Here is a 57,671-nt window from a genome sequence, read left to right on the forward strand (position 1 = left end):
ATAGAAACTGAAACTATTGTATTCAATAAACAGAACCGCCCGAAAGACCGGACTGAATTTCGGACGACATGTGACAAAGAATTGCTTGAGAGCCTAAAAAACTTTGCAAAAAAGCATGAGCTCAATTTAAATGATGTCATTGAAGCGAGCGTAGCCTATATTAACTTTGAAGACGTAAAGCATTCGCATTGGAGATATCGCGTAGAAATTTAGACCTCAAACTTAAAACCTTTAACCAATGTCAATTTGATATTGGTTTTTTTCTGTTTCAAGCAAATATTTGAAGTAAAAAACCTAATTATACAATTAATATTTATTGAAAATATTGAAAAATTTTACAATTCATTTTATACTAAATATGCTGCGATGGATTGCGCATTACATCCTAAATCGTTTTAATCAAACGGAATGATTTAGATTTGTTTAGCTTTAAAGAATAATATATTTTTTATAGACCGTGAAAAAGATGGAGAAGCTTTAAGGGGGAAGACCATGTTAAAAAAATATTCACCTAGATTAATTTTTGCATTGCTTGCGATTACGTGTTTAATTATTTCACCACTATTTGCTATATTTGTCCCAATGACCGTTCCGGATTTATTTTTAACAGATCGCTCAAACTTTTATATTTATTCATTTAAAACGAATGTAATGATTATTTTGACTGGTTTTGCAATTTTAGCTGCTGGATTTACACTACTGAGCTGGAAGCGTCAAACAATCACATACATTGTAAGTTTTGGAGTTTTAATTCTAGGATTTGTTACTTTATATAGTTCAACAGAAACATATACAGCTATTAATGAGAATGTCGTGTATAAAAAACAATTAATTGGTTCGCAGAAAATGGAATGGGATGTAATCGATAAAGTTGCACTAGAATATGTACCAGGAGCAATTGGTAACTATAAGTTTACCGATAAAGTGGGGAACGAGCTTGTCGTTAAAGAAGATAAGGAAATGGCTTCGATTTTCATTTATCAAATGGCCAACAAGAAAAATGTCCCTTATGATGAGTATGAGAAGAAATAGAAGACATTGGCTTGTGGAATAGTTCGGGAATTCAGCGTTAAGTAAATATATAAATTAAATAAGTACAATAAAAGTTTAGCCCTTTGTTTGATGCTAAACTTTTTTACTTTTAAATTGCTTATCTATACTCAATACAACCAGAGTGCATATTGAGGAGAATGATTGCTTACACTACTAATTCTAAGGGATGATGGCGTATTTGAATAAATTTATTTTGCAATTGGAGGGGTTAGCTGTTTTTGTTTTAAGCGTTTATTTTTACTTCTATCTGCAATTTAGTTGGAGCATTTTTCTAGTTTTATTGTTAGCTCCAGACATTTCAGCAATTGGTTACATAAAAAACGTTAAGGTTGGTTCAATACTGTATAATCTTTTTCATACATACTCGATCCCATTAATATTAATGATATGCGGATTCTTAATACATAACGATAGCATTATAATGATTTGCCTAATTTGGATAGCCCATATCGGGATGGATAGAATGTTTGGTCTTGGATTGAAATATCCAACAAAATTTCAAGATACTCATCTTAATCGTGTTTGAGGGGGTACGTAACACCTCCTCCATTCAAATTACACCATTATTCACCATAACAACCTAATATATGTTTAATTTAAGCCTATAATTTAGGATGAGAAATCAAGTAAAAAGGAGAGATTTCACCTATGCAATATTGTGGAAGTCATAAATTAAAAAAACTAAGAGTGCAGGCAGATATTAGTGCTGACCCATTATGGTGTGACCGATGTCTTACAAATTTAGATATAGATGATTTTTCATTATCAAAAGGATTGAAGCAGGATCTGCAGGAATGGATATATGACTATGGTAAATGGATTGACTGGGAAAACGACGGCATTGTGCCAAATGGTGTTTTGCTGGAGCAACAGCATAATGATCGTGGTGCTGAACTGACAAAAAAAGTGAAGCAGACGCTAGAAGGACAATATGAAGTAGTGTTTTTTCCATCTACATTTGCGAAAATAATAGTTGGAGATTGAAATGTGTAATGAAGGGAACTTTAAGTGTTAAAAAAGAGTGTATGGCTTTTTGAACATGAAAGGGAGATACAGGAGGCTTATCTGATAAAGGTAGAAACGATGCTGAAAAAGTAAAAGAAATACTAAGTTCAGAATCCATTGATTATATCGTATCCAGCTCATATGTAAGAGCAATTCAAACTGTAGAAGGTTTATCAAAATTGATTAATAAAGAAATCGAAAAGGATTACCGTTTTAGAGAAGGTTGTTTAGCTGCTACCGACTACATATTTGAGGATCCAATAGAAGCGTTTAAATATTCAATGGAAAATCCAAATTTTTCTTATCCGGGCGGGGAATCAAGTAATGAGGTGAAGGAGCGCGGTCTTGCAGCTCTAAATGAACTATTACATAAATATAAAGGGAAAAAGATTGTCATAGGAATTCATGGAAATATAATGTCGAATATTATGCATCACTTCGATAGTACATTTGATTTTAATTTTTGGAAGTCTACAACAAAACCTGACATTTATAAGCTAACTATTAGTGAAAGCAATCAATTACTAAAATATCAAATGAATCCTGATAAGCTAATTATTTATATTCCAAACTGATTTGAAAAATTAAACTGCACTTACACTTGTTTGAATCTAACAAATGTAAGTGCAGTTTTTTTCACTATGACTTTAGTTCTCTAATTTCTACTTTATGAGCATAAAGCGTTTATTTTTTGCAATGAGCAGAGTAATAATAAGTACAATAGCAAATGATATCGCTAATAATTGTAGCCCTAAGATATAATCTAATGATTCGCTTGCTAAGAAAAAGTTGTGTTGTTTAGAAACGATTTTTCCAACTTGAATATAAGATGTTGGTAAGTTTTCAATATCCCAAAAATAACCGACATTACGGCTCATATAAAATCTTTCACCAAAAATTAAAAGGGTACCGACAGCTAAATTCACCATTTCATGACGGAATAACACGCTGCACAGTATTACAAGCGCAATAACAACGAGGAACCACATCAAAATAAGTGCAAGTGATTGAGCTAAAAATGTACCGAGTGTCATCATGTCAAAACTGCCTACTTGTTGCCATTCCGATATGTTTGTAAATACGGGAGACGGTAGCTGAAAATGACCAAAGCCTGACCGCACACCGATTATAACAAAGCCCACAATTAACGGAAGAAACAATGCCAGACTGCCAATATAAGCAACGAACATTTTCGAAAGCAGCTTTTTCCAATCTGTTAAAGGAAAGCCCTTTAAAACAGAAGGATGAAGGCGGTCTTTCAACACAACATCGATTGCCAATAGTAAGACACAAGTAATTAATATAATTGGCAATGGGCCGTTTAATAAGCGCTCAACTGTCTGTAATGCTGTACGTTGCTCAAATTGGTTAATGGATAGCTCATAATCTGCTTTGGCATAAGCCCCGTAACGTGCATATTGCTCTAACGAATTATAAAAGCCACGATCAAATGCCAATTCTCGTTGTTTCATATAATAGCGTGAGTTGTACGAGATATGCTCATTGTAATAAGTCATATAATTTGTGATAAAATACCATTCGCTCGTTACCTGAGCATATTTTTTCAAATCACCTGTATCAAGTGTGTCTAATCTAGCTTTGTCTAATGGATTGACTTCACTGAACATATGGTAGGCCTGTATTGTCATAGGATGAATATCTTCATAATCTCGTTTCTCTATGCTATCAATAAACTCTTGTCGTGTTAAATAACGCGCTTCGATTTCTTCACGATCTACCTTTTCTATCGGATCATAGGCAGGAGCTACTTTATACGCATAAAAAAACACAGCAAACGTTAAAAGAATGTAGATGAATATGTTTTTCTTATTCATAAAAAAGTGCTTAAATTCTATTTTTAAATATTCTCGCATAATGTTCCCCTTAAGATGCTAAACCAACTAAACGCTATGTAGTAGGTAAGGCAAAGTCACTTTTCTGTTGTGTTAAATACACACTTATTTATTTTTATAATGTTGTTATAATTAATAGAATAATCAAAGTTTCGAAATTTTACAAATATATGGTATATTATGTATAAATTACAGTTGAATTTAAAATGATTCTTCATTGTGATTGAGCCCTTTTCCTGTAAATGGATTGGGTAATCTTTCAGGATCTGTTGGCTAGAATACTGAAAAAATGAGTAGAGGGTAGGGGGAATTGGCTTAGTGTGGAGTTATTTTAAATTCGAGTTCAAGCAATTTTTTTCAAATATAAAAAATTTAGCAATCTATTTTCTACTTACTTTTGCGACACTTTATTATGTATTTCAAATAGTCCCTAATTATGATCCAATAGAAAGTGTAAGCGAGAATGAAATTGAGGCACGTTATTTAACGCGTCAGGAGTTTCTGGATGGAATCGAAGGGCAGGATTTAAATGGCGCACATCCTTCTTTACTGTATGCGATCGATGTCTTTAAAGCCATTAATCCTATCGATAAAGGAAGATTAGACGCTTTAGAAGAAGGGGATTTAACAAAATATGCTGAATTGACGCGTGATTGGTATTATATAACGAACGCCACTACATATAGAAATGAATTATTTTCATATAACCCTAAGTACTTTATTAACAATAAAGGGTATGCTGATGAAGATGCCTTTTATGCTTATTTAGAGCAAGCGGCTCGCTATGATGCTTATTCGAAAGCAGATTTTGATTTAACTATTGATGCATTTGAACAAAGGACAGCATTTCAAACATTGGAACGACTTTTAAAAGAAATTCTACCAATCATCCTATTTGTTTGTGTCTTGCTTTTGGCTGTAGATATCGTAACTAAAGATCGACGACATTCATCCATTATAAAAGGAATTCCTATAAATGACTGGAGAAAGCTGCTTGTCAAAATGATTGTCGTGTTTATAGGTTCCTGTGCTTTACTTGTTCCATTAGGATTAGGTTTCCTTGTTATAGGCTTCCAAAATAGCTTTGGACATCTCCATTTACCATCGCCAGAATATGCAGCTCATTTAGAATACTTAAAAGATGGCAAATTTGAAATGATGACATTATCTCAATTTTTATCGAAATCAGCCATTTTACTTTTTGTATGGATTATTGTCATTATAAGTGGCGCGGTTTTATTAAGTCTTATATTTCGTCAAGAAATGGTTAACTTATTTGCTGGCTTACTACTTATTTTTGGAGAAAATATTTATTTCAGCCGTAAGGTGGGGAATTTCTGGGATGTACAAAACTTTCCGACGTCATATATTCAAGTGGGACAAATCATATCTAAACAGCGAAATTTCTATTACCTTAATAATTATTTAGATTGGGGATTAGCCTTACAATTATTGGTCACAATAGTAGTCGTAATAATTATTTCCATGTTCTTTATTACAACAAATAAACGATACAAGCTTATAAAATAAGCGGAACACTTCGTTGAATCCGTCAATCAAATGAATATTTAATGATAATGAGGGTTAGATTAAAAAAAGAAATGAATGCTATATCAAATATTTAATTAAAAGCAATGTTTAATAGACAGGACTTGTTGGTTGTCTAAAAAGAAAGCAAGAAGTCTTGTTGTAAATGGACAAGAAGTTCTCTAGTTTTTTATATCAAGCTCTATAAATTTTTCGATTTAAACATTAAAATTGAAGAGGAATTGGTATTAAACATCAAAGACCAGACTTTCTTGTCCATGTATAAAGTTAGAAGTTACCTGAGGGAATCAGAAGGACATATAAGTCAAATCCACTTTAGGGACACGGTCATAATATATATTATAGGAAGTTACGTATCGTTTCAAAAGTATACTTATAACAGTGAGACGGAATGAGAAATTTAGGCTTGAATTAGCTGAATTTATTTTAAGTCTAAATTCAGCTAATTCAAGGTGTTTTTTATTTAATTAAATTTTTAATTGTATATGCTATTTTAAGCAATTAAATCTAACTTGCAATTTATGTGCAGCAACACTCTAAAATCTAGTTAACTTAATTTAAAAATAAAGTTATCGAACTTCAAGCTGTTGGAACAAACTTTCTCGATCATTTTCATCAAGTTGCTTGCTGATCTTTAATAACTAACATATTTGATTCGTCGAATTCCCAATCTTCACCGTAAGCAACTTCCCAATAATAGCCGTCTAGGTCTGTGAAGTATCCACCGTAACCGGCCCAATCAGTATTTTTAGGCTCTTTTTGAATGGTTGCACCAGCAGATTTGGCTTTATTGATTATTTCATCAACTTCTTCAATTGATTTAGCATTATAAGCCAGTGTGATTCCTGCAAATCCACCTGGTATAGCTGGCAGATTATCTTTATTAATGTCTTTTACTAGTTCCTTCATTGGATACAATGCAATTCTAGTACCTTCATTTTTGAAGAAAATAATGGCAGGGTTGGATTCGGTTCCTCTGATCGATGTTTGGAATCCAAGACTTTTAAAAAAATTGTGTGATTTTACAATATCGTTTGTACCAAGTGTTATAAGATTTAATCTATTCATAGTTATCCCCCGCTTTTGATACATTTAATATTGTATTTCAACATTTTCTAAAAATCCTTTCTTCATTCGACAATAGCTATTTATTTTTGATTTGTATCAGCAAGCTACGGGAAACATCAATACTAATACTTTTGTCAAAAACAGTAACTTTCTTGTCCAATTGTTTTTCGATAACTGGGATATATAGCTCTATATAGGATAATGGCAGGACTAATTTTGCTGATTTCTTAAATTGAACCTGTTTGCGGTTTGTTGTCATTTGCAACTGTATGCCTTTATTCAACTCCAGCGACACTGTCAGTTGCCGGATTGGCTCATTGATGTACAATTCCACTCCATCCGCGCTTTTAAATGCCGGTATATCATCCGTTTCACTATTAAAAGTTGCAAGGTAGCTATCACCAAGCGACATCATAGAAACGATCGTATACCGCGCTTCATCAAATTCAGGCGTTTGTTCAGCACGTTCAGAATCATCCGTACCCGTATCAATTTCAAACATTTCCTGTTTCCCATTAGCATACATCACTACAACCTCACTAGACGTCTTTTTAATCGCATGTATCTGATCCTTACTACATTTCGTTAATTCAGTCGTTTCTACATCAAATGTATAAAGTGTAGCCCCATCAGAATGATTAACCATATACACAAGCCCATTCGCATACGTACAATATTGAACACGAATGTCAGCAAGCTTTTTAGTTTGCAATGTTTCAGGATCCATCGCCGTTAAATAAGCAGTTTTAGAATGCGGATAAATAAGCAGATCACCAGCAATGCACACATCATACAAATGATGCATCGCGTTAAACCGTTCACTCGTACAAGGTGGATACAGATCAAGGTCCCATTGATGATTTTTGGCAATTTGTTCATCAGTTAATAAAAAATAACGATATCGAATTTCATGATGTTCAAACACATGGCCAATATCATCCCAAGTTACATCAATGTGATACCATTGCCCGTCAATCTCCACCATATTCCACGCATGACCGGCATCACCTTCCCCATCAGCCTTCCCTATTACATAATGACAAGGAATCTGTAACACTTCCATCATCTTTTCAAATAACAACGCATACGCCATACAAACTCCGCGCTTTTCTTTCATAAACGTAGCTACTGAAAATGGAGAACCTTTTGTATGAAGTTCATAGCTATACGTTCTGACAATATAATCATGTACCGCGATCACCTTTTGAAGTGATGACATGTTAGGTGTAGTAATATGCTGAAGCACCGATTCAACTTCTTCAAGCATCTGTTTTTCATCTTTTCGATTCATACGATAACTTAGTGTAAAATCCACCTTCACACGATTTTTGGACAAACTGCGATAACGATAACTACGATTAGCACAATGCTGTGTATAAAATGCCTTATATAAATGACTTTGTTCAAATGCATCATCTAGGATTTGATGTAATGGCTTTGGCAGGTGTCCATTAATAATCAGTGAAAACTGTTTATCTAAACGTTCCATATGCATTGTTAACACTGCAAGCAGCTCTTCATACGTAATTGTCGTTGTTTTAATGGATCCTCCTTTTTGTTTAAATGCTTCATAACTTATAAAATAACTTTTCACGTTTGATTCCTCATTCAATTTCATTTTCAAGTACATAAATTTCAACAGACTTACCTTCCATCGTAATCACCTTTTCTAGCTTCATTCCATTTTTAAGGGCGATTTGCTTTGAGCCTGTATTCCCTACCTGAATTGCCGATACATACCGTTCTAAATACATCTCTTCATCTGCATAGCCCTTTAATGCGCGCGCTGCTTCAAACCCATACCCTTGCTGCCAATAAGCTGGTGCTATCCAGTAGCCAAGCTCCATCTCGAAAGCATCATCAATAATCTGTGCAACCAATCCTGCATGCCCTATGAATTCCCCTGTTTCTTTATGGATCAATTTATGTAAACCATAATCACCAAAGTTTCTGTATTGTTCTAGCATGCGTTCAATTAAATGCTTGGCATAAGCTTGATCTTTTACGTTACCGTCTCCGATAAACTGCATAACCCGCGCATCCGTTACAAGTGCTGTTACAACTTCTACATCTTCCAAAGTATATTGTTCAAAACGTAATCGTTCAGTTTGAAGATTTAACATACTTTACCATCCTTTTGACATTTATTTGCTCGACGTTTAAAAAAACACGGGATATTATAAAGTTGATATCAAATATTTATCATTTTAATTCTTCTCCATGTTCAATAAGTGGCTTATTTTTTAAAACTACTGCTCTAATCATAACATCACTATGAAAAGAATTTTTTTTATTTTCATCAATATCAAAATTTTATCATTTTATTGTTGTTATAGTACATACTAAACCCTCTCCATTTTATTCAACACCATCTATTATATTAGAGTAACGAAATGTAATATCTTGCTTTATGTATATATTTTTCTTTTTAATATTTGTTTTTTGTTGATTATGAATTTGAAATAATAATTCATCAATATATTTTTACATAAAACGACTTGAATTTTCTTCAAATAACGTATTAATTCTACTTCATACAAGGTCCTCTAATTTTAATTATTCAGAAAAATTATTATTGCATTATAAAGTATTCCCTCTTACAATGAGTACTATTAACGGTTTCAAAAAGTAATATTCCGTTTAAAACAGAATAATAATTCGTAAGGGGGAATTACGTTGAGCAATTCAGGGGAGAAATACTCAGCGAAACACGATGCAATCAACTATGATGCAATCGATCGTATGGAAACATTCAATCAATTTGTAAAGAAGAAAAACACATTTTTATTCGGTATAACTATAACATTTTTGACATTTTACATTTTATTACCGGTTTTGGCGTTCACACCTGTGTTACAACAGAAAGCGATTGGTAGTATAACATGGGTTTGGGTTTATTCACTTGCCCTATTTATTATGACAATCGTGCTTTGTACACTTTACGTAAACATGGCAGCAAAGTTTGATAAAACTGCAGCAGCTGTTTTACAGGAATATAAAAAGGCAGGTGCGCAACAATGAACTTAGTGTCAGCAGGTTTCTTTCTAGGGATTGTCGGTTTAACATTAATCGTTACATATATTGCAGCAAAAAGAACTTCATCTGCAAGTGACTTCTACACAGCCGGTGGTGGGTTAAAAGGTTGGCAAAACGGATTTGCCATTGCTGGGGACTATTTATCGGCAGCTGCGTTTTTAGGGGTATCCGGTGCCATTGCATTAACGGGCTTTGATGGCTTCTTCTTCTCTGTCGGATATGTAGTAGCAAATTTAGTTCTTCTATATATAATTGCAGAACCTATGCGTAATTTAGGTCGATACACTTTAGCGGATATGCTGACAGCACGTTTCAATGAAAAGCGAATTCGTGGGGTTGCTGCGACAGGTACTATTATTATCGTAATTTTATATATGATTGCACAGTTAGTAGGTGCAGGTGCATTAATTAAACTGTTATTCGGTATTGATTATTGGTTGGCCGTTCTTATTGTTGGAGTTATGATGACTACATACGTATTATTCGGTGGAATGACAGCGACTAGCTGGGTTCAGATTATTAAAGCAGGTCTATTATTATTCGGTACAACATTGTTGGCATTTTTAGTATTTGCCAAGTTTGATTTTAATTTAGTGAAAATGTTTGATACAGTAAGTACAAATTACGGGGATCAGTATTTAGTTCCTGGCGTTAAATATACTTCGACAATTGATTCGGTTTCCATGATGCTTGCATTAGTGTTAGGTACATCAGGTTTACCACATATTTTAATGCGATTCTTCACGGTTAAGGATGCTAAAACAGCACGTCAATCAATCTCTTGGACTACTTGGATCACAGCAATTTTCTTCTCGTTAACGATTTTCTTAGGCTTTGGTGCGATGCATTTCGTAGGATTTGATGCCATTATAGCGGAAAATTCTGCAGGTAATACAGCTGCACCACTATTAGCTGAGTTCTTAGGCGGCAATATTTTATTATCATTTATTTGTGCCGTTGCCTTTGCGACAATTTTAGCTGTAGTATCTGGACTAGTATTAACAGGTGCTTCTGCCATTTCACATGATATTTACGGTGAAATCTTAAATGATGGTAAATTGACAGAGAAACAGCAAGTATTAGCTGCTCGAATCGGTTCTATTTCAATTGCGGTAGTTTCTATTGTATTAGCATTATTTGCACAAAGCTTAAACGTATCATTCTTAGTGTCATTTGCTTTCTGTATTGGTGCTTCTGCAAACTTACCGGTTATTCTTTACACAATCTACTGGAAAAAGTTCAATGCCAATGGTGCAGTTGCTGCGATGGTAACAGGTCTAGTTTCCTGTTTAGTATTGGGTGCACTTGGACCAAACATTTGGAGCCCTACTGGTAATGCTATTTTCGTAGGAGAGCCACTTGTAAACTTGGCTGTACCAGCAATTATTACAATACCACTCAGCTTCATTGCCGGTTATTTAGGATCTATATTAACGGCAAATAAAGTAGAACAGTTGGAAGCAGAACGTATTTATAAAGAAATCCGCGTGAAAGCACATACTGGTATTTCTGTACAGGATGTTTCACATTAGTATTTAAATAAATATTTAATAGAAAACTGTCTCGAAATTTCAACATTTTCGAGCAGTTTTTTTATTTTTTATGCTTTCTACTTTATAAATATAATTTTCTGAATAAACTAAAAAGAATATTTTGAAAAGTAAATTGTTTTTCGAATATTACTATTTCTTATTAAAACATATAATATTTTCTTATCATAAATTTCTGCAAAATCTCAAAATCTACTTTTTGTGATTCCATAGTAAACGTTGCGCTGTCTACCTTTCTATCTTATAAACGAAATACAAATAACATTAATCTGTTCTGTTATGTAGCTTTTTTTCTCTATTAAACATATTTTTCCGAAAAGTTTTTTCACATAATTTTCTTAAAAAGTATTGCAATTTTGTTACAGCTAAAATAGAATGAAAATGTGAATTCCTTAAAAGAGAATTTTACGCACATTAAGCAGTAATATTAATCACAAACGGGGGAATGTTTATGGGGAATAATCAAAAGCCAATTATTGATTATGAAAGAATCGCATCACAGCAATCTTTTAAACAGCTTGCAAAGAAAAAGAATGTATTTCTATGGACAATGACGGCAATCTTTTTAGCACTTTATATGTTATTACCAATCTTGACGTCATTCACTGAAATTCTACATCAAAAAGCAATCGGCAACATTACATGGGTTTGGGTATATTCAGCTGGCCTATTCGTAATGACTTGGGGATTAGCGCACTTCTATGTAGCGCGTGCAAACAAATTTGACTCTGAAGCAAAAGCTATTATTGCAGAGTATGAGGGAGGTAAAGGCAAATGAGTTTTACAGCCATATTCTTCTTCGTAGCAATCGTAGGTTTAACTTTAGTCATTACTTGGTGGGCTTCAAAACGTACTTCAAGTGCGTCTGACTTCTATACAGCTGGCGGCGGTTTAACTGGTTGGCAAAATGGACTAGCAATTGCCGGTGACTATTTATCGGCAGCGTCATTCCTAGGTATCGCCGGTTCGATTGCATTATTCGGTTTCGATGGATTCTTCTTCTCTATCGGATACTTAGTAGCTTACTTAGTAGTTTTATACATCGTAGCTGAGCCATTACGTAACTTAGGTCGATTCACTTTGGCAGATATGATTACTGCTCGTTTCGATAAAGCAAAAGTACGTGGTACAGCAGCATTATCTACTATTACAATCGTATTATTCTACATGATCGCTCAGCTAGTTGGTGCTGGTGCCCTTATTCAATTACTATTAGGTATTGAATACTGGATGGCTGTACTTTTAGTAGGTGTCATGATGACAACATACGTATTATTTGGTGGTATGACTGCCACTTCTTGGGTACAGATTATTAAAGCAGTACTTTTAATGTTAGGTACTATTATTATCTCATTCTTAGTATTAGCAAAATTCGACTTCTCTATTGCAAACATGTTCACTCATATGACTACTGTAACAGAGCATGGTGAAGCATATTTAAATCCTGGACTACGCTACACAAATGGTATTGATACGATTTCAATGCTTATCGCGTTAGTACTTGGTACAGCAGGTCTTCCGCATATCCTAATGCGTTTCTTCACTGTAAAAGATGCGCAAACAGCTCGTTCTTCAGTAATTTGGGCTACTTGGATTGTAGGTTTATTCTATGTATTAACAATCTTCCTTGGCTTCGGTGCTGCTGCATTCGTAGGCAGAGATGAAATCGTTGCGGCAAACCCGGCAGGTAATATGGCTGCCCCACTATTAGCTCAGGCTCTTGGTGGCGACATCCTATTCTCATTCGTATGTGCCGTAGCATTCGCGACAATCTTAGCGGTAGTAGCAGGTCTAGTACTTTCTGGTGCATCTGCCCTATCACATGATATTTATGGTCAAATTATTAAAAAGGGTAAAATCACTGAAAAAGAAGCTGTTAAGGCAGCTCGTATCGGTTCGATTATTATCTCTGTAGTATCAATTCTTTTAGCTCTTGGTGCTCAGACGTTAAACGTAGCATTCTTAGTATCGTTAGCATTCTGTATCGCGGCATCTGCAAACCTACCAGTAATTATTTACACGATTTATTGGAAACGCTTCAATACAACAGGTGCAGTATCAGCCATGTTAACAGGTCTAGTTTCAGCATTAATTTTAGTAGCAGTGTCTCCAAACGTATGGAATCCAGTAGAAGGTAAAGCAATCTTCATAGGTGATCCGTTAATTATGTTAACGAACCCAGCGATTATTTCTGTACCACTTGGCTTCATCGGAGGATTTATTGGTACATTAATGTCGAAAGAAATGGATGCTGCGAAATATCGTGAAGTTGAAGTTAAAGCGCAAACAGGTATTTCAGTTCAAGATATTTCACACTAAGATAATATTCCCTACTTTTCATAAGTCATAGAAAATCAATCAGCTTCTAACCTAGTTAGAGGCTGATTTTTTATAACGCAACTGGTCGAAATTTCACTTATTTTTGAGGAGTGAGAGTCGTGACGATTGGACAACATATCCGTGTTTTGATTTGTGTTGCTGCTATGGGCTGTATTACCGGCTTTGTACTGAACGGTACAGAGATTGATACGGACTCCCCTTACATTGATTATATAAAAGCACAGAAATGGCCATATAAAGAGAATGCATCAATTTCTGAAGTGTTTGATACGCATTATGAAACGACTTATTGGGAATACTTCACTGCCCGCGCTGGGCAACACGTCGTCCAATTCACGGGAACAGATGATGAACAGCAGTTTGTATTTCAATTCATAGTAGAAGAAGATTACTCTTCATTTTCATTCGGCGCATTAAAGCAAAATAATATTCTTTTACGACCGGACGCTAAATGGACTTATGTAAAATCGTTAACGATAAAAAAACGTCGAAAGCTGAAGAAATCTTCCTCAGCCTTTGACGTTTTTCTATTGTCTCTTTGTCTAAAAAGAGAGATTCCTATTTAACATTTCATGGTACAATATGAAAGCAGCATCCAGCTGACTCCTTTTGTAAAGGAGGTGTACTACTGTGTCTTATCCATCACGCAAAGAAAAGGCTAAGGCTGCTTCGGAAAAATAAAAACCACCAGTCGAACTGGTGGTTTTCTCTGCGCGTGAAACGCTGGGTTACTGGCCCACGTCTAAAGACGTTCTGAAAGGTCTGCCAACCGCACTACGTTTCCGACTACCGCTAAAGCGGTTTATTTATTTTTTCTTCGATTTATTTCTTCTCCTGTGAATGGGTCAATGAATTCTTTCATCGACATTTGATCCTCTACGTAATCTTCTTGCAATTGATTTTTTATATACTCTTGAATGACTTTTCTGTTTCGACCTACTGTATCTACATAATATCCGCGACACCAGAATTTCCGGTTCCCATATTTATATTTCAGATTGGCATGTCGATCGAATATCATCAAACTACTTTTTCCTTTGAGGTATCCAACAAACGCAGACACACTTAGCTTTGGTGGAATACTCACTAACATATGTATATGATCCGGACATGCTGTCGCTTCAATAATTTCTACGCCTTTTCTTTCACATAGTTGACGTAATATTTTTCCGATATCCGCTTTTATTTTTCCATATATAATTCTTCTTCTGTATTTTGGCGCAAACACTATGTGATACTTACAATTCCATGTTGTATGTGCTAAACTTTTATTATCCATTATTGGAACTCCTTTCGTACGTAATCGGTTGACCAGACCTGATTTTATTGTACGATTGGAGTATTTTTTTTGTCCATAGCTAAAAGCTTTTTAGAACCCCCCGCATAGCAGGGGGTTTTCATTTCCATAAAAAAAGCGATTGGGGGCCACCCAATCGCCTTGTACTACTGTAGATCCATCACGCATGAATCTTACTAACTTCATTGTATGAAAGTCTGGCTTACATGTCAATGAATTACTTTTATCATATGTGAATGTTACCTGAATTATACACGACTGTTACACCTTTTGATTGACAAAAGCCCGTGAAATAGCTCCGTCTGCTTCAGTATCTATACGAAGCGAACCATTGGAATAACGGTCGGCTCTTGTTAAATTGGTTACTTGGATTGTTTCATCTATACCTTTTTCTGTTTCGATTGTAAATGTATCTCTAAAACCTACAACTAAAATCGTATAAATACGGTGTGGATTCGCTTTTAGCTCTTTAAGAATCACAACACCACGCTTTGCACGATTGCCAAGCTCGAGCTCATTTAATAGCATTCGCTTAACAGCACCGCGTTGCGTCACAATAATTAACTCCTGCTCTTGCTTTGGATCTAAAATAGCGACAGCAGCTAAATACTCGCCCTCTTTTACAACTATCCCTTTAACACCTGCTGTTTTTACACCTGTCACAGGTAAATCTTCCATTGGGAATCGAATCGTATAGCTAGTATTTGTCGATAATAGAACTTCTTCCTCCTCGGTAACAAGACGCGCAAAGATCATTTCGTCGTCACCTTTAAGGTTCATCGTTTTAATTGGTTTTGAATAACGTGTTACAACATAATCCGTAAGGGCCGAACGTTTAATTTGCCCGTCTCTTGTAGCTGTAAACACATAAACATTCGACTGCTCAAATGTCTCTATTCCAATTACCTCGATAATTTCCTCATTGGAGTCAATTGGTACGATACTTGAAATATGCTGACCTAAGTCTTTCCAACGAATATCAGGCAACTCATGGACCGGCTGGTAAATATAGTGACCTTTACTCGTAAACAGCAATAAGTGATGCTGTGTATTTAAATTAGCTTCGTATATTAAGTAATCGGAGTCCTTCATTGCGAAATCCTTCCCATTGGAAGCACTATGCGAACGAAGACTTGTACGTTTAACATAACCATCTTTTGTAACGGTTACGACAACTTCCTCACTTGGAACCAATACATCGCGCGTCACTTTAATCTCTTCTATTTCTGCTTCGATAGCTGATAGACGCGGTGATGGAAAACGCTTTTTAATATCGTTTAGCTCAGTTTTAATGACACGAATTAATTTTTTCTCATCGTCCAAAATCGCTGTTAATTTTAAGATGAGTTCACTTAATTCTTCTTGCTCGCTTTGTAATTGTGTTATATCCGTATTTGTTAGACGGTAAAGTTGAAGGCTTACAATTGCTTCTGCCTGCTCTTCCGAAAAGCCGAATTTATCGATAATATTATTTTTTGCATCACGCTTGTCCTTTGACGCACGGATTGTTTCTATCACTTCGTCTAAAATCGATAATGCCTTCATAAGCCCTTCGACAATATGTAATCGATCTTGTGCACGTGTTAGATCATATTGTGATCTGCGACGTACAATTTCCTTTTGGTGATCAATATAGGCATCAAGCATAAGAGGTAACGTCATCATCATCGGACGGCGATTATGAATGGCAATCATATTAAAATTATAAGACACTTGTAAATCCGTTGATTTTAATAAAAAGTTTAAAATACCTTGTGCCTGTACATCTTTTTTTAATTCCACGACGATGCGCATTCCATCACGGTCTGATTCATCACGAATTTCTGAAATACCATCTAAACGACGATCGTTCACACGTAATTCATCCATTTTACGAATCATGTTCGCCTTATTCACTTCGAAAGGAATTTCAGAAATAATAATTTGCTCTTTATTCCCTTTTAACTGCTCGATTTCTGTGCGTGAACGAACAATAATTTTTCCTTTCCCTGTTTCAAATGCCTTTTTGATACCATCGACACCTTGTATAATGCCACCTGTCGGGAAATCAGGTCCTTTTATAACTGTCATCAGTTCATCGACTGTACAGTTTTTATTGTCTAAACGCATTAAAACTGCATCGAGAGCTTCTTGTAAATTATGTGGAGGGATGTCTGTCGCATAACCAGCAGATATTCCGGTAGCTCCATTAACCAACAGATTCGGAAAGCGTGATGGTAAAACAGTTGGTTCCATATCCTGATCATCAAAGTTTGGTACGAATTCAACTGTATTTTTATTAATATCACGCAATAGCTCTGCAGCAATGGTTGATAGACGCGCTTCTGTATAACGCATCGCAGCCGGCGGATCTCCGTCGACCGACCCGTTGTTACCGTGCATTTCAATTAACATGTGACGGCTTTTCCAATCTTGACTCATTCGGACCATCGCATCATACACAGAAGAATCCCCGTGCGGATGGTAGTTACCGATTACATTTCCGACCGTTTTCGCGGATTTACGGAATGGTTTGTCAAAAGTATTACCTTCATGGAACATCGCATATAATATACGGCGTTGTACAGGTTTTAAGCCATCGCGTGTGTCAGGTAATGCACGATCTTGAATAATATATTTTGAATAGCGACCAAAACGGTCACCCATTACTTCTTCTAATGGTAAATCCTGAAATTTCTCAACAAAACTCATTTATCTTTTGCCTCCTCATGCTGGATGAATTCATTTTCTAAAATGCTTGCATCCTCTTCCATGCCGAAGTTGACGTTAGATTCAATCCATTTACGTCGGGGCTCAACTTTATCGCCCATCAATGTTGTAATACGACGTTCCGCACGAGCACCATCTTCAATTTTTACGCGAATTAATGTACGCGTTTCCGGATTCATCGTTGTATCCCAAAGCTGGTCGGCATTCATCTCACCTAAACCTTTATAGCGTTGGATAACGTAGCCTTTGCCAATTTTCTTCGTAGCGGCACTAAGCTCCTGCTCTGTCCAAGCATATACAAGCTCCTGCTTCTTCCCAGACCCTTTAGATACTTTATACAATGGTGGCAATGCTATGTAGACTTTACCGGCTTCGATTAATGGACGCATATAGCGATAGAAAAATGTGAGTAAAAGTACTTGAATATGTGCGCCATCTGTATCGGCATCCGTCATAATGACCACTTTATCGTAGCAGGCATCTTCTACATTGAAATCCGCGCCGACACCCGCTCCTATAGTATGGATAATCGTAGCAATTTCCTCGTTTTTCATAATGTCCTGCAGCTTTGCCTTTTCAGTGTTGATAACTTTACCGCGTAAAGGCAAAATGGCTTGGAAAGTACGATCCCGACCTTGTTTCGCCGAACCGCCTGCAGAATCACCCTCTACTAAATACAGTTCGTTTCTCGCCGCATTTTTCGATTGTGCAGGCGTTAGCTTCCCTGACAGCAAAGTACTCGATTTTTTCTTTTTACCGTTTCTTGCATCATCACGTGCTTTACGAGCTGCTTCACGAACTTGATGAGCACGAATCGCCTTTCGAACTAAAGATGCCGAAAGCTCTGCGTTTTCCTCCAATACATACAATAACTTTTCAGAAACGACTGTATCGACAACATAACGCGCCTCAGATGTTCCGAGCTTGCCTTTCGTCTGACCTTCAAACTGTAGTAGATTCTCGGGAATACGCACTGAAACAATCGCGGTTAAACCTTCGCGAATGTCAACGCCTTCCAGATTTTTATCTTTTTCTTTTAATAAACCAATTTTTCTTGCATATTCATTAAACACTCGTGTTAATGCAGACTTCGCACCTGTTTCATGTGTTCCGCCATCACGTGTACGTACATTGTTTACGAACGACAGGATAGTTTCGGAATAACCGTCATTAAATTGCAGGGCAAATTCCACTTCAATTTCCTGAAGTATGCCTTCCACATATTTAACAGGATGCAGAACATCTTTTTCTTCATTCAAGTAGGCAACAAATGCTTCAATACCATTTTCATAGAAGAAAGTTTCATGCTGGCCTTGTCCGCGTTCATCAACACGCTCATCGATTAACTCAATTTTTAGACCTTTTAATAAAAATGCTGATTCACGCAGGCGCTCTGCCAGCGTGTCATAATTATACTTTGTCGCTGAAAAAATCGTTGAATCAGGTAGGAAATGTACCAATGTACCTGTTTCCTTTGTTTTTCCAATCATATCAAGGGATGTAGCTGGTTTACCACCTTGCTCGAAACGTTGGCGATAAATTTGCCCATCACGGTAAATTGTTACTTCTAAAAATGAGGACAAAGCATTTACAACAGATGAACCTACACCGTGTAAACCGCCACTCGTTTTGTAGCCACCCTGTCCAAATTTACCACCTGCATGGAGTACAGTAAAAATAATTTCCGGAGTTGGCTTACCCATTTTATGCATACCTGTAGGCATACCACGACCATGGTCTCGTACGCTAATACTATTATCTTCATGAATCTTCACGATGATATGATTACCAAATCCAGCAAGTGCTTCATCCACTGCGTTATCTACAATTTCGTACACTAAGTGGTGAAGACCTCGACTATCTGTAGAACCAATATACATCCCTGGTCTTTTTCGTACGGCTTCTAAACCTTCTAATACTTGAATGGCATCTTCATTATAAGACATACCCGATTGATTTTTAACCAAATGCAATCCCCTCCAAAAAATACAAACAAACGTTCTATTTACTACCTAATCGTACTTTCAAATATGCATGATGTCAATGTTTGAGCGTACTTTTTTAGGCTTTGCAAAGACTAATTGTATCATCAAAAACCGACGTTTAAAAGCCTATCCTTTAATAGTTGATAAACAAATGTAACTTTTTCCCTGTTTCCATCCTGTTATTACGAAAAAATAATACCTCTTTCCTTCTATTAAAAAACATTGTAGAATATTCATAACATACTATTAGTACCAACTAATAATTCTGACATTTGAAAGGAGCACAACTTCTTGATCAACGCTTTAATAATTATTTGTGCTTATTTAATCGGTTCCATCCCATCTGCATTATGGATAGGGAAAATTTTTTATAAAACAGATATCCGAAAGCAAGGCAGCGGTAATTTAGGCACTACGAATACATTTAGAGTTCTAGGTAAGAAACCTGGAATTGCTGTACTGCTACTTGATATTTTTAAAGGGACAGCAGCAGTTTTATTGCCGCTGTTAGCAATTTTCAGTGATAGTACTGTTCATCCACTTATTCTTGGTATCGTTGCAGCAGCGGGGCATATGTTCCCGATATTTGCGAGCTTCCGTGGCGGTAAAGCCGTAGCGACAAGTGCTGGTATCATCTTAGGTTATAATTTGCCATTATTCCTTGTTTTACTTACTGTATTTATCATTTCATTAAAAACGACAAAAATGGTGAGCTTAACTTCAATGATTGCATCAGCAGTGGCGATCATCTATGTAACGATTAATTGGATTGTTACGGGTGAATATGCGCTCTTTATTTTAGTAGCAATTTTAGCTTCCTTTATCTTTTATCGTCACCGCGAGAATATTATACGCATTAAAAATGGAACTGAACCAAAAATTAAAGGTTTTTAACATGCAGGCTGAAGGTTTATACTTCAGCCTTTTTTGTTTCGTTTTAGCAAGCGCGGGTTTTGTAAGTTTTTTTCATTTCCTGCATAATGACAATAGAGGTGAATTGTATGGAAATTAAATTAACAGAAAAAGCAGTCGAATGGTTTAAAGAAGAAATGGAAATAGAACATGGAGACTATATTCGCTTTTATGCACGCTATGGAGGCTCATCTCCCTTTCATGAAGGATTTTCGTTAGGAATGACACGTGAGCAGCCCCATGAAATAGGGATTGAAACCATTATAGAAAATGTACACTTCTTTATTGAAAAATCCGATGAATGGTTTTTTAGTAACCATCATCTAATTGTAGACGTCGATGAAACAACTGCTGAACTTAGCTATTCATATGAAAAATAGCTTTCAAAAAGTTATAATATTTTAAATATATTGTAAATCCGTTTTTCATCCTTGTAATCGATATAATGTGTAAAGATATTGATTACAAGAAGAGGGATTACAATTGAAAGTGAAACAAGGATTTTATTGGCGCTGCCTATTTTTTATCGCAGGGATTATCGTTTTGTCACTAGGTGTTGCCTTAACGATTAAAGGACAAACAATCGGTGTAGGTTCATGGGACGTGCTCCATATAGGACTTTATAAAAATCTCGGTTTAACAATCGGGGCATGGTCCATCATTATAGGGTTAATTATTTTAGCGATTGACTCTATGTTATCAAAAAGACTACCAAAAATAGGTACCTATTTAGATATGTTTTTAACGGGGATTTTTATTGATATCTTTTTGTATGTGCTACCTAATGCACACAACCTTTTGGAGCAAACTTTATCGTTTGTAATAGGTATTGTGCTACTAGGTATTGGTTGTGGCATGTACATGGTGGCTAACCTCGGTGTTGGACCACGCGATACATTAATGCTGTTATTAGTCCGTCGCCTAGGCTGGAGCGTAAACCGTGCACGTACGACAATGGAAGTATCAGTTGCTGTTGTAGGCTTCATTTTAGGCGGTCCTGTTGGTATAGGGACAGTATTTATGGCATTCGGCTTAGGACCGGTTGTTCAATGGGCCCTAAAATGGAATGAAAAGCTGTTTTACCGTGCAGCAGGTGTAGAAAGTGCCGTAATTTAAAATGAGAAGAAAGCGAACATAGTAGGTTTGCTTTCTTTTTTTTCATTAACAATTGTTACAATATTCAAAAAACACTTCCGTAATTAAAATAAATCCCGCATAGTAGTAATTGGAGGTGTTTTTTTATGATACAGATTGAAAATGTCCAACTATACCGGAATGAAAAAGTAATTTTGAATAATTTAAGCTGGCATGTACAAAAAGGACAGCATTGGGCCATTTTAGGCTTGAATGGTTCAGGAAAAACAACCTTGTTAAAAGTAATCAACGGCTATATTTGGCCAAACAAAGGTAAAGTGCAAGTACTGGGTGAAACTTTCGGCAATACATATATCCCTACCCTACGGACACGCATCGGCTGGGTAAGCAATGCAATGATTGATAGCTTCAACTGGCAGGATAATGCAATCGAAATTGTGCTCAGCGGAAAATTCGGTGCGCTCCGTCTATTTAATGACGTGTCCAACGAGGAGATTGAGCAGGCACTATCCTTTATGAAACAGTTTCATTGTGATCATTTGGCAAATAAATCATTTGAGCATTTATCACAAGGTGAACGTCAACGTGTACAAATTGCACGTGCTTTAATGGCAGAACCAGAAATATTAATATTAGATGAACCATGTGGCGGACTTGATCTCATTGAGCGGGAAAATTTACTGCAAAAGATTGAGCAAATAGCACAAGGCAATCACTCCCCTACACTTATTTATGTAACGCATCATGTAGAAGAGATTTTACCGTGTTTTAGCCATGTGCTGTTAATGAAGGATGGTGAAAGCGTAGCTGCAGATACTCGCGAAGTCATATTGAATGAACAATTGCTGAGTGACTTTTTTGGCCGTGAAGTAAGTTTACAAATAGAACAAGAGCGTGCATGGCTTGCAGTAAAATAAAAATGAGCCAGCAAGATATTCCCTTGCTGGCTTTTCTTATATGTGATATTCGATATTTTCCTCAACAAAATGCCATTCATAAGGTGTTTCTTGGTATACGTAATAGTTTAACCAGTTGTAGAATAACAGATGTGAATGGGCACGCCATACATTTTTAGGTGCATTTTGTGGGTCATTATTCGGGAAGTAATTAATCGGAACTTCTGTATTTTCCGGATCCTTTTCAATATCTCGGAAATATTCTTCCGATAGAGTCGTCGCATCATACTCTAAATGGCCTGTAATCATGATATGCTTATTGTTTTTTGATTGAACGATAAATACCCCCGCATCGTCCGAATAGCTAAGCAGACGCAAATCTGGGTGTGCACGGACTTCATCTATTGAGACAGATGTATGGCGTGAATGAGGTGCAACATATTCATCACTGAAGCCTCGTACTAAATCGACCGTTAAATCTGTTATCACATGCGAATAAACGCCGGAGCATTTTTTAGGCAGCTCAAACTTCCCGATACCGAAATGATGATACAGTGCAGCTTGTGCGCCCCAACATATATACATGATCGATGTAACATTTTGATCGGCCCAGTCCATCACATCGGTAATTTCCTTCCAATAGCCTACATCTTCAAATTGCATTTTCTCTACTGGTGCACCAGTGATAATAAGACCATCATATCGGCGGTGCTTAATCTCATCGAATGTTTGGTAGAACGTATCTAAATGTGATTTGGAAACGTTTTTGGATTCGTATGTAGCGGTATTTAAAAATGTAACATCTACCTGTAGTGGTGTGTTCCCTAGTAAGCGCAATAATTGGAGCTCGGTTTTTTCCTTTTCCGGCATTAAATTGAACACTAAAATATTCAAAGGTCGAATTTGCTGAGTTTTCGCACGATCTTCCTCCATAACGAAAATCTTCTCTCTTCTCAGCAGCTCACCGGCAGGTAAATGTTTCGGAATATTAATTGGCATTGCACTTTCCCCCTCTAATCTTTCTAAATAATCTTGGCTTAATAACGCAAAGCTTTTTCGAGCTTCTTTCCTTTCAAATAAATCATTGTAATAGCCGCAGGGGTTTGATCATTGGAGCATGTAATCGAATACTTGCCGAAAAAACACAAAAAACCCCTCATTCCAGCACAACAGAAATGAGAGGTTTATATACCCGTTCTTATCTGCCAAGGTCATTGCCTTGCTGGAAGTAGCACCTTTCTAGTTGTACTAGAGGTTGCTGAAGCATCTACGGGCACAGTTCCCTCCGCTTCTCTTGATAAGACTATTAAATTGACACTAGTGTAACACGGTAGTGTAAGTTTTGCAATAATTCAAAAAATATATATTTACTCAGGCTTTAAATTCTCTTTCTCATAATTGAATAAAATCGTTTCAAGCCTTTCATCCCATGCACCTGTTAACGTATTGTATACACGCATAAAATGTCGCTTTTCCTTTTGATCAAAAAGCAAAAAACATAGAACCGGAATATCATTAATTTGAATTGATTCGGTCGATATAACTTTTGTAATAAAAGTTGGGACCTCCTGTTCTGCCAATGGTTGTTCGCTTAACTGTCGCTGAATAAATTCAATCAGCATCGATTCTTCAATCGCTTCAATTTCCTCGTTTTCAATCGTCGGAAACGGTTCAGGAAACTCCTCTAAATCAGAGAACTCCTCTAGGTCCCCTTCCAGCAGCTGTTCATGAATCGGGCTATATTGTACAAAATGACTTGTTTGCTCAAGCTCCTCTTCAAAAATACCCGATTCAAGCTGCGCCATTCCTTTTGCCGTAAGTGTGAACACTTCATTTTCTTTTTCAATCATGCCCATTCGTAACATTTTATTCGTTAAATCATGGATAAATAACGGTTCAACTAATAAAATTTCCGCTAAAAGCTCGACATTATTCAGCTTCGCCTTCTGAAATGAAATTAGCATCATCTTCATTAAAATATCCATCGCATTCCGCATAACAGGATGATAGTGCACTTCCAACGTGTGAATGGGAATGGCGTATTGCATCTGCTTTTGAATTTCGATGTTTGGATTTTCGTTAAGTTCTTTTTGTAATTGTCCGGTTATGCTGTTTAAATCCACTGTATACACCTTTCCTTACATTGCAAAATAGCCACTTTGCTCTTTTACTGTATTTAATACATGGGAATACATATCGCGTGTTTTCGCATGTTTTGGACGCTGTGTAAACATATCGGTACTGCCGATCATAATAAGCAGTTCACGTGCGCGGGATAATGCTACATTTAGACGGCGATAATCTTTGGCAAACCCAATTTCTCCGCGCTCATGGTCATGATTACGCACCATACTGACGATAATGACATCCATCTCCATCCCCTGGAACTTATCGACCGAGCCTGTGCGGATGTGTAGATGCGGTAAGCTTAGTTCCTGTTCGATGAGACGATTTATGCGTCTTACTTGCTCGGCATAAAACGAAATGACCCCAACAGATTTCTGAGCACCTTGCGGGATTAATCCTTCCGCTTTTGCTTTTTCAGTCGCTTCATTCATTTCCAGTAATTGCTGTTTAATCTGATCAAGCTCCGCTACATTGAATAAGCTTGACCCTTCTTTTACACGCTGTTCAAAATACGGCTTTTCATTCGGAATATCCAGCCACATTAAATGATTGTCGCGCGTAATTTTAGAAGTTTGCAGGAAGTGATCACGTACAGCATCCGAATCTTCCAAACCACATTGCAGGCTTTCCTGTTCATTTTCATAAAACGGTGTGATAGTTGACATAATATTTTTATGCATACGATATTGCAGAGCAAGCATCGTTTTATTTTGAGTTGGTAAGTTATTGTAAAGGCGTTCGAATAAAGATTCTTCCAGTAATTTTTCGAGTTCACGTTTTTCTTCAAACGTCGTACTTTCTTTTACAACTTGCTCCAACGTTTCTTCAAATGTGGCATCTCCTACTAATGGTGGCAATTGATGATGATCTCCTACTAATATGATCTTTGAGCCCTTTAACATCGGTAATAGTAGTTCAGGTGGCGTCGCCTTAGATACTTCATCAATTATGACAACATCAAAAGTTGGATAGTTGTCCATAAACTCTTTATTTGCCGACGCTACACATGTCGTGCCAATGACATTCGCATGCTTCACATATAATTTTCTGATTTCATCTAAATCGTGCGCATTCGCATTTTTCAGTAAACCATACCACTCGTTTTGAAGCTCGGCTGTTACGGGAAGTAAATCGATCTTCACTTGTAATGTTGTAATTTGCGTTGTGAAATGCTCAATTTTTTCGTTTACAGCTACAATAGCTTGTTCTGGATTTAGCTTCGTTAATTGTTCAAGCTCTGTACGGCGTTTTTCGAGTTGCACGCCTTCACTGTTGATTTCTTTAAAGCGTGTAGTCATGTCTTCAACAGTGGCAGTGCCAAGTGCAATTTGTTCATCCAGTACCGCAAGTTCTTCTGCTTTTTTACTGTGCTGAAGCTCTAATCTTTCTCGATTTTGGCGCTGTGTTTCAAATTTCATTTGCTCTAGCTCGTTTGTAGCGAGCAAATCTTCAAGTTCATCCGTTGTATGGCTAACGACGATTGATGGATCTACATTTCCTTTTACGGAATCAATTTGAGTTTGAGTTGCAGCAGCTTCTTCCTGTAATTTTTGAAGGACCTGTGCTTTTTCGTCATTTTGTTCCTTGAACTGAAGCGTTATTTCTTCTTTTAGCTTTTCAAAAATAAGTACAGTTTCACGAATCGAATCCATATACTTATTGTTCAGCTGATCAATATATTGCATGCGCAAATGGATACCTTGGATTGAGCGTGTCCCGTTTTGTGCATTAACTTTTCGGTCGCGGAATGCCATGCTTAGTTTTGTTAAAAATTCCTGTACCTCTTCAAGTGAATAATGATGATTCATTTCCAATTGATCTGGCGTCACATGAATGCCAAGTGCTGTTTCACTGTAATTCAGTGCTTTTTCAAGTCGTTCCTTTACATCCTTTATAGGCTTATATTGCTCCATTTGGGGCTGGATACGCTCTAGAGCAGTAAGTAATCGATCCATTGCATAGTTGCGGCGAATATTATATTCAGTCATGAATGCTTCAATTTCATACACTTTTTTCAAAGAGGCAATTTTGTCGACTATCTTTCCATATTCCGAAGTTTCATTCGCACGTTCGATTTTTAATTGAATCGCTTCATACTGTTGCTCATAACGATGAAGAAGTGACTTGTATTTACTTTGTGCAATTTGCTTTTCATAGTCTATTTTCGCTTCACTTAACTTTTGCTGCTGTTCTGTAAGCTGAACAACAGTCATTCCATCTGCTAATTGCTGATCGAAGTTTGCGACTGTTTCAGCTGTTGTACTTTGCGCTGTTTGTAGTTTTTCGAGTTTACGTTCATTTTCCTCAAGTTCTTTCTTGCATAACGTCAACTCTTTTTTTAATGCACTAATTTTTTCCGCCAATACATGGAGTTCAGCTTTCGCCGCTTCTTTTTGCTGGATTTGCTTTTCAAGTTCTAGCTTTTGTTCATTTAGCGCTTGAATTTCCTTTTGTGCATGTTCAATTTCTTCATTTAAAAGCTGTTCTTTTTTTGTATGCAATGAAATTTCATGACCGATCGCGTTAAACGTTTGCTCCTGCCAATACGCTGCTACATTTTCTTCAATAAACTTTTTGCCTTCTTCTTCAATACTTTCTGTACGTCCATAACGAAGAATTCGAATATCCTTATTCGACAATAGACGACTTAACGCATTATCTACAGCTAAATTTGATTGGGATGCGACGAGAGTTTTTAATCCAGCTTTGGCATTTTGGTAGCAAATTTCCGAAATTACCGTTGTTTTACCGGTACCGGGTGGGCCTTGAATGACATATAAATCTTCTGCACTCATTGCCCCTTCAACTGCCTGTTGCTGATAAATATTTAACTGATTATGAAAATCGATTGATAGAGGCTGTTTCCGCTCTGCAATCGTTGGTTTGTCTTCAAATAAAATTGTTTCCAAATTGGCATTGGCCGCTAATCCTTCTTTTAACCGCTCAAAACCTTTTAATAAGCGCTTAAGCTGTGATTTTGTCGCAGCATTGGAAAATTCAACATCTTCTGATTGAAAATTAAGTTCATTTCTGCGGGCCAAGTTACTGTAATAAGGCTTTAAAGCAATTTCAACTGTATTTTCATTTCGACGAACCTTTGCGACGTCTCCAATCTCCTGTATATAACCGCGTAGTCGGGCACTTAAGCCTTCAATCTGCTTCCAATGTTTATTATCTAGATTTGAAATACGTAATGTCATATGTGTAAAGTCAGCATCATATGTAACGGCTGAAAAACGGGCATGTATATCTTCAATATCTGCATTTTTATTTAAAACTTTTAAATAGCCTTCCCAGCTACTAATTCTTTTATTTACGTATTCAAAGCGTTCCTGTGCTATTGGTAGCTCGGCAATGGCCTGTAAAAACGGCGCTTGGTATGTATGCCCACTAATACGTGAAGCGACAAAATGAATTTTCATCATTGCGCGGCGATTCGTTACGACTGGTGTACCTTTACCACGTGAACGGAAGCTTTTTGCAACGAGACCATTCTTTTGATCAAACACACAGTCCATAATGACAACACGATCATCAAACTTACTTTTCAGCTTTAAATTTTTTTCATTATCAAAATAAATCGTAATATGTGTTTGATCATCTTCCACAGAAACTTTTTCAATTGCGACGACAAAATATTGCTGTAAATTAAAAAAGGCGTGTTCATCAGGAACATGCTCCTTCATCGCTTCCCGCGCAGTATTTGTAAGTAAAATATGGCAGCGAGTTTGCACATTCGCTATTGTTTTTGATGACATGAACACACCTCCCTTATCATTTAATCATAACCTTTATTATATCAATATTATGGGCGCACGTGCAAAAATATTATATAGTTGTATTTCGCCTTTAAAGCATATTTTTAGTAAGAGCAATTGTATAAAGGGTGTCATGTGACCATTTGCTTAACTATTCTTACCAGTTATATTTTTATTTTAAATTTCATATTTATTAAAGGTTTAACCATATACTTAACGAATTTTATAATGGGAGAAATTTTACTAAGCCTGAGGGGGTGAATAATGATGTATGAATACAAATTTATTCAAATTGAATTAAAGCAAGGATTAATGAAGGCAACGGCAAAAGAGGATTACCGTGAAATTGTAAATGAAGAGGCAAAAAATGGCTGGAGACTCGTTCAAATTTTTGCACCAAGTGTTGTCGGTTATGGGTCTGCAGAGAACTTTGAACTAATTTTTGAAAAAGAAATTAACAAAAATTAAGAATCTGATTTTAGCTATTATTAAAATAAGTATAACCCCTTTCATAAAATTAGGAAGGGGTTATACTGTTTAGAATTTATTTTTAATAAATAGCATTTTAATTAAAGTACTTCTTCACACTTTTGGTATTATTAATAACCTTTATCTTATCTTTATGTATCCCATATTTACTGAAAAAATTAACCTTACCAACTTCTTCAAAATAACGATTCCATTTAAACATTTTAAAGAAAATAGTTAATGTTGGTTTATAATTTGCTTGCTCTATTCGAAATTTTTGTTTTAAAAACCTCTTTATAATACGGTAAGTTCTTATTGAGTATTTTGTATTTAAAAATAAAATTAAATCTGCACTATGAAAACAACCGCTTACCCAGTCTTCATTGTGTATTCCTTCAATGATCCAACTGTCTAACTGTAATATACTATTTAAATATGCTTGTCTTTCTTGTTCCGTTCTTCTTATATCTCCAGACTCATGCCTGATCCATACTACATTATCTAATTCGTAATACGGTATATTGAACGTTGAAGATAGTTCCTTTGCTAAAGTTGTTTTACCACTTCCAACAGAGCCAATAATATGTATTCGTTTGTATATTGTCTCCCCCAACCACACCAACTCCGTTCCGGTTAATTATATAAACATTTCGATATTATAGCTGGATTGACCTCTTTAAATACCTGCCCAGTGCTTTCATTAATCTCTAGACATTACTTTAACTTTTCCTCAACTAAATCTGTCAGTCTTTCTTCCGCATAGAAAAATCCGAATTGTGATTTACCTTGTTCGATTTGTTTGCGGTGTTCTGCTAGTTTAGTCGATGCCAAAGCTTCATTTCCGGAAAGTTTCGCAATCATCCACTCACTACGCTTAAAGCTAATCGGCTCAATTGGCGCCATCATCTTATGTAAGTCGTACATTTCCTCTAATGCTGTATGCCTCTGCATCACTAAATCCAGTTGCTTTATATGTGTAATGAATTGCATTGTCATTTTATTTTTCTTTGTCACTGGGATTGATTTATACTCAGTTATGGATTGTGAAGCAGTTTCAAAATTATGCTTCAATAAATCATAGTAAAACAGCAAATAGCTAGTACTAATATTTTCCTCACTTGGTTGTACTGTTCTTGCTTGCTCCACTAAATTGCTTGACCATGATGTCGGATGAACCGGTGTCATCATTTCTTTCATCAGTATAAGCGAGCTAACGAACTGATTCTGATCTTTACCCGATAGTAGTTCCAGTATTACACGTCCATCTGATTTCATTCCTCCGTTAAATGGAATAGCTGTCACTAGAAAAATAACTACATTCAACATTCCGAAAAATAATATAATTTGCAAATTAAGAATATAACCTAAAATAAGAGAACTGCTACCTACTATTAGCGAAATAATTGGTCCCCCTGCTGCAAACCAAAGATGTTGACGACGAATAATTTGTAAGTCATCTGTTTTTGGCAAACAACTTGCGACGCCACCGAAAAACGCCCAGCTTTTATTAACGCTAATCTTATTACGTTCAATCGTAATAGGTCCGGCCGTTAAAAAGTTAAACTGATACCCTGCCGCCACTGCAAACAAGGCATGCCCTAGTTCATGGATAAAAAATGTCGCAATAGCGAGCAAACTAAATAACCAAATCGTCTGAAATGTTTCCGCGAAAGCTGTTAATTGAAAACCGAGCGCAACTAGTGTAAATAAAATTGTCACTCCTAATGGACTTTTAAAAAATTGCATGCTTCTTCCCCCATAATCTGCTATTGTCTCGCCCTAATTATATCCATATATAGTAAAATAGTATAATAGATACCTTTACCACCTGGAATTTAAAATTAAAGGAGCCTAACTGTTTGTACAGTTAAGCTCCTTTTAGTTCATATAAAATAATTAAGTATTAACCCTTAATTTTCGCCACTTCTGCATATTTAGCATCCCACTCTGGGTCTACCTTTTTTAATGCTACTGGGCGGAAATTTTCCTTTTTCACTAAAATATGCTGAGACTTTGCCGTTACAGCAATAGTTCCGTCTTCATGTAAAATTTCATAGCCATATGTAGTACGCAGCTTCGTATGCTCCTCGATCCAAGTCCGTACTGTCGCAGTCTGTCCATAGCGCATTGCTGCCTTGTACTGAATCGAAAAGTCCATAACTGGCGATAAGTAGCCATCTTCCTCAAGCTTTGCATAATTAAACCCTAAATCCTTTAGAATTTGCGTACGCCCTATTTCGCACCATACAAGATAATTTGCATGATACACAACACCCATCTGATCGGTTTCAGCATAACGCACTTCTACTGTTGTTTCTGAAATAAACATTCTCTTCACCTCTAGAGGTATTATAGCGCTAAAAGGCTTGTGTTGTAAGGGTTTTGAATCAACATTCTTCGATTTTATTTTCTATCAGGCGTAAGGTATTTCATCCCTAATATTCTTTTCATTTCTTGGGCTACCCAGTTGCGTAACTGCTCCCTTCCCCCTATTACTTCATTACCATCACAGACTACTCATAATATTCACATCAACTGCCTAAAAGCCTCTTCATTATTAAACTTATCCTTCAATATCATTAAGCCTCTTTTATCCTCTGCTATGGTTCTATCTTTTTTTAAGGTTGGGGGATTCATCTGCTAATATTTTTTCTAGTTTCCCTTCTAATTTTTCTCTTTTCTTAAAAGAATCCAAAATCCCTCCTTTTCCTGCCTTTCCAGACAATCAATATTCGAATATTTAAAATAACTTTGATATCGTTGAAATTTGTAGATTATTGTCGAATATATATAATATTGGGGGAAAACAAATGAAAAAGAAAAGTTTACAGTTACGAAGCATCTCAGGAAAGTTAATGCTACTGATTACAGTTATTATACTTGTGACAGTTGTAATTATTGGCTCAACAACTTATTTTGTTGCCAAAAATCAGCTCTTAAAATCAGGTCAAGGAGAACTACAAAGCATTGTCGAGGGAGCTTATGCTTCATTAGAATTAATCAATGAAGAAGTGGAAATAGGTAAAATAACACTGGAGGAAGGCAAAGAACAAGCGAGAATTATTCTAAATGGACCAGTAAATGAAAATGGGGAATACGATTATCAAAAATCCCGTTTTACTTACAAAGATAATGGCTATATTTTAGCTTATGACGAGAATTTGGTTCTTCAGCTACATCCTTCTAAAATAGGTGGTGCCCCTGCCGATGAACTAAACAGAAGCAATCGGGAAAAGATTGTTACAGGCGGCAAGTCCACAAATGAATCAGATCGCTTTGTCGTTTATTCTGATAAACAACCAGATGGTTCATTTAAAGATAAAACAGCCTATACAGAATTTTTTGAGCCGTGGGGTTGGACTGTGGGGATTTCTGTATTTCAAGATGAATTTTATGAAGGATTAAATATTTTAAAATATATTATCCTTGTTGCAACAGTTGTGCTCATTACTTCAAGTTCTCTTGTATTTTATTTAGGTATTCGAAGGAAAGTTAATACACTAAAAGAAGTAGCTGAAGCATCTGCCAAAATTGCTGACGGTCATATAGTTGTTACCAACCTACCCGAATCAAGTGATGAAATCGGAAAACTTGCGACTGCCTTTAATACAATGTCACAGCAACTGCGCACACTTGTCAAAAAAACCAAAAACACTAGTGAGCATTTATTAGATTCAGCGACTAACTTATCGGCAATTTCAGAAGAAACATCTGCCAGCAGTGAAGAAGTTGGCAGAGCGATTACCGAAATTGCTACTGGTGCACAAGAACAAGCCCAGGATTTGGACAAGATAAACCGAACAGTAGAACTATTAACAAGCTCTATAGAAACGATGGGAAAACAAAGCAAAGTTATGGACGACATTACTAAACATGCAGAAAAAATATCATCCGAGGGAATTGAAATAGTTCATCAATTGCAACAATCAAATAATGATTCTTTAACGGCATCACAAGAAGTCAGTTATGAAATTAAAAATTTAAATAGTAAAGTAAACCAAATTACACAGGTGATGGAGACAATTGAAACAATCGCAGAACAGACAAATCTGTTAGCATTAAATGCGAGTATTGAAGCAGCAAGAGCAGGTGAGTATGGCAGAGGATTTTCAGTAGTTGCCGACGAAATAAGGAAACTAGCAGAGCAATCCAAAAATGCAACTCACCAAGTACAAGAGGTAGTTACATCAATAGTTTCCGAAACTACTAAAACAGTCAAAACTGTAGAAGGAACAATGAAAACTTCTAAAAAATTAAACGAAGATGTTGTCTTGACACAAAGCAAATTCAATCAGATGTCTGATTCGATTAGTCAAATTGCTGAATCGATAATAGTAGTCAATAAAGAAATGGACGTTATGACATCCCATAATAAGTTGATGATTGAAGGCATCGAAAGTGCATCCAGCGTATCAGAACAGACGGCCGCTTCAGTACAGGAAATTGCTGCTTCTATAGATGAACAGATTAAAGCAATTGCCGATGTTGCTAATGCTAGTGAAATACTTACGGAATTAAATCGCGAGTTAAATTCCTTAATGGAGCGATATACTTTATAAAAAGCCAGTGATGCTATTAACATGGGCTGAATGGCCGTATAATGCATTCCATGACTATTCTATGTGTGGCAAAAAAAGCCCTATACCTTTTTACAGGTATAGGGCTTTAATTTATTCGAAATAATAGTTGCCTGGTAACTAAGCTGTTGCATATCGCTATATTGATTGATTTTGGTAACTGTATGCACTTCTACATTAATAATGCCTTTATCACGAGCTTTTCGCATTAGCGCTCGAATTTCTTGACGTCCTGTTTCAGTTAACATAATTTCATCATCTCCTGTCGGATTAGTATTTTCAGGCGGATTCGGCTCAATCGAAGTAACACCAAAGAAATTGTTAATGCCTTTAAAGGTTAGCTGTGCTTGCTTTTCAATTTCATAAGCTATAATTTTTTCATCAATAGCTTTAAAAATGGCGAATTGTAACAATAAATAACACAATCTAAATATTTATGTTCTAATGCCCCTAATCATTCCTCTTTCGTTGAATAGGATAACGAAGAAGGAGGTGACATTGATGGGATATCAAGGATACCAAGAAGGATACCAAGGTAATAACAACTACGGCTACGGATACGGTGGTGGTGGAAATAGTGGCGGCGGTACTGGTTCAACATTCGTCCTAATTGTTGTACTATTCATTCTTTTAGTTATTGTCGGCGCTTCTTTCGCCTATTAATAGCTTGTATAAATAAAAACCAACCATCTGTTGCTAACATTTAAAAGGGTCACTTCCCCCGAGTGCCCCTTTTAATAGTTGTTAACCTAGACCATTCATTTGATCCAAAGCCGTTTTGAAAGGTTGATTTTCTCCAGCTTCCTTAAATTCTCTAAATGGATTACCGAGTATACGAATGCGTTCCATGACATGAATAGTGGTAAACTTTTTCGGCTTCAAATGTTCGTTGACCTCATCCCAGTATAAAGGCGCGGCTACCAATCCATTTGCGTTGCCCCGCGTAGAATAGGGCGCTACAATTGTCTTCCCTTCCCGATGCTGGACGTAATCTAAATACAATCTATTTTCTCTGTTTTTTTTGAGTCGCTCTACTGTAAACCATTTAGGATACTGTTGTTCTAAAAATTTACATACAAATTCAGTAAAAATACCGGTTTCTTTATATGTAAAAGTGTTGAAAGGCAGCGGAATATAGACTTGCATTCCTTTCCCACCTGAGATTTTAATAAATGATTGCAGACTAAAATGATCCAGTATTGCTTTAAGTTTTAATGCAGCATTCACCGCTAAATGAAATTCCTCCACGGATGGTGGGTCCAAATCAAAAACGATTTCGGTAGGTTTATCCGTATGAATCGTCTGAAATGGAATGTGAAATTCTATAGCTAATTGGTTTCCTAGCCATAAAAGCGTTTCGATATTATTGCAAATAACACAATTCGTTTCTTCAGCAATATGTGTTGTTACATAGTCCGGTATATTTTCTAGGTAGTTTTTCTGATAAAAACTTTCCCCTGGTAAGCCATGAGGGTAACGGATAACTGTTAATAACCGATCCTTTAAAAAAGGCATCATAAACGGTGCGACCTTTTGAAGATAAAGTAAATAATCATCTTTAATAATCGCATTTACCGGAAAGACCGGTTTATCTGGATGTGTTACAACTACATTTTCAGGTATTGGATTTAATTGACGTTGCATATTGTTCCAGCTGCATTCGTCGGGATTTATAGTATGCTGGAAAGAATGAAATCTTGGTTCCCTTAATTTACTGCCATCAAAATCGATACAGGCAATTGAAACACATATGGAAGGAGGGATTTCCGAAACTTCATTACCTAGTGAAGTGCCATATGTCTTAAAAAAAGTCGTTAGTGTTTTATTTTCCTCTTCTTTTAGACCGTGTTTAAATGAGACAATTTCCAGTAGATTATCCTCTTTATAAATTGCACCTGCAAAAAAGCCATTGGATTTATCGAATTTTGTTAAGATAACATCTACATATTTCCAGTTTTTAATTTTTAGCCAGCTTGTTGATCTTGTTCCTTCAACCCATTTACTTGTTTTTTTCTTGGCAATAACCCCTTCCCCATTATGCGTTTTCACCCTTTCCCAAATTAAATCACTATCTTCAACAGCATCAATTGCCTGCAGTCGCCTCTCATCAATGTAACTTACAGTTGTAGGGTGATTTATCGAATCAAAAAACTTTGTCAACATTTGCTTTCTAGTAGTCAACTGGCTATTTAATTTTGGCTTCCCCTTATATTGCAATATATCAAAGGTAATATAGTGACAAGGAAAAGTATCGGCATTGGAATTAATAGTTTGGGGATTATTCATTCTTCCCCGCTTTTGTACAATAGAAAATTCACTTTGAAAATCATTTTTAAGGTAAACCACTTCCCCGTCCAATATTAGGGGTAAATGTGGGGCTATCTTGTCGTAGATACTCTCACAGTACTTTATAATTTCCGGGAATTTTTCATTAAGTATATTATCGTTTCTTGATTTCAAAACTGGATAATGTATGTCTTTATCCCATGATAGAATGCAACGGTAACCATCATACTTCGATTCATATAACCAATCACCGACTGGTATTTCATTTGAATCAGTTAATAACATTGGTTTCAAATTTCCAACCAACTTTCGTTTTTCTACTATCTTTAGTTTTTTTCACTAAGACAATACATAAAAATTAATCTTTAGCTCCATAGTAAGGAAAAATGAGGTGAAATATGCATGCATACTGTCTGGAAAGGAAGTATTAGCTTTGGATTAGTCAATATTCCAGTGAAACTTCATGCGGCTACTGAAAATAAGGATATTAAACTAAGGCAACTTCATAAAGAATGTAATACGCCAATAAGCTATAAAAAAGTATGTGAAGGCTGTGAGAAAGAAGTAACTGAGGAAGATATCGTAAAGGCTTATGAGTACTCCAAAAATAAATTTGTCATACTGGATGCCGAAGAATTGGAAAATTTACGTAAAGAAAATGATGATAAAGCAGTTGAAATTATAGATTTTGTAAAGTTAGAAGAAATTGACCCCATTTATTTTGAAAAAACGTATTTTCTCTCCCCCGATGCAACTGGGTCAAAAGCTTACGCATTACTAAGAAGGACATTAGAAGAATCCGGTAAGATCGGTGTTGCAAAAATCATCATACGTTCCAAAGAACAATTAGCGGTGGTCCGGGTTTACAAGGATGCTTTAGTTATGGAGACAATCCATTTCCCTGATGAGGTGAGAAGTGTCGGTGATGTACCAAATATACCGGATGTGGATACTGTTGTTCAAAAGGAGCTCGATACTGCGCTCATGTTAGTTGAACAATTGACAACCGTGTTCGACCCTTCAAAATATACAGATGAATACCGTACGGCGCTAATGCAATTAATTGAAGATAAAAAGGCTGGAAGTACCGTATCAGTCAATGAAAAACGACCACTTCCTGATAATGTGACAGATTTAATGTCTGCCCTTCAAGCATCACTCGAAAAAACGAAAAAACCAGCACCAAGAAAGCGCACAACCCGAACGAAGAAAAACGCTTAAAATTAAAAGAGCAAATGCGCAATTATGCGTGTTTGCTCTTTTTAGTATCTTTTTTTGAAAAGCTGACGATTATAGCAACGTTTCAATAGCCTTTTCAATATCTATAAACGAACTATCCGGCTCAAATCTTTGAATGACACGGCCATTACGGTCTACGAGAAATTTCGTGAAATTCCAACGTATATTGCGGCCAATTAAATAGTCAGGGTAATTTGTCTGAATTCTGTCATACAAATGTTTTTGCTGCATTGTATCGCGGACAAATTCAGGACAATCAACTTCATGTTTTAAATAGTTGAATAAAGGATGAGTCTCCTTGCCATTAACATCTATTTTATCGAATACTTGGTAAGACACCCCGAACTGCGTTTTACATTGCAGTGCAGACGTTGCACCATCTTCGGGGTTTTGCTCACCGAATTGATTGCATGGAAATGAAAGAACGTTAAAACCTTTATTGCCGTATCGTTCAAATAATTTTTGTAAATCCTCATATTGATATGTAAAACCACAATTACTAGCCGTATTGACAATTAACATCACTTGATTTCGATACGTTTCCATCGATAAAATCTCACCGTTCGTTTTTCTTGCCAAATAATTATAAATACTCATTTAGATCCCCCTAATTTAAATTTCGGTAAATATTTTATCCTACTAATATATAGTACAAAACATCTATTAGAAAGTAAAAAATTAAGAGAGATTATCAGAAATATATTTTTTCTATTTAAGAAATTGATTCTCAAATTTTGATATTATATTATTATATTTCCAATTAGGAGGATACTATGATTAAATTAGCTTCGATTGAACAGGCAACTGTGACAGCACAACTTGCTTTACAACTTTGGCCAGATAATGATTTACAGGAATTCATTCAAAACATGGAAGAAGCGATTGAGAATCCTAACAGTGCTATCTTTTTGGGTTTTAGTGAGGAGGAAGTGATTGGGTTTGCTCAATGTCAGCTTCGATACGACTATGTAGAAGGAACAGATTCAAGTCCTGTTGGATATTTGGAAGGTTTATACGTAGTTGAACATTACCGTGAGCAAGGCTTTGCAAAAGGTCTAGTTCAAGCATGTGAACAATGGTCAAAGGATAAAGGCTGCACGGAGTTTGCGAGTGATTGTGAACTGTCCAATACAGCAAGCCTCCATGTACATTTAAAATTAGGCTTTACCGAAGCAAACCGCATAATATGCTTTACGAAAAAGCTTTAAATATGAAAAAATTTTATTATGTGTAAGTTTCTTGTGCTTAATATTTACGGTAATAGGTTGCAGTGAACAGGAAGAGGCTAAAACAGGTGAATTTCTTATAGGGAATTTTGGATTCGAACTTATATCAAAAGAAACTTATCATCTCGTTGTTCCATTTGAATGGACAGGCGAATCATCAGTAACAATAGATTCGATTGAGTTAATAAAAAGGACTGTATTAAATGATATTGTAGAAAATGGCGTAATTCAACCTACATTTGATGCTTTATATAGTTAGTATGAGACAAAGACAATGCAGAATTAATATCTACAAGAAAAAGAGAAATGAAAAAATGCACCCCTTATTGGGATACCGTCTGGAGAAAGGGAATGTTATGAATAGAAAATTCGGTGTTTTTTTATTTGTTTTCTTTTGTTATTTATTATGGCTATACTTCTCTATATATGAATCTTCAATTGATAACTGGTGGTCAGTAATGGAGATAAAAGATGCAACAACTGATGATATTCAAATAAGTGTCTCATTAGTAAAGGTCTTTGTTGGTACGGTTATATTTACTCTTAGTGGCTTTATTTTCTATTTATTGTTGAGAAAGAGAAGTTAGTTCAATAAGGATTTATAAAGAATACAAAACAAACTTAATAAACGTTCTGAAAGTTTGAGAACACGTCAAAAAGCCATAAACACTGATAATTTAACGTTTATGGCTTTTTGCTGGAACATTATGTATATGTTGTTTTATGCACGCTTTCATAAAGTCAGTTCCAGCAATAGTTTAGCCAACTTTAACTGAGAGCTGTGTTGGGAGTGGTATTGCATAAAATCGGGTATATTTCTTATCGTTGTAAATCCGTATGAATCTAATGGTACTCTTTTAGACAGTTCCCTTATTCTTAATGGGTAGCTTTCGCTTCAACCGCACCAATTAGTCTCGTAATCCGTACCATTGTTTATAGCCTTTGAATAAACTCGATTAAAATCGGGTTTAACTTCTCGGCATTACGCATCGGGAAATCATGACCTGCTTTTGAAATAGTCGCTGCATTACAATGCTCATTTTCCCCTAGCAATTTAAGGGAATCTTTTATGTCTTTGCTTTCACGCTCACCACAAATCGCAAGCATCGGTACTGAAACTTTATAAAAGTGAGGTAGATTGATAATATTTAACGTTTCAGTGAAAAACGCTCTGTAATTCTCTTCGGTAATTTTTTGGGCATACTCCCCCATATCATTCGCCTGCTCCTTCGAATAATTCCAATACTTCCCCTGCATTTTTACAATCCAATTTGATCGCAGCAGCCTCACAGTTATAGGAGCAAATTTACAATACATTTGAATTGTCTTTTCATTCGGCGATATATTCGCGCTAAGAAACACAGCAAATGAAAACAGCTCTGGATTGCCACTTACTAATTTGACCGCAAGCTGAGCGCCAATAGAATGACCAATAATACCAACATTCGGCTTCTTAAGTGCCCTTATCAATTCTACAATTTCCAGCGATAATTTTTCGGGTTCGTAAAGTATTTCAACTGACTTTCCTGCGCCATATAAATGAGGTAAAACGATATGATACTCTTTCAATAAATTATATTGCTGTGCAAATGTATGTACTGCCATTGCCCCATGTAAAAGTATGATTGTCGGACGATTAGGATCCCCGTATTGTTCGTAGTAAATCAAATTTACACCCCCTAGCTATTTAGAGATAATACTCATCATACCAAAAATTGGCTTATCAAGTTTAGATAAGCCAATTCTGTAATGAGCTATTATTTTGATAATGCGATTTTAATATGAGCTAAATGGTGCTCTTCATGCCATGCCAGTTTCGCTACCTTAGTCGCTACAGAAATTTCACCATTTGTTTCGTGCGTGAATACACGTCCTAATTGCTCTTCTGTTAAATGATGCGCTAAAGCTACAATACGCTCATTAATCCCCTCCAGCATTTTAAGAGAGCTTTCAACAGGAATTTCGGTATCCGGCTGAACTGCCCACTTTTCTTCATCAAAAGCCGGTACCGTAGGATTATCGTCTGTTAAAGCAAGTTTTAAACGTTGATACATATTCAACTGTGAGTCTGCAATATGGTGTACAAGCTGGCGGACTGTCCAGGCGCCTTCACGGTATGTTTTGTTTAATTCTTCGGTGCTTAATCCAGCCACCGTTTCATTTATACGAGTTGAATACGTTTCTATTTGTTTTGCCCACTCCTGAATATTATCTAATGTCACATTTTCAGGAACTGCTAATTTACCAATTGGAAATTGTACATCCATTTTTGAAGCACCACCTTTTTTTCAGTACAATCATTGTTAATTATTAATTTTAGTATCCTCGATTAGCATCGTTCCATGCTCTTTCAAATTCGTATGGAAAGAAAATGCCTTTTCTAGAATATGTGGTGTTTGACCGCCAACTTTCTCTTTCGCCTCTTCAAAGTAGGCACGTAATTGCGCTTGATAATTAGGATGCGCAATTTCAATTAGCTTTTCGGCTCTCTTTACTGGTGGGAGTCCGCGAAGATCCGCGTATCCTTGCTCCGTAACAATTACATCTACATCATGCTCTGTATGGTCAATATGCGACACGAATGGAACGATTGTTGAAATGGCACCATTTTTCGCTAAAGAAGACGTTACAAAGATTGTAATTCGGGCATTACGGGCAAAGTCACCCGATCCACCAATACCGTTCATGATTTTTGTACCATTTACATGTGTTGAATTGACATTTCCATAAATGTCGACTTCAAGCGCTGTATTAAATGAAATAACACCTAAACGGCGAATAACTTCCGGATTGTTTGAGATTTCCTGTGGTCTAAACATAATTTTATCTTTATACTTTTCCAAATCTTCTGCAAGTTGATCAACACGTTTTTTCGATAATGAGAAGGCAGTACCTGCTGCAAATTTCACGATACCTGCATCGATTAAATCGAATACGCCATCTTGCAGAACTTCCGAGAATACTTCTATATCTTTAAACTGAGATTTTTGCATGCCATTCAAAACAGCATTTGCAACAGATCCAACTCCAGATTGTAATGGAGCTAATGATTCTGGTAATTTCCCTGCTTCCACTTCACTGGCAAGGAAATCCAATAAATGATCTGCAATTTTCTGTGTTTCTTCATTTGGCTCAAATAACGGAGAAGGAACATCCGGCTGTTCTGATAAAACGATCCCTTTTACCTTGGCTGGATCTACTTTTATCCCGATCTCACCAATACGATCTGCAACACCGTATACCGGTATTTCTTTACGTTCACCTTGTGCCTTCTGAACATAAATGTCATGAAGTCCTTCATAAGCTTTTGGCGCCGTTGTATTGATTTCGATGATAACGTTTTCAGCCTTTTCTACAAAAATAGGCGAATTACCTACAGATCCAGTTGGGATAATCAGCCCATCTTCCGTAATAGCTGCTGCTTCGATAATAGCATAATCGATTTTCCCTAACGATCCTTTTCTCACTTCTTCTGCTGTATGTGATAAATGCTGATCAATATAGAATATTTCTCCTGCATTGATTTTCCCGCGCATAACGGCATTTCCTTGATAAGGAACACGTAAGCTAACGATATCCGCCTCTGCCATCGATTGATCTGCAGTTGGACCTAAAGATGCGCCAGTATATAAATTGACTTTGAAATTTTCTTTCTCACCACGTCTAGATAGTGCAAGTGGAAATTCTTTTGGCTCCCCGAAAAGTGTAAAGCCACTCATTCCAAGGTTCATACCGTCCTCAATCCAAGAAGCGGCTTCTTCTGCCGAAACAACTTTACTTAAAAACGCTTCATTTCTGATGAATTGACTTAAATCTTTTTCCATTAACAATCACCCCAAAATAGTTTTTTAATTCGTTGTTACGATGAATCATAAGAAATTCTTATTGCCAATTAAAAAATCCAAGACACTATATTTTTTAATTGCCTTATCTATATTGTAATGAGAGCATTCCCGTTCGTCTATTACATCATACCTATCATAATGATAGAAATAATCTATTATCCTAGTAAAGGGATTCATATAAAAAATCGGATTAAGGAATTGTTGAATCCCTTTAATCCGATCGTTTAACGATATAAAGCATACTTAATTTACTCTTGCACATTATATCGAAATCATAATATATATTTATGAATAATTTAGCGTGTGCTATTTTTTATATCTGGTACTTACAAAGGCTAAAGACTATGCAATTTTAAGCAACGAAATGAACTCTGACTTTAATGTTTTGCATGATCAATTGCCTGATGAAGCAGGTTGATAATATGATCATCGTCGCTTGAATAATACAATGTCGTTCCTTCCCGGCGAAACTTTACTAAGCGCAGATTTTTCAAAAAACGCAATTGATGGGAAACAGCGGATTGATTTAAATCTAGCGTTTCCGCTATATCATTTACTGAATGTTCCTCACAGCATAGCATATTTAAAATACGTATCCGCGTAGGGTCACTTAATGCTTTAAATGTTTGCGATACGACAAATAAAGTTTCGTCATCCAGTTCGTGTTGTGTTCTCTTTTCTATCGACATAATATTAACACTCATTTCTTATTAAATTAAAAGTATTAATGATGATGGTGGTGGTGATGTGCATTCGTATCCTGCTTGACTGTGCAATAAATGGAACTGTCATGTTTATGTGTATTAGTTTCAACTTGTATTGTCACATGGTGAATATTTTGATGAAGTAAGTCGTGTTCTATTTTATCGAGAAGCTGCTCGCTTTCTTTTATCGTTAAATTTTCATTCACTACTACATGGCACGACATGGCATTTAACCCACTAGTAATTGTCCATATATGCAAATCATGAATCGCTTTAATTTCACTATGCTGTTCAATCGTATGAATGATATCCTCCACATTTATATCTGAAGGTGTTCCTTCCATTAAAATATGCAAAGAAGCTTTCGTTAAGTGGTAACCGCTACGAATAACAAGTGCCGCTACAAATATGCTGGCTAATGGATCTGCCCAACCCCAATCAAAAATCAAAATAAGTAAAGCTGCCACAATGGCACCGATTGAACCAATCATGTCGCTAATTACATGTAAATAGGCTCCACGCATATTTAAATTCTCTTTCGTATCTGCACCGCGTAGCATAATCCATGCCACTAGTATATTTACCGCTAACCCAATACTACTAATGATTAGCATCCCTATTGATGCGACTTCCGGTGGATTCATGAACCTTTGGATTGCTTCATAGAAAATAAACAATGCAATAACGATTAAAGTTAATCCATTTAAAGTAGCGGCCAATATTTCAATACGTTTATAGCCGAATGTTTTACTGCCATTAGCGACCCTTTCAGCCAAAATGATGGCCAACAATGCAATACCAAGCGATACGGCGTCACTTAACATATGACCTGCATCTGAAAGAAGAGCAAGACTATTTGTCAAGAAACCTCCAATCGCTTCGACAATCATAAAGCTTGTAATGATTAAAAAGGAAATGAACAATACTTTCTTGTTCGTGCTATGAGAATGATGATGATGGTGATCGTGATCCCCCATTTAAAACCCCTCCACAATTAATTTTATATATATGAACATATACTCATATATAACTTATTATTTATTGGCAGAATTGTCAATTACATTCGCCTAAAAATTCATAAGCCCCTTACTTCTGAAAAAGAGTGAGGGGCTTATATTTTAGGTATTTATCATTTTTTATGTTCATTTGCCGAAATATAAAGTTTCCGATAATCAATTCGTCCATGGCTATCAAACACCACATGATCAAAGTTAGAATTATCCCGAACATAATAGTAATGCTTACGGTGTTTTAAAAATTTCAGATGGTATGACGTTTGCAGAAATTGCTCAAGTTCCTCAAATTGAAGCAATGGATTATGTGACGTTTTCGCTTCTTCAAATATATTGAATGCCTTACTACAATCCTGTGCATTCATTGTAGCAATTAAGTTTTTTCCGTATGTAGTGTAATAATTATAAAAGGATAGATTTAGATTCCTTAAAATAGCCATACCACCAACAAATAGGTCCATCTTATTAAATCGTTCTGCTGTTGGCTGTTGAAAATTAATACATTCGAGTTTCGCTTCAATATTATGCTCTGCTAAAATCTCCTGAAGCTTTTCTGCCTGTGGAAGATGGTTCACCCCTTCACGAATTTGCTGATACCCAATAATAATCGGCTCTTTCAAGTCGGGTTTTATTAGCTGTGGGGTTTCTACTTGTACTTTATTTGATGAAGTCAGCCAGCCGTACGCAGGTTGCTCGTAATACGGATTTAATACAAATTGCTCAGGTAAGATGTTATGCCATATATAGGCTCTTGCCTCTACACTTGAGAAGGCTTCACGGTTACTATTAAAAAATAAATATGTTGCACCTTCCTCCTGCTGTTCAATGACACGATAAGGTTCGTCCTCAATCGGCATATGGGAAATAGGACTTGCGACATCGCTTTCCGTTATAAACAGCTCCACTCGGTCAATCCAAGGACGTTCTTTAAAATAAGAATGAAACGCCTCCAAAATAATTTTGTCATTTGAAAGCTGCTTAAGCTGAAAGGGTCCACAGCCGATTTCTGGATTGAGGGATTTGGTTAGCATGACTAATCTCGGACTAGCAAAAAAGGTTGGCAGTAAGGAAAATGGCTTTTTCAGCTGTACAAGAAGTTCGTATTTACTAAGGACATTCATTTGTTCAATTTCATAAATTTCTTTGTAACGCTCACTAATATAGGCAATCGAAGCTACGACCTCCTCCGCCGTCAGTATTGTACCATCATGAAACTTGACGCCTTTCTTTAATACGAAAGACCATGTGCGATAATCCTGTGTATCATAGGCAAATACTAAATTATTAAATATATTGCCATTTTCATCAATCCCAAAAAGTGTTTCATGAATTTGCTCCATCATATGGGAATCATGTCTTGAAATTGATTCTAAAGGATCTAGAAAAAGTTCAACTTCATACATTTGCTGAACAAATATATGCTCATCTTCAATGGATTGCAGACCTAATTTTGAATTTAACCACGCCTGAATATTTAAATTTTGGGTCATGTCATAACGTTTTATAATTTCCAATGCGACTTCATAATTCCCGATTTCCCAAAGCTGAGATATCCATTCTAGTAAAATGGTATCTGAATTTCTCAGCATCGTAATAAACGGCTTCTTTCCCCGACCACGCGCGGTTTCCCATCGGATTTTCTGATTTTTCTCAAGCTGATGTACTATCGTTTTGGCGTAGCGTGTAGAACAATTTAAAAGCTCGGCTATTTCCGCAATAGACGTTTCCATACGTTGATCTTTCATAAAAAATTTGCTTAACGTAAACTCGTATTCCATAATTCCTCCTTAAAAGGTGAACAAGTCTATTTTTCCAATCACTTTTTGTTCCAGTTATTTTATTCTAAACTTCTTTAAGTGGAGGTGCTATATGAATTTACTTAAAAATCCAAATTTCCAGAAGCTGTATGTAATTTCATTATTAGTGAATATTTCAATGACAACATTTTCCTTTATATTACCGCTTATCTTGTATGAATATACAAAATCAGCCATTGCTATGAGTACAATGCGCTTAATGGATTTCTTACCTAATGTGCTATTAGGAATGTTCATTGGGGTGCTTGTAGACCGTATGAATCGTCGCCTAACTATGCTTTGGGGAAATGTCATCCGTACACTATTTGCATTTACTTTAACAGTAGTGCTAACGACAACCGAGTTTTCACTTTGGTCTGTATATGTGCTCGGTTTTGTTATTTCTTCGCTCGGCTATATGATCGGCAGCGCGACAAATGCGATTATGCCGCAGCTGTTTGAGCGTTCGCAAATGACAGAGATTCAAACAAGATTGTCGTTACAAAGTACCCTAATTTCCATTATCGGACCTGGACTATTAGGTATGCTTCTGCTTTGGAGTTCAAATGCTGTATTTTTATGGCTTTTTGTAGGTTGTAATCTGCTCATTGTTTTCGTAACAGCCCTACTACAGAAGGTACCTAATCCAAAACGGTCTTCTCAATCACTTTGGCAGGATTTAAAAGAAGGCTATGATGAGCTGATCAGAAATAAGTCGCTGTTTATACAAACATGGACAATTTTCTTTTCAAATTTCGCCTCAAGCCTAATTATCGGTGTGCTAACGTTTTATGCGCTAGATACGCTGCAGTTTACTAAAGAGGAGCTTGGCTTCATGCTAACACTATCAGCTTTTGGTGGCATATTGGGAGCAAAAATAATTAGACCGCTTCGTAATAAATATCGAAGAGGACAAATTTATACATATTCAATGGCAGTGGAAGTTCTTATTTTAATTACTTTTATGTTTGCACAAACTTGGTGGCTATTAGGGATTTTATTAGCCTTGCGTACAGCAATTTCAACGATGACAAATATTGTCTACCTTGCACTACGTCAAGAAACAACGCCCAATCATCTATTAGGTCGTGTTGCTGGTACAACTTCGATGATTATGAAACTCGCTTTACCTTTTGGCCTACTTGTTGGAGGTTACTGGGCAGATCACTTTGCCATTCCGCCGATATTTCTTATAAGTGCAATCATTATTTCCATTAATGTTTTCATTCTATTTAAAACGAAATTTACGAAAACGGTTTGAGCTGACGTTTTAAGGATGGGAGTAAGGGTGTATTCACTTCATAAAAAAAGCTTCCTAATTAAATAACGGGTTCGGTTGATGGGAAGAATAATATTAAAAACAATGTAAATGACACGCTAATTATATAAATGGCGATTAAAAATGCTCAGATTATTTCTGTGCGTTTTTTGATGAAATATTTAAATCTAATTGAGGTTACTTCGAAAAATGCGGATTTACAAACCATAAGGATATGCATGATTTTATACAAGAAAACCAATGACGCAACATTCCCCAAAATACGCTCAAACCGTTGTCCGCATTGAGTTTTAGTAAAAGTGTATAAAACAACGCATAAACAATGTACCAATAGAGTAAGCAGAAACGTTGATTTAATAACATTTCTGCCCTTTTCGCTTCTTGCCAAACTTGCATTTGGGAACGTTATTAGGTTAATTTTTATATGCTTTATAAATCCTTAATGAACTAAGGTGTCTTAACTTATTATCCTTTATGTTTTTTCTCCATATATTCTAAGTATTCCTTTGATTGTCCTTTTGGAATACTAAGGTTTTTCCAATCTTTATCCTTTACTTGTTTTCCAATGTAAACAACTTGTCCTATATGATAAGAATAATGAACCATTTGTCTTTCTATTGCATCAATTACTAGATGCTTTTCACTACGGATATAAATATTTTTTAATAAATCCTGCTCTTCCAAATTAGTTAATGCCTCAAAAAGTATCTGCCAACCTTTTTCCCAAATTCCAAACAATTCTTCCTTTGATACTCTAGACTCTTCGAATTCTTGATCTCGATTCCTATAAGATTTTTCTCCATCTGAAGTTAAAAAATCAGACCATCTAGACACCATATTTCCACTTAAATGTTTTACAATAACAGCAACATTATTAGATTCATCATTTAATTTCCAATGAATCTCGTCTTCTGATAATAGATTTATTGTCTTATCTCCAAGATTTTTGACACTTTTAAACCGTTCTAAGACAACTTTTAAATATTCCTTTCCCAAATTCATTAGTAGTACCCCCCCTTTAATTAGTTGTAATGTGTTGCTTAATTACTAAATAAACTTCATACAATTAGGTTCGATTAATAAAAGGAAAACCCTTCTTTAATTAAATGATATGGACCGATTGTTGAATAACGAAAATGCACGTAAAGCATTGTTTGGGAATTTATCGTTCACGAGCAGCCAAAATACCCCCTATTCAATTGAATAGGAGGTATTGGTTCCCAAATGTGAATGTTTATTAGGTTTACTTTGTATACTTTATAAATCACTGTTGCGTTTAGTTAAAGGTAATATTTCTTATTGAGATAAATGTTTGTAGTCTAATATTTCAATTTCGAAACCGTGATTACATTTCTGCTTATTAATCTTCTCACTATCACAGGACGGGGATATTCTTACCTTAACCAAATCTTCTTTAACATTCCCGTTAGGCTTTTTTGAAGGAATCTCAATTCTTACAGTAACATCATAGGAATGATTCTCGTTGTAAGTAATACCAACAATCCTTTTCCATTGCCAAATAAGACGATTATCTCCTCCATACTCTTTGATAACTCTTTTATCAATAGTTGGGAAGATAATGTCAGAAATAATATCCTCCGTTGTGACATACATTTCTTCTGCTTTTGGTATTGTTTCTGATTTTGCTACTTGCATAGAAGTAAGAACAATTAATATAAATCCTAATAAGACTAAGTAATGCTTAACCATCAACACTCACCCCAGGTTTACGTTTACTCCTTATTCTTCGTATCTTGTTAATTTTTATTCAATAAACCTACCTCGGTAGTTGAATAAAAAAACGCACCCAAAGCGACGTTTGGTAACATTAAGTGATTAACTTTTTAAATCCCATAAAAAGTAATTTTAATATTGAGGAATCTGATTTTATATTACCTCTCGAATCTTCATCTTCTAAAACGCTATAACAAAAAAATAAACGCAAAAAAAGGCATCCTAATTAAAGGATACCTCTTTTGTATGGTTACATCATTAAAATTAAAGTTTTACGATGTTTGTAGCTTGTGGGCCACGTTGACCGTCTTCAATACCGAATTCAACTTTTTGACCTTCGTCTAAAGATTTGAATCCGTCGCCTTGGATTGCTGAGAAGTGAGCGAATACGTCGTTTCCGCCTTCAACTTCGATAAATCCAAAACCTTTTTCTGCGTTAAACCATTTTACTGTACCTTGTGTCATTTAAATGACCTCCATTATTCGTATTAATAAGATGACAATTTCTTTAAAAGAAAAAAATTCACATATTACAAAAAGTACCAAACAAAATCCAAATACTTTTTGTAATAGGTGAATTTATTGTTGTCTTGTGTAACTCTTATTAAACCTAGTATATACCATAAAAATGAATTTGTCTAGTGCATAGCCTACTACACTCTTTATTGCGCATTTAATTAAACCTTCCCTATCCGGTCCATTTAGTAAGGAACGTATTACTCTAACATTATGCAGTAGAAATTACATCACCTCTTATTAATACTAACTAAGGATCGAAGGTGATGTAATTTCCTACTTCTTATTTAGTACGTCAATGATTTTTCTTCAATATCCCCTGTCTTCATATCCCTCAATCCATACTTCCCTTTAGCTATTTCATCTTCCCCCAGCACAATAATCTTTGATACATTTTCACGATTAGCCTTTTCCATTGCCTTACGTACCTTTTTGCCACCGAGTTCTACTTCAACCCGATTACCTTCTTTGCGTAAGCTTGATGCAAGTTGTAGTGCCTGCTTTTCTGTACCAATGGGAATAATATAAATATCGATCTCTGTAGGCTTTCCTTCAATTTTACCAGCTAATTCAAGCGCTGTATAAATAACATCAAGGCCGAATGAAATACCAACCGTTGCAAATTCCTCATCTGTGCCAATCAGTCCACCAATCGCATTATCATAGCGACCGCCACTGCCAATACTTGATTTAATTACACCGTCTGCTAAGAAGATTTCATAAATAGTTCCTGTATAAATTTCCAGACCTCGTGCTAAAAACGGATTGAAAATACAGGTTTGGGCAATATTAAGCGCGTTTAAATAATCCATTAATTCATGTACTTCAGCTACACCTTGCTTTATGAAGTTGTTTTCGTCTTGAAATGTTTCAAAATACGAAAGTGTCGGTGCTGCGTCTAAAAAGCTTTCTATATTTTTTAGCGACTTTTGACTTATCCCCAACTCCGTTAATTCCTTCGCTAATGTCATACGGTCGATTTTTTCCATCTTGTCTAAAACTAAAATAACCCGATTCATTTTTTGTTCATCCACTTCAAGCACTTGCAGTATCCCGTACAAAAGCTTGCGGTTATTATATTGAATAAAGATGTTTACGTCTAATTTTTCAAAAGCATTGACTGCCATCATCATCAGTTCAGCTTCCGCAGCTTGTGACTTTACACCGACGATATCGACATCACATTGTGTAAACTCACGGAATCGTCCAGCTTTAATCGGACCATCACGAAACACTTTCCCGATTTCATAACGCTTAAATGGCATCGCAAGCCCTGGATTCATCGCTACCACTTTTGCGAATGGAATGGTTAAATCATAACGAAGTGCCAATTCACGTTCGCCACGATCTGTTAATGTGTACATTTCCTGCAAAATTTCTGCCCCACCTCCATATTTGGATGCCATTAAATCGGTATAATTAATCATCGGAGTTTCTATTGGTTTACAGCCATATAAAATAAAAGTATCCTCCAACGTACGGCGAATTTTACGTCGTACTACCTCTTGCTCTGGTAAAAAATCCTGTGTACCTCGTACATTTTGATAATCCATTTTTTTCATAGTGATTCCTCCTTTATTTTTGGCAATAAAAAAAATCGTCTATATAAAGCTCCTAAAACGGCTTTATGTATACGATTCCACGAAAAATAGTCTTCCTATTCAATATTAATAAATTAATAAAGATAGCAAGACTACTTTGTATGATGATGTGTTGTAGAAAATATGGATGCCTTCAATTTCAGCATAAACATTCCTCCTTCTAAAGTTGTCCATTACTATACAGGAACTTATTTCCATTTGCAATAACTAATATCTTTTGTGGAAATATTACATTTAATAACAATAAGTTAGGGAAGACAAAATTGAAAATAAGATTTTCTAATGAAGTCCGTTCTGCTGCGCTACGGGAAAAGGCGTTGAAGCAAGTGTTTTTGAAGCTGTCGTCCGTTGTAATCCATTCCGAGGCAGGCTTTCCGGGCGGCGGCGTGGCTCCAAAGCTTTTGTAAATTGAATTGCGTAACGAGATAAATAGAGGAATGAATTTCCGTTATTTCTAAAATAACATAAAAAATAGTGAAAATAAGGGAAGAGATTTCCGTTATTGACCTAAAAAGTATGAAGTTTCATGATTTTATTGAAAATAACGGTAAAACGTTCCCTTATTTATCCTAAAATGAGCTACATCATTCAAATAACGGTAAAAGCTCCCCTTATTTTAGGAGGGCAATTGATCAGACCAAATAGGATAAGGGTACGATTTTATGTTTCGTACCCTTTTGTTCACCACATTTCATTTTAAATATTTACACTTGCACTCTTTGACCGCTTCCGCCTATTTGTATAAATTGGTTATAAACAACTCTTGCTAACATCGGATCTGAAACACCATGTATAATGGCGCGACCATCTTCAAAGAAAACGATGCGGTATGTCTCAAACTGACATGATAGTAAATATGGATTTACTATTAGATGTTTCACTTGCTTACTTATGTTTTCTGCAATTTGTTCTAACGAATACTTATAAGATTGGCCAGGTCTTAGCTGAACGGCATCCCTCCCGCAAAGCACCCCTACCTTCATTTGCTGATTTAATTGTAGAAAAGGGTAAATTGGTTGTTCTCCGCAAGTAAGGCAATGTGGATTTTTAAGCTTCGATACATGAATTTTTGCCTGCTCTTCCTTCCATAGATCGACCGATTGAACAATTGGTTCCAATGGAATCCCTGAAAGCCATTTCATTACGGATGTTACTTGGTACGCAGCCGTAACTTGAACAATTGGGCTAATGACACCGACTGTATCACAGGTCATCGTGTCCATTGGTAAATGATGCAGCAAACAATGTAAGCATGGGGTTTCTCCTGGGACGATAGGTAATGTGAGACCATAGCTCCCGACACAGGCACCAAATATATACGGAATCCCTTTCTTATTTGCCGCATCATTAATGATTAAGCTTGTTTCAAAATTATCCGTTGCATCGACAACAATCATATGTCCTTGCATTAACGTTTCTATATTTAGTCCGTGCACATCCTTCACAATACCTTCAACAATAATTTCACTGTTTATTTGCTCCAGCCTTTGTTTAGCAGCGATAGCCTTTGGTAATTTGTGATGGACATCCGTCTCGACGTAGAGCTGCTGGCGTTGCAAATTGCTCCATTCAACATAGTCTCTATCAACAATCGTCAAATGCCCAATTCCTGCTCTCGCCAGCATTTCAGAACTCGCTGAACCAAGTGCCCCTACCCCAATAATTAAGACTTTTGCCTGCTGGATACGCTGTTGCGTGTTTTGCCCTAAAAATAAGGATTGTCTTGCATAACGATTGTTCAAGGCGTCACCATTCCTGCTGTCGGGCTGCTCGGAGTTGCATACTCTTTTTCTTCTATTCTGCCTGCCTCAAAGCCTAATCTGCCAGCATCTATTGCGAGCTTCATTGCCTCAGCCATTCTTACAGGATCCTTTGCTCCAGCTACAGCTGTATTCAGTAATACCGCATCTGCCCCTAACTCCATCGCATAGGCAGCATCTTTAGGAGAGCCAATTCCTGCATCTACAATAATCGGAATAGTTGACTGCTCTATAATAAACTTTAAATTCATTGGATTTATAATACCTTTGCCTGAGCCGATTGGTGAAGCACCTGGCATAATCGCATGAACACCCAAGCTTTCAAGGCGTTTTGCTAGAACGACGTCATCCGATGTATACGGTAAAACGATAAATCCTTCTTCTAACAGCATTTCTGACGCCTTTAAAGTTTCAAGGGGATCCGGCAGTAATGTATGCCAGTCTCCAATGACTTCGACTTTTATCATGTCACACAATCCGGATGCCCTAGCGAGTTTAGCAATACGAACTGCTTCCTCAGCATTTTTTGCCCCTGCTGTATTAGGCAGCAGCGTATATTTCGTCAGATCGAGCTGCTCCAAAAAGTTAGGCTGCTCTTCTGAAAAAATATTCATTCTTCTTACGGCAAACGTTAAAATTTCTGCCTGTGATACTTCTACTGCTTTTTTCTGCACCTCAAACGACGGATATTTCCCTGTCCCTAACAGCAATCTGGATTGAAACGTGCGATCTGCAATTTTTAACATATTTCATCCTCCTCCAACAAAATGAACAATCTCTACCACATCACCTTTTGATAAGCTCGTCATTTCATAGTTTTCTTTCATAACAATTTCCTGATTAACCTCTACGACAACAATGCGATTTTCTAAGCCATAATGTTTCAGTAATTGCTGAACATTTTGAAAAAGCTCGAGTTGCTTTCTCCCATTCACTGTAATAGACATCGCTTACTCATCTCCTGTTCGGTCGATTCATTTGAAAAGCCTCGACCCATTCTTTTTTTACAGCTTTTTTTAATATGAAGCTCGCAATCATCTCACCTGTTGCTGGTGCTAATAAAATCCCGTTTCTATAATGTCCTGTTGCAAATAATATCGCATCATCATGTGGATGAAAGCCTATAAATGGTTTTTGATCGAATGTTTGTGGACGCAATCCTGACCAGGCAGCATTAATCTTCATCTGACCAACTGCAGGAAAGAGTTCCTTCGCTTTTTGAATTAATGTTTCCATGCCATCCAGGCTTACGTGTTCTGACCAATCATTTCCCTTCATAGTAGCGCCAATAACTAGCTCCCCATTATTTCTAGGAACGATATAGTATTTATCATGAAAAATAGTATGTTTTAATAAAGTGCTTCTCCCTTCAACAGCAATACATTCCCCTTTGACCGGTGTTATTTGCTGCTCTATACCTAGCTGCTGAAAAAAGGGATTACTCCAAGCACCCGTAGCAATGACAACTCGTTTTGCTTTGATCATTCCTAGTGTTGTATCTATTTGAAAAGTATCCTGCTGCTTTTGAATCTTTAACACCTTTGTATGCTCAAAAATGGATGCACCGTAAACTTGTGCCCCTTTAAAAAAAGCCTGGCATACACGATACGGCAGTACACTAGTATCCTCTTCAATATAGGCAGCCCCTATTATATGCGGGGAAACATCGGGTTCTAGATTTTTTACTTCATTTGCTTCAAGCCATGTCACAGTAGGCAGTGCGAGTATTGTCCCTAATTCTTTCTTGTCACGTTCAGAAAAGGCCAGCTTTAAAATCCCTCCCTTTTTGCAGCCAATATCAATGCCACTTAGCCCGTATAGTTCATCCTGTATCTTCGAATAGAGCGCCTGACTGTATCTCGCAAAAGTGAAGAAGTCCTTTCCATCGCCCTCATATTCCGAATGTGCACCAAGCATACCCGCCGCTGCACTTGTCGCTTTTAGACCAATTCGACTTTCCTCAAGGACGGCTACCTCGACTTGATCCTTTGCTAAATAATAGGCAATCGCACTTCCAATAATCCCTCCGCCAATTACGACTACGTCATAGCTTGATTGCATCTTTAATGGCCTCCCTATATTGGTGTGCTGCTGCAAATGGATGCGTTGCCGAAAAAATACCGGACATAACCGCTATCCCATCTGCCTTAACATCTAGGAGTGCCTGTACTCGATCCACATGAATCCCACCAATCGCGAAGACGGGAATTTTTAAGTTCTTTTTCATTTCATGTATGGGAGAAAGACCGTTTGGAACCTTTCCTTTTTTACTGTTTGTTTCAAAGCAATGTCCATAAAGAACATAATCAGCCCCTTGCCGCTCTGCCTCCATGGCGCCCACATAATCATGAATCGATCTACCTATTCGAAGTTGTGGATATTGATCTTTAACCTGTTGTCCCGATAAGCCTCTCTCCGGTAAATGAATCGTTTGAATACCGTTGCTCAAGGCAATATCCAAATGACTATTTACGATGATTTTGTCTTTCGGGACAGCTCCCTTATCCAAATATTCCAGTAAAGTCACCACTTCTTTTGCTGTTTTTGTTTTTTCACGTATTTGGATATAATCCACGATTTGCTGAATTTGAATGATTTTTTGTGCTAATACTAAAATTGGCTGACTATCATCTGTTACTGCCATTAACTTCATATAACTACGCCCCTCCAGGATGTTTACAAGTTCGTAACATGCTCATTCCTATACACTTCCTGTTGCCAATCCTGACAAGTCCAGGACATTTCCCAAAACTGCCACTCATAATAGCAACTGCGCTTGAAATGGGCTGTCAATTCACGTTCATCATTTCCTGGCATCTGTGCAAATCGATTCATCATTTCCTTTTGTTTTTCAATTGTTTGTTCCATCTCAGCGGAGGCATATAAATCAATCCACTGCTGATACAACTTAACACCCGGTGTTGCTTTTCGTAATGCGGCTCCGATTTCCTGATATAACCACGGGCAAGGTAGTATCGCAGCGTATGCGTCGGCAATCATCCCTGTATAAAATGCTTGATACATGTGACTGACATAATTGTACGCTGCAGGTGCTGGTTCAAAATTACTGATTTCTTCAGGCGTAACCTGCAACTCATTAAAAGTCGAACGGTGTAGCTCTAACTCTGCTTCCCGGATAAAGTTCGCGGTTTCCAGGAAATAAGCTACATCCTCATCCTCATTAGCTTTTGCCGCCAGCATCGCAAGTAGTTTCATATAATGCTTTAAATAATATGAGTCCTGCAGCATATAAAATTTAAACTTTTCCAGCTCCAATGTTCCATCAGCAATACCTTGTACAAATGGATGCTTCAAACTGGCCTCCCAATAATATTCCGTTTGCTTTCTTACTTCTCCACAAAAATCCATCCTAATTCCTCCTTGGAGGCGTAAGCAAAAAAGGCACCTCTACGAAAAGTAGAGATGCCTAAAAAAGTGCATATGTACGCACTTATTGCTCCCTACGCCAGTATTAACTGTCAGGTTCTAAGGGTCAGGTTTTAACCTTCTCAACACAATTGTGTCCCCCCGCAATTAAAAAATTTGCAAAAGAAAAGCTCTCCAAAAAGATGGAGAGCGCCACGTACGATTATTAGCTTGTACATTTTGCTCCCTACGCCCGTGTTAACGGAACAGGTTCTAAGGGTCAGGTTTTACCTTCTCAACACTTACGTGTCCCCCTGCAAATTCATTTAATTACTACTAGTCTACTGATAATTCTGAATAAATGCAATGGTATTTTAAATTATTTCCTACTACCTACCATTTTCTCGCTTCATTCGCTACGTATAGTGCGACAGTTTTATTTTGCTTCCAAACATTGTTCCAGCGTTTCAGTGGTACCGAAGCTTCACCGGCATATGGTGCTATTTCAACCGTCATCGCAGGTCGGTCTTTAACTTTTGTGAAGTAGTCCTCAGAAGCTGCAATTGGTTCGTTTTTTGTTGTTACAGGCATCATTTTATAGCCTGTAATTGAAGAAACTCCCTTTACTAGCTTTTTCGTACGTTCAAATTGGTTCTTCGCTCGACTCCAATATATAATTTGACCGGATGAATGATAAGATACATAGGCTAAGTGATTGCCGCGATCAATCAGTCTTTTCATTGCAAGTGCTTCAGGCTCTGTATTCGGCGCTTTTCCTTTATATTCTTTATACGAAGGCTTTGTCATTTTAATTAATTGCCAGTTCACATTGAATTGACGGTTTAAATCGACACCATTTATATTTGCTTTCCAACGATTAAAATTGGAGCTCCCATTCATCGCTCTCAACTTGGCCATAGATGTTTTCACTTTTCCACCTTGTGAAAGTGTTACACCATCTGGGTTAACCATTGGTACAAACACAATACTTACCTCACTTAATATCGTTTTCACATCATATTTTTCTATCTTCGTGCCATTCACGTAGGCCTTTAAATATGTATCAATCATTTCCATCAGCACATTCGTCGTCATATGTTCCCGGCCATGAAATGCCGCATCAAATAAAACTTCCTTTTTACCAGTTCCGAGCTTTATTGAATAGATAGAGCGCCCTTCAACAGATTGTCCAATTTCCTGTAATTGCGTAAGTGAAGGATACATCAGGGAAATCATTTTTAACTTAGAGGCTATTTCATCAAATGTTAACATTTTTGAACCGTCAACTAATTGAGCATAGTGAACATCAGTTAAAGTAAGGAAAGCTGTTTTAGAAGAATTTCTTACGATACCTTGCTTCCCTTGTATCCCGGTTAATAAAAGCTTTTCCCCTTTTGCTACTCTTTTTAAAACAGCCCCATTCTTATCCTTTAGTTCCGTATCCTTTTTTGCGATTACTTGTACTGGGTACTTACCAAGGTCAATCTTTTCTGTAGCAGCATTTGTAGTCATTGGATGAAAAATGGCTGTTGCAAAAAATATAAAACTAAAAAGCAATATTTTTCTCATGAAATCCCTCCCGCTTAGGTCTTTAAAACTTAACTTCTTTACCCTTAACTGTACAATAAAAAACAGCCTGTAAGAATATTATTCCTACAGGCCGCCCATATTAATTGTCTTTTACATCTTTACGATTTTTCTTCAGCATTTTCGATAATACTTCATATACAATCGGAACGATGACTAATGTTAATACTGTTGATGATAATAAACCACCAATTACTGTTACGGCTAAGTCCTGAGATATTAGTCCGCCACCAGCACCACCGAATGCCATTGGTAACATCGCACCAATTGTTGCAATCGCGGTCATTAAAATTGGTCGTAAACGGGTTGCCCCAGCTTCCAATATTGCTTCACGCATATTCATACCTTCATGTTCCATACGGATAATACGGTCAACAAGTACGATAGCGTTCGTGACAACAATACCGATTAACATCAGTAATCCCATCATAACCGATACAGA

Annotated in this window: 55 protein-coding genes, 1 pseudogene and 3 riboswitches (2 of these 59 cut by a window edge); of the genes and pseudogenes, 22 read left to right on the forward strand and 34 right to left on the reverse strand. The window is 36.5% G+C overall.

Going from position 1 to position 57,671, the window contains the following annotated elements; genetic code table 11:
- The 5 genes and pseudogenes from H9632_RS06955 to H9632_RS06975 all read left to right on the forward strand — a co-directional run.
- Nucleotides 1-213, forward strand: the 3' portion of a protein-coding gene (locus tag H9632_RS06955) for an rRNA methyltransferase (RefSeq protein ID WP_191703392.1). It extends 162 nt beyond the left edge of the window; 213 of the gene's 375 nt are visible here — the last part of the coding sequence; its start codon lies beyond the left edge, outside the window; it ends in the stop codon at nt 211-213.
- A 279-nt stretch (nt 214-492) separates the two neighbouring features.
- Nucleotides 493-1,032 carry an ATP-dependent exonuclease gene (locus H9632_RS06960; RefSeq protein WP_191703393.1) on the forward strand — a complete coding sequence of 180 codons (540 nt, stop codon included), beginning with the start codon at nt 493-495 and terminating at the stop codon, nt 1,030-1,032.
- Between the two features lie 199 nt (nt 1,033-1,231).
- Nucleotides 1,232-1,579 carry a DUF4260 domain-containing protein gene (locus H9632_RS06965; RefSeq protein WP_191703394.1) on the forward strand — a complete coding sequence of 116 codons (348 nt, stop codon included), beginning with the start codon at nt 1,232-1,234 and terminating at the stop codon, nt 1,577-1,579.
- A 122-nt stretch (nt 1,580-1,701) separates the two neighbouring features.
- Nucleotides 1,702-2,037, forward strand: coding sequence for a hypothetical protein (locus H9632_RS06970; RefSeq protein ID WP_191703395.1), 336 nt, complete (start codon nt 1,702-1,704; stop codon nt 2,035-2,037).
- 89 nt (nt 2,038-2,126) lie between these two features.
- Nucleotides 2,127-2,633: pseudogene (locus tag H9632_RS06975) on the forward strand (histidine phosphatase family protein); the annotation flags it as partial.
- A gap of 87 nt (nt 2,634-2,720) precedes the next feature.
- Here the strand turns inward: H9632_RS06975 and H9632_RS06980 are convergent.
- On the reverse strand, nt 2,721-3,932 hold the full coding sequence (locus H9632_RS06980; RefSeq protein ID WP_191703396.1) for an ABC transporter permease: 1,212 nt from the start codon (nt 3,930-3,932) through the stop codon (nt 2,721-2,723).
- Nucleotides 3,933-4,229: 297 nt separating this feature from the next.
- Here H9632_RS06980 and H9632_RS06985 point away from each other — a divergent pair, with 297 nt between their 5' ends.
- Complete coding sequence (locus tag H9632_RS06985; RefSeq protein WP_191703397.1) at nt 4,230-5,441, forward strand: ABC transporter permease; 1,212 nt, start codon at nt 4,230-4,232, stop codon at nt 5,439-5,441.
- A 633-nt stretch (nt 5,442-6,074) separates the two neighbouring features.
- Here the strand turns inward: H9632_RS06985 and H9632_RS06990 are convergent.
- From H9632_RS06990 to H9632_RS07000, 3 genes are all read right to left on the reverse strand, one after another.
- Entirely contained in the window at nt 6,075-6,527 is a 453-nt protein-coding gene (locus H9632_RS06990; protein WP_191703398.1) for a VOC family protein, read from the reverse strand.
- A 76-nt stretch (nt 6,528-6,603) separates the two neighbouring features.
- A complete protein-coding gene (locus H9632_RS06995; protein ID WP_191703399.1) occupies nt 6,604-8,121 on the reverse strand; it encodes a transglutaminase domain-containing protein in 1,518 nt (505 codons plus the stop codon).
- Between the two features lie 10 nt (nt 8,122-8,131).
- Nucleotides 8,132-8,650, reverse strand: a complete 519-nt coding sequence (locus H9632_RS07000) for a GNAT family N-acetyltransferase (protein WP_191703400.1) — start codon at nt 8,648-8,650, stop codon at nt 8,132-8,134.
- A gap of 553 nt (nt 8,651-9,203) precedes the next feature.
- Here H9632_RS07000 and H9632_RS07005 point away from each other — a divergent pair.
- The 5 genes from H9632_RS07005 to H9632_RS07025 all read left to right on the forward strand — a co-directional run bounded on the left by H9632_RS07005 (nt 9,204) and on the right by H9632_RS07025 (nt 14,019).
- On the forward strand, nt 9,204-9,548 hold the full coding sequence (locus H9632_RS07005; RefSeq protein WP_225223723.1) for a DUF485 domain-containing protein: 345 nt from the start codon (nt 9,204-9,206) through the stop codon (nt 9,546-9,548).
- Complete coding sequence (locus tag H9632_RS07010) at nt 9,545-11,095, forward strand: solute symporter family protein (protein ID WP_191703401.1); 1,551 nt, start codon at nt 9,545-9,547, stop codon at nt 11,093-11,095. The genes H9632_RS07005 and H9632_RS07010 overlap by 4 nt, the downstream gene beginning before the upstream one ends.
- Before the next feature lie 469 nt (nt 11,096-11,564).
- Nucleotides 11,565-11,891, forward strand: coding sequence for a DUF485 domain-containing protein (locus H9632_RS07015; RefSeq protein ID WP_191703402.1), 327 nt, complete (start codon nt 11,565-11,567; stop codon nt 11,889-11,891).
- On the forward strand, nt 11,888-13,432 hold the full coding sequence (locus H9632_RS07020) for a solute symporter family protein (protein ID WP_191703403.1): 1,545 nt from the start codon (nt 11,888-11,890) through the stop codon (nt 13,430-13,432). Before H9632_RS07015 ends, H9632_RS07020 begins: the two co-directional genes overlap by 4 nt.
- 119 nt (nt 13,433-13,551) lie before the next feature.
- The gene (locus H9632_RS07025) at nt 13,552-14,019 is read left to right on the forward strand and encodes a hypothetical protein (protein ID WP_191703404.1); all 468 of its coding nucleotides are present in this window, start codon (nt 13,552-13,554) and stop codon (nt 14,017-14,019) included.
- Between the two features lie 236 nt (nt 14,020-14,255).
- On the opposite strand, the gene tnpA is transcribed toward H9632_RS07025, so the two are convergent.
- From tnpA to parE, 3 genes are all read right to left on the reverse strand, one after another.
- Nucleotides 14,256-14,732 carry an IS200/IS605 family transposase gene (gene tnpA / locus H9632_RS07030; RefSeq protein ID WP_191703405.1) on the reverse strand — a complete coding sequence of 159 codons (477 nt, stop codon included), beginning with the start codon at nt 14,730-14,732 and terminating at the stop codon, nt 14,256-14,258.
- A 279-nt stretch (nt 14,733-15,011) separates the two neighbouring features.
- Nucleotides 15,012-17,441 carry a DNA topoisomerase IV subunit A gene (parC, locus tag H9632_RS07035; RefSeq protein ID WP_191703406.1) on the reverse strand — a complete coding sequence of 810 codons (2,430 nt, stop codon included), beginning with the start codon at nt 17,439-17,441 and terminating at the stop codon, nt 15,012-15,014.
- The gene (gene parE, locus H9632_RS07040; protein WP_191703407.1) at nt 17,438-19,426 is read right to left on the reverse strand and encodes a DNA topoisomerase IV subunit B; all 1,989 of its coding nucleotides are present in this window, start codon (nt 19,424-19,426) and stop codon (nt 17,438-17,440) included. Before parE ends, parC begins: the two co-directional genes overlap by 4 nt.
- A gap of 309 nt (nt 19,427-19,735) precedes the next feature.
- Between parE and plsY the strand changes: the two genes are divergently transcribed.
- The 4 genes from plsY to H9632_RS07060 all read left to right on the forward strand — a co-directional run bounded on the left by plsY (nt 19,736) and on the right by H9632_RS07060 (nt 22,368).
- Nucleotides 19,736-20,338 (forward strand): glycerol-3-phosphate 1-O-acyltransferase PlsY, encoded by a 603-nt coding sequence (gene plsY, locus H9632_RS07045; RefSeq protein ID WP_191703408.1) that lies wholly within the window; start codon nt 19,736-19,738, stop codon nt 20,336-20,338.
- A 107-nt stretch (nt 20,339-20,445) separates the two neighbouring features.
- Entirely contained in the window at nt 20,446-20,736 is a 291-nt protein-coding gene (locus H9632_RS07050) for a HesB/YadR/YfhF family protein (protein ID WP_191703409.1), read from the forward strand.
- A gap of 109 nt (nt 20,737-20,845) precedes the next feature.
- Nucleotides 20,846-21,472: a YczE/YyaS/YitT family protein gene (locus H9632_RS07055; RefSeq protein ID WP_191703512.1), complete on the forward strand. Its 627-nt coding sequence runs from the start codon at nt 20,846-20,848 to the stop codon at nt 21,470-21,472.
- A 125-nt stretch (nt 21,473-21,597) separates the two neighbouring features.
- Nucleotides 21,598-22,368, forward strand: a complete 771-nt coding sequence (locus H9632_RS07060; RefSeq protein WP_191703410.1) for an ABC transporter ATP-binding protein — start codon at nt 21,598-21,600, stop codon at nt 22,366-22,368.
- Nucleotides 22,369-22,404: 36 nt separating this feature from the next.
- Here the strand turns inward: H9632_RS07060 and metA are convergent, their stop codons facing one another.
- The 3 genes from metA to H9632_RS07075 all read right to left on the reverse strand — a co-directional run bounded on the left by metA (nt 22,405) and on the right by H9632_RS07075 (nt 28,232).
- Nucleotides 22,405-23,346, reverse strand: coding sequence for a homoserine O-acetyltransferase MetA (gene metA, locus H9632_RS07065; RefSeq protein WP_191703411.1), 942 nt, complete (start codon nt 23,344-23,346; stop codon nt 22,405-22,407).
- Nucleotides 23,347-23,542: 196 nt separating this feature from the next.
- A riboswitch (SAM riboswitch) is annotated at nt 23,543-23,651 on the reverse strand.
- A gap of 63 nt (nt 23,652-23,714) precedes the next feature.
- A complete protein-coding gene (locus H9632_RS07070) occupies nt 23,715-24,470 on the reverse strand; it encodes a nucleoside-diphosphate sugar epimerase (protein WP_191703412.1) in 756 nt (251 codons plus the stop codon).
- 15 nt (nt 24,471-24,485) lie between these two features.
- Nucleotides 24,486-28,232, reverse strand: a complete 3,747-nt coding sequence (locus H9632_RS07075; RefSeq protein WP_191703413.1) for an AAA domain-containing protein — start codon at nt 28,230-28,232, stop codon at nt 24,486-24,488.
- Nucleotides 28,233-28,499: 267 nt separating this feature from the next.
- Here H9632_RS07075 and H9632_RS07080 point away from each other — a divergent pair, with 267 nt between their 5' ends.
- Nucleotides 28,500-28,700: a DUF4177 domain-containing protein gene (locus H9632_RS07080; RefSeq protein WP_191703513.1), complete on the forward strand. Its 201-nt coding sequence runs from the start codon at nt 28,500-28,502 to the stop codon at nt 28,698-28,700.
- Nucleotides 28,701-28,797: 97 nt separating this feature from the next.
- Here H9632_RS07080 and H9632_RS07085 read toward each other — a convergent pair whose 3' ends face one another.
- The 3 genes from H9632_RS07085 to H9632_RS07095 all read right to left on the reverse strand — a co-directional run bounded on the left by H9632_RS07085 (nt 28,798) and on the right by H9632_RS07095 (nt 31,029).
- On the reverse strand, nt 28,798-29,313 hold the full coding sequence (locus tag H9632_RS07085; RefSeq protein WP_191703414.1) for a P-loop NTPase family protein: 516 nt from the start codon (nt 29,311-29,313) through the stop codon (nt 28,798-28,800).
- A 101-nt stretch (nt 29,314-29,414) separates the two neighbouring features.
- A complete protein-coding gene (locus H9632_RS07090; RefSeq protein WP_191703415.1) occupies nt 29,415-30,446 on the reverse strand; it encodes a site-2 protease family protein in 1,032 nt (343 codons plus the stop codon).
- A 157-nt stretch (nt 30,447-30,603) separates the two neighbouring features.
- Nucleotides 30,604-31,029, reverse strand: a complete 426-nt coding sequence (locus tag H9632_RS07095; protein WP_191703416.1) for an acyl-CoA thioesterase — start codon at nt 31,027-31,029, stop codon at nt 30,604-30,606.
- A gap of 481 nt (nt 31,030-31,510) precedes the next feature.
- Between H9632_RS07095 and H9632_RS07100 the strand changes: the two genes are divergently transcribed.
- Nucleotides 31,511-33,259: a methyl-accepting chemotaxis protein gene (locus H9632_RS07100; protein WP_191703417.1), complete on the forward strand. Its 1,749-nt coding sequence runs from the start codon at nt 31,511-31,513 to the stop codon at nt 33,257-33,259.
- An 80-nt stretch (nt 33,260-33,339) separates the two neighbouring features.
- Here H9632_RS07100 and H9632_RS07105 read toward each other — a convergent pair whose 3' ends face one another.
- A complete protein-coding gene (locus tag H9632_RS07105) occupies nt 33,340-33,690 on the reverse strand; it encodes a hypothetical protein (RefSeq protein WP_191703418.1) in 351 nt (116 codons plus the stop codon).
- Nucleotides 33,691-33,778: 88 nt separating this feature from the next.
- On the opposite strand from H9632_RS07105, the gene H9632_RS19060 reads away from it, so the two are divergent.
- Entirely contained in the window at nt 33,779-33,940 is a 162-nt protein-coding gene (locus H9632_RS19060; protein WP_191703419.1) for a YjcZ family sporulation protein, read from the forward strand.
- 81 nt (nt 33,941-34,021) lie between these two features.
- Here the strand turns inward: H9632_RS19060 and H9632_RS07115 are convergent, their stop codons facing one another.
- The gene (locus H9632_RS07115) at nt 34,022-35,857 is read right to left on the reverse strand and encodes a DNA ligase D (protein ID WP_191703420.1); all 1,836 of its coding nucleotides are present in this window, start codon (nt 35,855-35,857) and stop codon (nt 34,022-34,024) included.
- 108 nt (nt 35,858-35,965) lie between these two features.
- Between H9632_RS07115 and ku the strand changes: the two genes are divergently transcribed.
- Complete coding sequence (ku, locus tag H9632_RS07120; RefSeq protein ID WP_191703421.1) at nt 35,966-36,784, forward strand: non-homologous end joining protein Ku; 819 nt, start codon at nt 35,966-35,968, stop codon at nt 36,782-36,784.
- Between the two features lie 69 nt (nt 36,785-36,853).
- Here ku and H9632_RS07125 read toward each other — a convergent pair whose 3' ends face one another.
- The gene (locus H9632_RS07125; RefSeq protein ID WP_191703422.1) at nt 36,854-37,399 is read right to left on the reverse strand and encodes a glutathione peroxidase; all 546 of its coding nucleotides are present in this window, start codon (nt 37,397-37,399) and stop codon (nt 36,854-36,856) included.
- 176 nt (nt 37,400-37,575) lie between these two features.
- Here H9632_RS07125 and aac(6') point away from each other — a divergent pair, with 176 nt between their 5' ends.
- The gene (gene aac(6'), locus H9632_RS07130; RefSeq protein WP_191703423.1) at nt 37,576-38,010 is read left to right on the forward strand and encodes an aminoglycoside 6'-N-acetyltransferase; all 435 of its coding nucleotides are present in this window, start codon (nt 37,576-37,578) and stop codon (nt 38,008-38,010) included.
- 31 nt (nt 38,011-38,041) lie between these two features.
- On the forward strand, nt 38,042-38,287 hold the full coding sequence (locus tag H9632_RS07135) for a hypothetical protein (RefSeq protein WP_191703424.1): 246 nt from the start codon (nt 38,042-38,044) through the stop codon (nt 38,285-38,287).
- A 674-nt stretch (nt 38,288-38,961) separates the two neighbouring features.
- Here the strand turns inward: H9632_RS07135 and H9632_RS07140 are convergent.
- The 6 genes from H9632_RS07140 to H9632_RS07165 all read right to left on the reverse strand — a co-directional run bounded on the left by H9632_RS07140 (nt 38,962) and on the right by H9632_RS07165 (nt 45,368).
- A complete protein-coding gene (locus H9632_RS07140) occupies nt 38,962-39,696 on the reverse strand; it encodes an alpha/beta fold hydrolase (protein ID WP_191703425.1) in 735 nt (244 codons plus the stop codon).
- Between the two features lie 89 nt (nt 39,697-39,785).
- On the reverse strand, nt 39,786-40,295 hold the full coding sequence (locus H9632_RS07145) for a YfiT family bacillithiol transferase (RefSeq protein ID WP_191703426.1): 510 nt from the start codon (nt 40,293-40,295) through the stop codon (nt 39,786-39,788).
- A gap of 36 nt (nt 40,296-40,331) precedes the next feature.
- Entirely contained in the window at nt 40,332-41,852 is a 1,521-nt protein-coding gene (locus H9632_RS07150) for a succinate CoA transferase (protein WP_191703427.1), read from the reverse strand.
- Nucleotides 41,853-42,250: 398 nt separating this feature from the next.
- Nucleotides 42,251-42,562, reverse strand: a complete 312-nt coding sequence (locus H9632_RS07155) for an ArsR/SmtB family transcription factor (RefSeq protein ID WP_191703428.1) — start codon at nt 42,560-42,562, stop codon at nt 42,251-42,253.
- A gap of 35 nt (nt 42,563-42,597) precedes the next feature.
- Nucleotides 42,598-43,554, reverse strand: coding sequence for a cation diffusion facilitator family transporter (locus tag H9632_RS07160; protein WP_191703429.1), 957 nt, complete (start codon nt 43,552-43,554; stop codon nt 42,598-42,600).
- Between the two features lie 152 nt (nt 43,555-43,706).
- Nucleotides 43,707-45,368: an ABC transporter substrate-binding protein gene (locus H9632_RS07165; RefSeq protein ID WP_191703430.1), complete on the reverse strand. Its 1,662-nt coding sequence runs from the start codon at nt 45,366-45,368 to the stop codon at nt 43,707-43,709.
- A 91-nt stretch (nt 45,369-45,459) separates the two neighbouring features.
- Here H9632_RS07165 and H9632_RS07170 point away from each other — a divergent pair, with 91 nt between their 5' ends.
- A complete protein-coding gene (locus H9632_RS07170; RefSeq protein ID WP_191703431.1) occupies nt 45,460-46,647 on the forward strand; it encodes an MFS transporter in 1,188 nt (395 codons plus the stop codon).
- A gap of 483 nt (nt 46,648-47,130) precedes the next feature.
- On the opposite strand, the gene H9632_RS07175 is transcribed toward H9632_RS07170, so the two are convergent.
- From H9632_RS07175 to H9632_RS07230, 12 genes are all read right to left on the reverse strand, one after another.
- Entirely contained in the window at nt 47,131-47,667 is a 537-nt protein-coding gene (locus tag H9632_RS07175; protein WP_191703432.1) for a DUF1572 family protein, read from the reverse strand.
- Nucleotides 47,668-47,961: 294 nt separating this feature from the next.
- The gene (locus H9632_RS07180) at nt 47,962-48,375 is read right to left on the reverse strand and encodes a hypothetical protein (protein WP_191703433.1); all 414 of its coding nucleotides are present in this window, start codon (nt 48,373-48,375) and stop codon (nt 47,962-47,964) included.
- A gap of 288 nt (nt 48,376-48,663) precedes the next feature.
- Nucleotides 48,664-48,864 carry a cold-shock protein gene (locus H9632_RS07185; protein WP_191703434.1) on the reverse strand — a complete coding sequence of 67 codons (201 nt, stop codon included), beginning with the start codon at nt 48,862-48,864 and terminating at the stop codon, nt 48,664-48,666.
- A 338-nt stretch (nt 48,865-49,202) separates the two neighbouring features.
- Entirely contained in the window at nt 49,203-50,477 is a 1,275-nt protein-coding gene (locus tag H9632_RS07190; RefSeq protein ID WP_191703435.1) for a histidine--tRNA ligase, read from the reverse strand.
- Between the two features lie 743 nt (nt 50,478-51,220).
- On the reverse strand, nt 51,221-52,258 hold the full coding sequence (locus H9632_RS07195; protein ID WP_191703436.1) for a ThiF family adenylyltransferase: 1,038 nt from the start codon (nt 52,256-52,258) through the stop codon (nt 51,221-51,223).
- The gene (locus tag H9632_RS07200; RefSeq protein ID WP_191703437.1) at nt 52,255-53,022 is read right to left on the reverse strand and encodes a thiazole synthase; all 768 of its coding nucleotides are present in this window, start codon (nt 53,020-53,022) and stop codon (nt 52,255-52,257) included. Before H9632_RS07200 ends, H9632_RS07195 begins: the two co-directional genes overlap by 4 nt.
- A 3-nt stretch (nt 53,023-53,025) precedes the next feature.
- Nucleotides 53,026-53,223 carry a sulfur carrier protein ThiS gene (thiS, locus tag H9632_RS07205; RefSeq protein WP_191703438.1) on the reverse strand — a complete coding sequence of 66 codons (198 nt, stop codon included), beginning with the start codon at nt 53,221-53,223 and terminating at the stop codon, nt 53,026-53,028.
- 7 nt (nt 53,224-53,230) lie between these two features.
- Entirely contained in the window at nt 53,231-54,337 is a 1,107-nt protein-coding gene (gene thiO / locus H9632_RS07210) for a glycine oxidase ThiO (RefSeq protein WP_191703439.1), read from the reverse strand.
- Nucleotides 54,321-54,929 (reverse strand): thiamine phosphate synthase, encoded by a 609-nt coding sequence (locus H9632_RS07215; RefSeq protein WP_191703440.1) that lies wholly within the window; start codon nt 54,927-54,929, stop codon nt 54,321-54,323. The genes thiO and H9632_RS07215 overlap by 17 nt, the downstream gene beginning before the upstream one ends.
- A gap of 23 nt (nt 54,930-54,952) precedes the next feature.
- Nucleotides 54,953-55,645 (reverse strand): thiaminase II, encoded by a 693-nt coding sequence (gene tenA / locus H9632_RS07220; protein ID WP_191703441.1) that lies wholly within the window; start codon nt 55,643-55,645, stop codon nt 54,953-54,955.
- A 72-nt stretch (nt 55,646-55,717) separates the two neighbouring features.
- Nucleotides 55,718-55,816, reverse strand: a riboswitch (TPP riboswitch).
- 53 nt (nt 55,817-55,869) lie between these two features.
- A riboswitch (TPP riboswitch) is annotated at nt 55,870-55,968 on the reverse strand.
- 67 nt (nt 55,969-56,035) lie between these two features.
- The gene (locus tag H9632_RS07225; RefSeq protein ID WP_191703442.1) at nt 56,036-57,211 is read right to left on the reverse strand and encodes a M14 family zinc carboxypeptidase; all 1,176 of its coding nucleotides are present in this window, start codon (nt 57,209-57,211) and stop codon (nt 56,036-56,038) included.
- A gap of 100 nt (nt 57,212-57,311) precedes the next feature.
- Nucleotides 57,312-57,671, reverse strand: the final stretch of a protein-coding gene (locus H9632_RS07230; protein ID WP_191703443.1) for an efflux RND transporter permease subunit. It continues 2,727 nt past the right edge of the window; only the last 360 of its 3,087 coding nucleotides appear in the window; the start codon falls outside the window, past its right edge; the stop codon is at nt 57,312-57,314.

It is taken from the genome of Solibacillus merdavium (assembly GCF_014836935.1).
In the GTDB taxonomy this organism is placed as follows: domain Bacteria; phylum Bacillota; class Bacilli; order Bacillales_A; family Planococcaceae; genus Solibacillus; species Solibacillus ferritrahens.

Excerpts from the sequence above, each read along its gene's own strand:
- H9632_RS07080 (WP_191703513.1), top strand. The coding sequence starts at position 28,500 with ATGTATGAATACAAATTTATTCAAATTGAATTAAAGCAAGGATTAATG.
- H9632_RS07225 (WP_191703442.1), bottom strand. The coding sequence starts at position 57,211 with ATGAGAAAAATATTGCTTTTTAGTTTTATATTTTTTGCAACAGCCATT.
- H9632_RS07075 (WP_191703413.1), bottom strand. The coding sequence starts at position 28,232 with ATGTCATCAAAAACAATAGCGAATGTGCAAACTCGCTGCCATATTTTA.
- parC (WP_191703406.1), bottom strand. The coding sequence starts at position 17,441 with ATGAGTTTTGTTGAGAAATTTCAGGATTTACCATTAGAAGAAGTAATG.
- H9632_RS06980 (WP_191703396.1), bottom strand. The coding sequence starts at position 3,932 with ATGCGAGAATATTTAAAAATAGAATTTAAGCACTTTTTTATGAATAAG.
- H9632_RS07185 (WP_191703434.1), bottom strand. The coding sequence starts at position 48,864 with ATGACACAAGGTACAGTAAAATGGTTTAACGCAGAAAAAGGTTTTGGA.
- H9632_RS07170 (WP_191703431.1), top strand. The coding sequence starts at position 45,460 with ATGAATTTACTTAAAAATCCAAATTTCCAGAAGCTGTATGTAATTTCA.
- tenA (WP_191703441.1), bottom strand. The coding sequence starts at position 55,645 with ATGGATTTTTGTGGAGAAGTAAGAAAGCAAACGGAATATTATTGGGAG.
- H9632_RS07190 (WP_191703435.1), bottom strand. The coding sequence starts at position 50,477 with ATGAAAAAAATGGATTATCAAAATGTACGAGGTACACAGGATTTTTTA.
- H9632_RS07160 (WP_191703429.1), bottom strand. The coding sequence starts at position 43,554 with ATGGGGGATCACGATCACCATCATCATCATTCTCATAGCACGAACAAG.
- ku (WP_191703421.1), top strand. The coding sequence starts at position 35,966 with ATGCATACTGTCTGGAAAGGAAGTATTAGCTTTGGATTAGTCAATATT.
- H9632_RS07100 (WP_191703417.1), top strand. The coding sequence starts at position 31,511 with ATGAAAAAGAAAAGTTTACAGTTACGAAGCATCTCAGGAAAGTTAATG.
- H9632_RS07000 (WP_191703400.1), bottom strand. The coding sequence starts at position 8,650 with ATGTTAAATCTTCAAACTGAACGATTACGTTTTGAACAATATACTTTG.
- H9632_RS06970 (WP_191703395.1), top strand. The coding sequence starts at position 1,702 with ATGCAATATTGTGGAAGTCATAAATTAAAAAAACTAAGAGTGCAGGCA.
- thiS (WP_191703438.1), bottom strand. The coding sequence starts at position 53,223 with ATGTCTATTACAGTGAATGGGAGAAAGCAACTCGAGCTTTTTCAAAAT.
- H9632_RS07145 (WP_191703426.1), bottom strand. The coding sequence starts at position 40,295 with ATGGATGTACAATTTCCAATTGGTAAATTAGCAGTTCCTGAAAATGTG.
- H9632_RS07020 (WP_191703403.1), top strand. The coding sequence starts at position 11,888 with ATGAGTTTTACAGCCATATTCTTCTTCGTAGCAATCGTAGGTTTAACT.
- H9632_RS07010 (WP_191703401.1), top strand. The coding sequence starts at position 9,545 with ATGAACTTAGTGTCAGCAGGTTTCTTTCTAGGGATTGTCGGTTTAACA.
- thiO (WP_191703439.1), bottom strand. The coding sequence starts at position 54,337 with ATGCAATCAAGCTATGACGTAGTCGTAATTGGCGGAGGGATTATTGGA.
- H9632_RS07155 (WP_191703428.1), bottom strand. The coding sequence starts at position 42,562 with ATGTCGATAGAAAAGAGAACACAACACGAACTGGATGACGAAACTTTA.
- H9632_RS07180 (WP_191703433.1), bottom strand. The coding sequence starts at position 48,375 with ATGGTTAAGCATTACTTAGTCTTATTAGGATTTATATTAATTGTTCTT.
- H9632_RS06990 (WP_191703398.1), bottom strand. The coding sequence starts at position 6,527 with ATGAATAGATTAAATCTTATAACACTTGGTACAAACGATATTGTAAAA.
- H9632_RS07095 (WP_191703416.1), bottom strand. The coding sequence starts at position 31,029 with ATGTTTATTTCAGAAACAACAGTAGAAGTGCGTTATGCTGAAACCGAT.
- tnpA (WP_191703405.1), bottom strand. The coding sequence starts at position 14,732 with ATGGATAATAAAAGTTTAGCACATACAACATGGAATTGTAAGTATCAC.
- H9632_RS07215 (WP_191703440.1), bottom strand. The coding sequence starts at position 54,929 with ATGAAGTTAATGGCAGTAACAGATGATAGTCAGCCAATTTTAGTATTA.
- H9632_RS19060 (WP_191703419.1), top strand. The coding sequence starts at position 33,779 with ATGGGATATCAAGGATACCAAGAAGGATACCAAGGTAATAACAACTAC.
- metA (WP_191703411.1), bottom strand. The coding sequence starts at position 23,346 with ATGCCAATTAATATTCCGAAACATTTACCTGCCGGTGAGCTGCTGAGA.
- H9632_RS07150 (WP_191703427.1), bottom strand. The coding sequence starts at position 41,852 with ATGGAAAAAGATTTAAGTCAATTCATCAGAAATGAAGCGTTTTTAAGT.
- H9632_RS07175 (WP_191703432.1), bottom strand. The coding sequence starts at position 47,667 with ATGAATTTGGGAAAGGAATATTTAAAAGTTGTCTTAGAACGGTTTAAA.
- H9632_RS07090 (WP_191703415.1), bottom strand. The coding sequence starts at position 30,446 with ATGCAATTTTTTAAAAGTCCATTAGGAGTGACAATTTTATTTACACTA.
- H9632_RS07015 (WP_191703402.1), top strand. The coding sequence starts at position 11,565 with ATGGGGAATAATCAAAAGCCAATTATTGATTATGAAAGAATCGCATCA.
- H9632_RS07060 (WP_191703410.1), top strand. The coding sequence starts at position 21,598 with ATGATACAGATTGAAAATGTCCAACTATACCGGAATGAAAAAGTAATT.
- H9632_RS07125 (WP_191703422.1), bottom strand. The coding sequence starts at position 37,399 with ATGAGTATTTATAATTATTTGGCAAGAAAAACGAACGGTGAGATTTTA.
- H9632_RS07200 (WP_191703437.1), bottom strand. The coding sequence starts at position 53,022 with ATGTTAAAAATTGCAGATCGCACGTTTCAATCCAGATTGCTGTTAGGG.
- H9632_RS06960 (WP_191703393.1), top strand. The coding sequence starts at position 493 with ATGTTAAAAAAATATTCACCTAGATTAATTTTTGCATTGCTTGCGATT.
- H9632_RS07050 (WP_191703409.1), top strand. The coding sequence starts at position 20,446 with ATGGAAATTAAATTAACAGAAAAAGCAGTCGAATGGTTTAAAGAAGAA.
- H9632_RS07165 (WP_191703430.1), bottom strand. The coding sequence starts at position 45,368 with ATGGAATACGAGTTTACGTTAAGCAAATTTTTTATGAAAGATCAACGT.